This window comes from Acidovorax sp. 59, from assembly GCF_002754175.1.
GTDB classification, from domain to species: domain Bacteria; phylum Pseudomonadota; class Gammaproteobacteria; order Burkholderiales; family Burkholderiaceae_C; genus Acidovorax; species Acidovorax delafieldii.
In genome coordinates, this window is the sequence record NZ_PEET01000001.1 from 1312501 (window position 1) to 1368919 (window position 56419).

49 protein-coding genes, 2 tRNA genes, 2 rRNA genes and 1 riboswitch (1 of these 54 cut by a window edge) are annotated in these 56419 nt (G+C 63.7%); of the genes, 32 read left to right on the plus strand and 21 right to left on the minus strand.

Annotated features, from left to right (window positions below; translation table 11 throughout):
• The first annotated feature begins 64 nt into the window (after positions 1-64).
• The 13 genes from CLU87_RS05935 to CLU87_RS05995 all read left to right on the plus strand — a co-directional run bounded on the left by CLU87_RS05935 (position 65) and on the right by CLU87_RS05995 (position 15366).
• Positions 65-2943 (plus strand): 23S ribosomal RNA (locus CLU87_RS05935).
• Positions 2944-3084: 141 nt separating this feature from the next.
• Positions 3085-3197: ribosomal RNA gene (rrf, locus tag CLU87_RS05940) — 5S ribosomal RNA — on the plus strand.
• A gap of 100 nt (positions 3198-3297) precedes the next feature.
• Entirely contained in the window at positions 3298-4050 is a 753-nt protein-coding gene (locus CLU87_RS05945; RefSeq protein ID WP_099729847.1) for a 16S rRNA pseudouridine(516) synthase, read from the plus strand.
• A gap of 274 nt (positions 4051-4324) precedes the next feature.
• Positions 4325-5311, plus strand: a complete 987-nt coding sequence (locus CLU87_RS05950; RefSeq protein ID WP_099729848.1) for a YncE family protein — start codon at positions 4325-4327, stop codon at positions 5309-5311.
• Positions 5312-5334: 23 nt separating this feature from the next.
• A complete protein-coding gene (locus CLU87_RS05955; RefSeq protein ID WP_099729849.1) occupies positions 5335-6156 on the plus strand; it encodes a polysaccharide deacetylase family protein in 822 nt (273 codons plus the stop codon).
• 97 nt (positions 6157-6253) lie between these two features.
• Complete coding sequence (locus tag CLU87_RS05960) at positions 6254-7267, plus strand: sterol desaturase family protein (RefSeq protein ID WP_099729850.1); 1014 nt, start codon at positions 6254-6256, stop codon at positions 7265-7267.
• Positions 7268-7302: 35 nt separating this feature from the next.
• On the plus strand, positions 7303-8244 hold the full coding sequence (locus CLU87_RS05965) for an EI24 domain-containing protein (protein WP_099732060.1): 942 nt from the start codon (positions 7303-7305) through the stop codon (positions 8242-8244).
• Positions 8241-9062, plus strand: a complete 822-nt coding sequence (locus CLU87_RS05970) for a molybdopterin-binding protein (protein ID WP_099729851.1) — start codon at positions 8241-8243, stop codon at positions 9060-9062. The genes CLU87_RS05965 and CLU87_RS05970 overlap by 4 nt, the downstream gene beginning before the upstream one ends.
• A gap of 172 nt (positions 9063-9234) precedes the next feature.
• Positions 9235-10650, plus strand: coding sequence for a type I glutamate--ammonia ligase (gene glnA / locus CLU87_RS05975; RefSeq protein ID WP_056067757.1), 1416 nt, complete (start codon positions 9235-9237; stop codon positions 10648-10650).
• A 222-nt stretch (positions 10651-10872) separates the two neighbouring features.
• Positions 10873-11394, plus strand: a complete 522-nt coding sequence (locus tag CLU87_RS05980) for a hypothetical protein (RefSeq protein ID WP_056067114.1) — start codon at positions 10873-10875, stop codon at positions 11392-11394.
• A gap of 81 nt (positions 11395-11475) precedes the next feature.
• Positions 11476-12501, plus strand: a complete 1026-nt coding sequence (gene glnL / locus CLU87_RS05985) for a nitrogen regulation protein NR(II) (RefSeq protein ID WP_043566259.1) — start codon at positions 11476-11478, stop codon at positions 12499-12501.
• Between the two features lie 51 nt (positions 12502-12552).
• Entirely contained in the window at positions 12553-14190 is a 1638-nt protein-coding gene (gene ntrC, locus CLU87_RS05990) for a nitrogen regulation protein NR(I) (protein ID WP_099729852.1), read from the plus strand.
• A gap of 228 nt (positions 14191-14418) precedes the next feature.
• Positions 14419-15366, plus strand: a complete 948-nt coding sequence (locus CLU87_RS05995; RefSeq protein ID WP_099729853.1) for a PA2169 family four-helix-bundle protein — start codon at positions 14419-14421, stop codon at positions 15364-15366.
• 147 nt (positions 15367-15513) lie between these two features.
• On the opposite strand, the gene xth is transcribed toward CLU87_RS05995, so the two are convergent.
• The 4 genes from xth to CLU87_RS06015 form a co-directional block, all read right to left on the minus strand.
• Positions 15514-16293: an exodeoxyribonuclease III gene (xth, locus tag CLU87_RS06000; protein WP_099729854.1), complete on the minus strand. Its 780-nt coding sequence runs from the start codon at positions 16291-16293 to the stop codon at positions 15514-15516.
• 79 nt (positions 16294-16372) lie between these two features.
• Entirely contained in the window at positions 16373-16861 is a 489-nt protein-coding gene (locus CLU87_RS06005) for a dihydrofolate reductase (protein WP_099729855.1), read from the minus strand.
• Between the two features lie 32 nt (positions 16862-16893).
• The gene (locus tag CLU87_RS06010) at positions 16894-17502 is read right to left on the minus strand and encodes a DUF4337 domain-containing protein (protein ID WP_056743682.1); all 609 of its coding nucleotides are present in this window, start codon (positions 17500-17502) and stop codon (positions 16894-16896) included.
• 69 nt (positions 17503-17571) lie between these two features.
• Positions 17572-18441 carry a thymidylate synthase gene (locus tag CLU87_RS06015; protein WP_099729856.1) on the minus strand — a complete coding sequence of 290 codons (870 nt, stop codon included), beginning with the start codon at positions 18439-18441 and terminating at the stop codon, positions 17572-17574.
• Between the two features lie 112 nt (positions 18442-18553).
• Between CLU87_RS06015 and CLU87_RS06020 the strand changes: the two genes are divergently transcribed.
• A complete protein-coding gene (locus tag CLU87_RS06020; protein WP_099729857.1) occupies positions 18554-19066 on the plus strand; it encodes a GNAT family N-acetyltransferase in 513 nt (170 codons plus the stop codon).
• Between the two features lie 106 nt (positions 19067-19172).
• Here the strand turns inward: CLU87_RS06020 and CLU87_RS06025 are convergent, their stop codons facing one another.
• Both CLU87_RS06025 and CLU87_RS06030 read right to left on the minus strand, forming a co-directional pair.
• On the minus strand, positions 19173-19466 hold the full coding sequence (locus CLU87_RS06025; protein ID WP_056067132.1) for a hypothetical protein: 294 nt from the start codon (positions 19464-19466) through the stop codon (positions 19173-19175).
• A gap of 56 nt (positions 19467-19522) precedes the next feature.
• Positions 19523-19816 (minus strand): DUF4148 domain-containing protein, encoded by a 294-nt coding sequence (locus CLU87_RS06030; RefSeq protein WP_099729858.1) that lies wholly within the window; start codon positions 19814-19816, stop codon positions 19523-19525.
• A gap of 439 nt (positions 19817-20255) precedes the next feature.
• Here CLU87_RS06030 and CLU87_RS06035 point away from each other — a divergent pair, with 439 nt between their 5' ends.
• The 12 genes from CLU87_RS06035 to CLU87_RS06090 all read left to right on the plus strand — a co-directional run bounded on the left by CLU87_RS06035 (position 20256) and on the right by CLU87_RS06090 (position 32342).
• Complete coding sequence (locus tag CLU87_RS06035; protein WP_099729859.1) at positions 20256-21587, plus strand: sugar ABC transporter substrate-binding protein; 1332 nt, start codon at positions 20256-20258, stop codon at positions 21585-21587.
• 157 nt (positions 21588-21744) lie between these two features.
• Positions 21745-22608 carry a carbohydrate ABC transporter permease gene (locus CLU87_RS06040; protein WP_099729860.1) on the plus strand — a complete coding sequence of 288 codons (864 nt, stop codon included), beginning with the start codon at positions 21745-21747 and terminating at the stop codon, positions 22606-22608.
• Between the two features lie 15 nt (positions 22609-22623).
• The gene (locus tag CLU87_RS06045; protein ID WP_056067136.1) at positions 22624-23469 is read left to right on the plus strand and encodes a carbohydrate ABC transporter permease; all 846 of its coding nucleotides are present in this window, start codon (positions 22624-22626) and stop codon (positions 23467-23469) included.
• 46 nt (positions 23470-23515) lie between these two features.
• The gene (locus CLU87_RS06050) at positions 23516-24559 is read left to right on the plus strand and encodes an ABC transporter ATP-binding protein (RefSeq protein ID WP_099729861.1); all 1044 of its coding nucleotides are present in this window, start codon (positions 23516-23518) and stop codon (positions 24557-24559) included.
• Between the two features lie 5 nt (positions 24560-24564).
• Entirely contained in the window at positions 24565-25311 is a 747-nt protein-coding gene (locus tag CLU87_RS06055) for an SDR family oxidoreductase (RefSeq protein WP_199170802.1), read from the plus strand.
• Between the two features lie 19 nt (positions 25312-25330).
• Positions 25331-26734: a D-arabinitol 4-dehydrogenase gene (gene dalD, locus CLU87_RS06060; RefSeq protein ID WP_099729862.1), complete on the plus strand. Its 1404-nt coding sequence runs from the start codon at positions 25331-25333 to the stop codon at positions 26732-26734.
• 29 nt (positions 26735-26763) lie between these two features.
• Positions 26764-27699, plus strand: coding sequence for an AraC family transcriptional regulator (locus tag CLU87_RS06065; RefSeq protein ID WP_056743668.1), 936 nt, complete (start codon positions 26764-26766; stop codon positions 27697-27699).
• Positions 27700-27826: 127 nt separating this feature from the next.
• Positions 27827-29311, plus strand: coding sequence for a xylulokinase (gene xylB / locus CLU87_RS06070; RefSeq protein WP_099729863.1), 1485 nt, complete (start codon positions 27827-27829; stop codon positions 29309-29311).
• A 28-nt stretch (positions 29312-29339) separates the two neighbouring features.
• A complete protein-coding gene (locus CLU87_RS06075; protein ID WP_099729864.1) occupies positions 29340-30374 on the plus strand; it encodes a PfkB family carbohydrate kinase in 1035 nt (344 codons plus the stop codon).
• A gap of 72 nt (positions 30375-30446) precedes the next feature.
• Positions 30447-30722 carry a hypothetical protein gene (locus CLU87_RS06080; protein WP_099729865.1) on the plus strand — a complete coding sequence of 92 codons (276 nt, stop codon included), beginning with the start codon at positions 30447-30449 and terminating at the stop codon, positions 30720-30722.
• Positions 30719-31207 (plus strand): GNAT family N-acetyltransferase, encoded by a 489-nt coding sequence (locus CLU87_RS06085; protein WP_099729866.1) that lies wholly within the window; start codon positions 30719-30721, stop codon positions 31205-31207. The genes CLU87_RS06080 and CLU87_RS06085 overlap by 4 nt, the downstream gene beginning before the upstream one ends.
• Positions 31208-31373: 166 nt before the next feature.
• Positions 31374-32342 (plus strand): IS1595 family transposase, encoded by a 969-nt coding sequence (locus tag CLU87_RS06090; protein WP_099729449.1) that lies wholly within the window; start codon positions 31374-31376, stop codon positions 32340-32342.
• A gap of 90 nt (positions 32343-32432) precedes the next feature.
• Here the strand turns inward: CLU87_RS06090 and CLU87_RS06095 are convergent, their stop codons facing one another.
• Genes CLU87_RS06095 through CLU87_RS06110 form a run of 4 tightly spaced genes read right to left on the minus strand, consistent with a single transcriptional unit; the run spans position 32433 to position 35465 of the window.
• Positions 32433-33053, minus strand: coding sequence for an SMI1/KNR4 family protein (locus CLU87_RS06095; protein ID WP_099729867.1), 621 nt, complete (start codon positions 33051-33053; stop codon positions 32433-32435).
• A gap of 20 nt (positions 33054-33073) precedes the next feature.
• Positions 33074-33541 carry a GNAT family N-acetyltransferase gene (locus CLU87_RS06100; RefSeq protein WP_099729868.1) on the minus strand — a complete coding sequence of 156 codons (468 nt, stop codon included), beginning with the start codon at positions 33539-33541 and terminating at the stop codon, positions 33074-33076.
• A 19-nt stretch (positions 33542-33560) separates the two neighbouring features.
• A complete protein-coding gene (locus CLU87_RS06105; RefSeq protein ID WP_099729869.1) occupies positions 33561-34976 on the minus strand; it encodes an FAD-binding oxidoreductase in 1416 nt (471 codons plus the stop codon).
• 57 nt (positions 34977-35033) lie between these two features.
• The gene (locus CLU87_RS06110; protein ID WP_056067156.1) at positions 35034-35465 is read right to left on the minus strand and encodes a DUF2069 domain-containing protein; all 432 of its coding nucleotides are present in this window, start codon (positions 35463-35465) and stop codon (positions 35034-35036) included.
• Between the two features lie 21 nt (positions 35466-35486).
• On the opposite strand from CLU87_RS06110, the gene CLU87_RS06115 reads away from it, so the two are divergent.
• Positions 35487-36737 (plus strand): YihY family inner membrane protein, encoded by a 1251-nt coding sequence (locus CLU87_RS06115; RefSeq protein WP_056067158.1) that lies wholly within the window; start codon positions 35487-35489, stop codon positions 36735-36737.
• 104 nt (positions 36738-36841) lie between these two features.
• Here CLU87_RS06115 and CLU87_RS06120 read toward each other — a convergent pair whose 3' ends face one another.
• The 3 genes from CLU87_RS06120 to CLU87_RS06130 form a co-directional block, all read right to left on the minus strand.
• Positions 36842-37189 (minus strand): Mpo1-like protein, encoded by a 348-nt coding sequence (locus tag CLU87_RS06120; RefSeq protein ID WP_099729870.1) that lies wholly within the window; start codon positions 37187-37189, stop codon positions 36842-36844.
• Between the two features lie 161 nt (positions 37190-37350).
• Complete coding sequence (locus CLU87_RS06125; protein WP_099729871.1) at positions 37351-38169, minus strand: alpha/beta fold hydrolase; 819 nt, start codon at positions 38167-38169, stop codon at positions 37351-37353.
• Between the two features lie 2 nt (positions 38170-38171).
• Positions 38172-39482 carry an O-acetylhomoserine aminocarboxypropyltransferase gene (locus CLU87_RS06130; RefSeq protein WP_099732062.1) on the minus strand — a complete coding sequence of 437 codons (1311 nt, stop codon included), beginning with the start codon at positions 39480-39482 and terminating at the stop codon, positions 38172-38174.
• Positions 39483-39640: 158 nt separating this feature from the next.
• On the opposite strand from CLU87_RS06130, the gene CLU87_RS06135 reads away from it, so the two are divergent.
• Positions 39641-40090, plus strand: a complete 450-nt coding sequence (locus CLU87_RS06135; RefSeq protein ID WP_015013536.1) for a CBS domain-containing protein — start codon at positions 39641-39643, stop codon at positions 40088-40090.
• A 63-nt stretch (positions 40091-40153) separates the two neighbouring features.
• Here the strand turns inward: CLU87_RS06135 and CLU87_RS06140 are convergent, their stop codons facing one another.
• Entirely contained in the window at positions 40154-42391 is a 2238-nt protein-coding gene (locus CLU87_RS06140; protein WP_099729872.1) for an EAL domain-containing protein, read from the minus strand.
• A 204-nt stretch (positions 42392-42595) separates the two neighbouring features.
• Here CLU87_RS06140 and aroC point away from each other — a divergent pair, with 204 nt between their 5' ends.
• Together aroC and CLU87_RS06150 are read left to right on the plus strand one after the other, a co-directional pair.
• A complete protein-coding gene (aroC, locus tag CLU87_RS06145) occupies positions 42596-43693 on the plus strand; it encodes a chorismate synthase (protein ID WP_099729873.1) in 1098 nt (365 codons plus the stop codon).
• 36 nt (positions 43694-43729) lie between these two features.
• The gene (locus CLU87_RS06150; protein WP_099729874.1) at positions 43730-45547 is read left to right on the plus strand and encodes a bifunctional UDP-sugar hydrolase/5'-nucleotidase; all 1818 of its coding nucleotides are present in this window, start codon (positions 43730-43732) and stop codon (positions 45545-45547) included.
• Positions 45548-45592: 45 nt separating this feature from the next.
• Here CLU87_RS06150 and CLU87_RS06155 read toward each other — a convergent pair whose 3' ends face one another.
• The 4 genes from CLU87_RS06155 to CLU87_RS06170 all read right to left on the minus strand — a co-directional run bounded on the left by CLU87_RS06155 (position 45593) and on the right by CLU87_RS06170 (position 49603).
• Positions 45593-46495, minus strand: a complete 903-nt coding sequence (locus CLU87_RS06155) for a DMT family transporter (protein WP_099729875.1) — start codon at positions 46493-46495, stop codon at positions 45593-45595.
• A gap of 270 nt (positions 46496-46765) precedes the next feature.
• Entirely contained in the window at positions 46766-47215 is a 450-nt protein-coding gene (gene nrdR, locus CLU87_RS06160; protein ID WP_015013541.1) for a transcriptional regulator NrdR, read from the minus strand.
• A gap of 24 nt (positions 47216-47239) precedes the next feature.
• The gene (gene glyA, locus CLU87_RS06165; RefSeq protein ID WP_056067170.1) at positions 47240-48484 is read right to left on the minus strand and encodes a serine hydroxymethyltransferase; all 1245 of its coding nucleotides are present in this window, start codon (positions 48482-48484) and stop codon (positions 47240-47242) included.
• Between the two features lie 35 nt (positions 48485-48519).
• A riboswitch (ZMP/ZTP riboswitch) is annotated at positions 48520-48673 on the minus strand.
• A gap of 84 nt (positions 48674-48757) precedes the next feature.
• Positions 48758-49603, minus strand: coding sequence for a lytic transglycosylase domain-containing protein (locus tag CLU87_RS06170; protein WP_099729876.1), 846 nt, complete (start codon positions 49601-49603; stop codon positions 48758-48760).
• Positions 49604-50555: 952 nt separating this feature from the next.
• Here CLU87_RS06170 and CLU87_RS06175 point away from each other — a divergent pair.
• The gene (locus CLU87_RS06175; protein ID WP_099729877.1) at positions 50556-53336 is read left to right on the plus strand and encodes a DUF349 domain-containing protein; all 2781 of its coding nucleotides are present in this window, start codon (positions 50556-50558) and stop codon (positions 53334-53336) included.
• A gap of 150 nt (positions 53337-53486) precedes the next feature.
• Here CLU87_RS06175 and CLU87_RS06180 read toward each other — a convergent pair.
• Together CLU87_RS06180 and CLU87_RS06185 are read right to left on the minus strand one after the other, a co-directional pair.
• Positions 53487-53571: transfer RNA gene (locus CLU87_RS06180), tRNA-Leu, on the minus strand.
• A gap of 186 nt (positions 53572-53757) precedes the next feature.
• A tRNA-Leu gene (locus tag CLU87_RS06185) sits at positions 53758-53842 on the minus strand.
• A gap of 19 nt (positions 53843-53861) precedes the next feature.
• Here CLU87_RS06185 and rnr point away from each other — a divergent pair.
• Positions 53862-56195, plus strand: coding sequence for a ribonuclease R (gene rnr / locus CLU87_RS06190; RefSeq protein ID WP_099729878.1), 2334 nt, complete (start codon positions 53862-53864; stop codon positions 56193-56195).
• A 93-nt stretch (positions 56196-56288) separates the two neighbouring features.
• Here the strand turns inward: rnr and CLU87_RS06195 are convergent, their stop codons facing one another.
• Positions 56289-56419, minus strand: partial view of an alpha/beta fold hydrolase gene (locus tag CLU87_RS06195; protein WP_099729879.1) — the 3' end only. 880 nt of this gene lie beyond the right edge of the window; the window shows 131 of its 1011 coding nt (coding positions 881-1011); its start codon lies off the right edge, out of view; its stop codon occupies positions 56289-56291.

The following is a 56419-nucleotide window of genomic DNA, read 5'->3' on the forward strand; positions in this document are numbered from 1 at the left end:
GGTGAAAGACCTGGCAAGTCCTTGAGATGACGGCGATATCTTGAAAGAGATGTCAAAGTTATAGGGTCAAGTGACTAAGAGCATGTGGTGGATGCCTTGGCGATTACAGGCGACGAAAGACGTGATAGCCTGCGATAAGCTTCGGGGAGCTGGCAAATAAGCTTTGATCCGGAGATTTCTGAATGGGGAAACCCACCTCGCAAGAGGTATCGCATACTGAATACATAGGTATGCGAGGCGAACCGGGTGAACTGAAACATCTCAGTAGCTCGAGGAAAAGACATCAACCGAGATTCCGAAAGTAGTGGCGAGCGAAATCGGAAGAGCCTTCTAGTGATAGCACGACTGTTAGCAAAACGGGATGGAAAGCCCGGCCATAGCAGGTGATAGCCCTGTATGCGAAAACAGACGTGTGGTACTAAGTTAGAGAAAAGTAGGGCGGGACACGAGAAATCCTGTCTGAATATGGGGGGACCATCCTCCAAGGCTAAATACTCGTAATCGACCGATAGTGAACCAGTACCGTGAGGGAAAGGCGAAAAGAACCCCGGGAGGGGAGTGAAATAGATCCTGAAACCGCATGCTTACAAAAAGTAGGAGCCCGCAAGGGTGACTGCGTACCTTTTGTATAATGGGTCAGCGACTTACATTCAGTGGCAAGGTTAACCGAATAGGGAAGCCGTAGAGAAATCGAGTCCGAATAGGGCGAATCAGTCGCTGGGTGTAGACCCGAAACCAAGTGATCTATCCATGGCCAGGATGAAGGTGCCGTAACAGGTACTGGAGGTCCGAACCCACTAGTGTTGCAAAACTAGGGGATGAGCTGTGGATAGGGGTGAAAGGCTAAACAAACTTGGAAATAGCTGGTTCTCTCCGAAAACTATTTAGGTAGTGCCTCAAGTATTACCTGCGGGGGTAGAGCACTGTTTAGGCTAGGGGGTCATGGCGACTTACCAAACCTATGCAAACTCCGAATACCGCAGAGTACAGCTTGGGAGACAGAGCACCGGGTGCTAACGTCCGGACTCAAGAGGGAAACAACCCAGACCGCCAGCTAAGGTCCCTAAAATTGGCTAAGTGGGAAACGAAGTGGGAAGGCTAAAACAGTCAGGATGTTGGCTTAGAAGCAGCCATCATTTAAAGAAAGCGTAATAGCTCACTGATCGAGTCGTCCTGCGCGGAAGATGTAACGGGGCTAAGCCAGTTACCGAAGCTGCGGATTTGCAATTTATTGCAAGTGGTAGGAGAGCGTTCTGTAGGCCTGTGAAGGTGTCTGGTAACGGATGCTGGAGGTATCAGAAGTGCGAATGCTGACATGAGTAGCGTTAAAGGGGGTGAAAAGCCCCCTCGCCGTAAGCGCAAGGTTTTCTACGCAACGTTCATCGGCGTAGAGTGAGTCGGCCCCTAAGGCGAGGCAGAGATGCGTAGCTGATGGGAAACAGGTCAATATTCCTGTACCGATCAATAGTGCGATGTGGGGACGGAGAAGGTTAGCTCAGCCAACTGTTGGATATGTTGGTTCAAGCCTGTAGTCGTGCTCGGTAGGCAAATCCGCCGGGTTTAGATGAGGGGTGATAACGAGTCTGCTTGCAGACGAAGTGAGTGATACCCTGCTTCCAGGAAAAGCCACTAAGCTTCAGCTATTGACGACCGTACCGCAAACCGACACTGGTGCGCGAGATGAGTATTCTAAGGCGCTTGAGAGAACTCAGGAGAAGGAACTCGGCAAATTGATACCGTAACTTCGGGAGAAGGTATGCCCCAAGTAGGTGAACTCGTACAGAGGGAGCCCAACGGGGTTGCAAAAAATCGGTGGCTGCGACTGTTTAATAAAAACACAGCACTCTGCAAACACGAAAGTGGACGTATAGGGTGTGACGCCTGCCCGGTGCTGGAAGATTAAATGATGGGGTGCAAGCTCTTGATTGAAGTCCCAGTAAACGGCGGCCGTAACTATAACGGTCCTAAGGTAGCGAAATTCCTTGTCGGGTAAGTTCCGACCTGCACGAATGGCGTAACGATGGCCACACTGTCTCCTCCTGAGACTCAGCGAAGTTGAAATGTTTGTGATGATGCAATCTCCCCGCGGAAAGACGGAAAGACCCCATGAACCTTTACTGTAGCTTTGTATTGGACTTTGAACAGATCTGTGTAGGATAGGTGGGAGGCTTTGAAGTGAGGACGCTAGTTCTCATGGAGCCAACGTTGAAATACCACCCTGGTGTGTTTGAGGTTCTAACCTAGGTCCATTATCTGGATCGGGGACAGTGCATGGTAGGCAGTTTGACTGGGGCGGTCTCCTCCCAAAGCGTAACGGAGGAGTTCGAAGGTACGCTAGTTACGGTCGGACATCGTGACGATAGTGCAATGGCATAAGCGTGCTTAACTGCGAGACTGACAAGTCGAGCAGATGCGAAAGCAGGACATAGTGATCCGGTGGTTCTGTATGGAAGGGCCATCGCTCAACGGATAAAAGGTACTCTGGGGATAACAGGCTGATACCGCCCAAGAGTTCATATCGACGGCGGTGTTTGGCACCTCGATGTCGGCTCATCTCATCCTGGGGCTGTAGCCGGTCCCAAGGGTATGGCTGTTCGCCATTTAAAGAGGTACGTGAGCTGGGTTTAAAACGTCGTGAGACAGTTTGGTCCCTATCTTCCGTGGGCGCTGCAGATTTGAGGAAGCCTGCTCCTAGTACGAGAGGACCGGAGTGGACACACCTCTGGTGTATCGGTTGTCACGCCAGTGGCATTGCCGAGTAGCTAAGTGTGGAAGAGATAACCGCTGAAAGCATCTAAGCGGGAAACTCGTTTCAAGATGAGATCTGCCGGGGCCTTGAGCCCCCTAAAGAGTCGTTCAAGACCAGGACGTTGATAGGTCAGGTGTGGAAGCGCAGTAATGCGTTAAGCTAACTGATACTAATTGCTCGTGCGGCTTGACCCTATAACTTTGATAGCCAACACGCTCACAGCGTGAAGCTCAAAGTCTGTTATGCCAAGTTAGACGCAGTCAAAACAAAAATCTGATTCCAGACTCTATGAATTTGCCAGGCAGTTCACAAAAACTGCCCAGCACCAAGTTATGCCTGATGACCATAGCAAGTTGGTCCCACTCCTTCCCATCCCGAACAGGACAGTGAAACGACTTTGCGCCGATGATAGTGCGGGTTCCCGTGTGAAAGTAGGTCATCGTCAGGCTCTTACAGCCCAGAAAACCCCAGTCAGATATGACTGGGGTTTTTTGCTTTCCAGGCGCACAAAAATCATCCCTTCTCGCTGACCCTCCAGGGTATTGACCATGCAACTACAAGACATCCTGTATTCCCAAGGTTTTGGTACGCGTCGTGTTTGCGCGGGCCTGATTCAGCAGGGATGGGTCTCGGTGCGTGAGGCATGTTCGCCCAATGCCGAGTACGTGCTCTGCACGGAGGCTACCGCAGGCTATGAACCCGAAGGACTGCTGTTACGTGTACAGGGTGTGGATTGGCCGTTCCACGCCAAAGCCTACGTGCTGCTTCACAAACCCGCCGGCACGGAGTGTTCTCAGAAGCCTTCTACGTACCCCAGCATCTATACGCTTCTGCCTCCGCCGTTGCGTCAGCGGCCCACGAAGAGTGCGGTTCAAGGAGTGCAGGCGGTGGGGCGCCTTGATCAGGACACAACGGGTATGTTGCTATTGAGCGATGACGGGCAATTCATTCATCGCTTGAGTTCGCCCAAGAAGCATGTTCCGAAGGTTTACCAAGTGACGACCAAACACCCGGTGGACGAGACACAGGTGTCGAAATTGTTGGCGGGGGTTGTGCTGGACGATGATCCCAAGCCGGTGCGTGCTGCAAACTGCTCCATTGTGGATTCCCATCGCTTGGATATGACGCTGACTGAGGGCAAGTACCACCAGGTCAAGCGGATGATTGCAGCAGTTGGCAATAGGGTGGAGGGGCTACATCGCTCTCGCATTGGACGCATGGATTTGCCTGCGGATTTGGCCCCCGGCCAATGGCGATGGCTCAATGCTTCCGATCTGTCACTGTTGAACAGCAATGCTTGAGCATGTTATCTGGAGGAGCGGCCTCTTTTGACTAGCTCAGAGCGCGCGGCCAGGGCACTGTGCCTCATGTCGTTGATCCCTTGACTGCCGAGGCCGGGAGAGCTCTGCTGGCAAGTTATGGTCTCGCCCTGCGATATGGCTTGGCACTCCAGGCTGCGTCAATACCGGGATGACCTGAGTCAAAGAGAGCACGATCACCCTGATGTTACGTGTTGTCGCTCGGGTCCGCGCTGGGCGCGGCGCTACACTTCAAGGCTGTGTTGAAAGTGGTTTTGTGAAGATTCTCTCGATTGCACGCATCTGCGTCGTGGCCCTTGGTGGGTGGTGTTACTCCTTGGCCAGTGTGGCGGCGGGCGCTCCGCCGCTTTTTGTACTCAATTCGCTGGAGGCCAACGTTAGCGTCATCGACCCGGTGACCTGGACGGAGACGGCCCGCATACCTACAGGTAAAGAGCCGCACCATCTGTATCTGACCCCCGATGAAAAGTCGATCATCGTGGCCAACGCGCTTGGTGACACGCTGACGTTCGTAGACCCCCGTACCGCCGAGGTGCAGCGTACCGTACGTGGCATTGTGGACCCCTACCATCTGCGATTCAGTCCCGACATGAAATGGTTCATCACGGCCGCCAACCGTCTGAATCACGTGGACTTTTACCGCTGGGACGGCAGGGACCTGACCCTGGTGCAGCGCGTGGCAACATCGCGCACCCCCAGCCATCTGTGGATCGATAGCCGCAGCACCACCGTCTATTCGACCATGCAGGACAGTGACGAACTGGTGGCGATTGATATTGCCACCCAGACCATCAAATGGCGTGTCAAAACAGGCCCCATGCCTGCGGATGTCTACGGCAGTCCCGATGGCAAGCACCTGTTTGTAGGACTGACGGGCGGTGACAGTGTGGAGGTGTTCGATATCTCCGGGCGTGAAGCGGTCAGCGTCAAGCGGATCAAGACAGGCAACGGTGCACACGCCTTTCGCGCTGCTGGCGACGGGCACCACCTGTATGTGAGCAATCGCGTGGCCAACTCGATCAGCAAGATCGACATGAACACCCAGCAGGTCGTCGAGTCGTACCCCGTGCCGGGCGGGCCGGATTGCATGGATGTTTCGGCGGATGGCCGTTATATCTACGTCAGTTCGCGTTGGGCCCGGAAGCTGTCTGTGGTGGACACCCAGGCAAAGAAGGTGGTGCGCCAAGTCAACGTAGGTAAATCGCCCCACGGCGTATGGACCCTGCAACACGCGCCACGTTGAACGCGGTACAGCCGGTCAGCGGTATGTTCCTCAGCGCTTTTTGTGGATCACGCAGCAGGCGTCGCGATGCTATTGTGTTGATAGCTATTTGGGCATGTTTCACGAGCGCTACCGCGCAGAATGAATGCAAAAAGCCCCTGTACCTGACCTTTGACACTGGCCACATGGAAGTGGCGCCTTTGGTGTCTGAGGTGCTCAGGCGCCAGCAGGTGCACGTGACCTTCTTTGCTGCAAATGAGCGCACGAAGGAAGGCGATGGAAGTCTGGGAGACCATTGGGCCCCATGGTGGCGTGCACGCGCCGCGGAGGGCCATGAGTTTGCTTCCCACACCTGGAATCACACCTACTGGCGTGCCGATGCTGGCGGCGCGTCGCATCCGGCATTTCGGGTCCGTCCCTCTGCGGGACAGCGTGAGGGGCAAAGCTTTGTGATGTCCGCAGCTGAATACTGCGAAGAAATTGCCCGTGCTGCGGATCGTTTGAAGGCCATTACCGGCAAGACGCCTTTGCCCCTGTTCCGCGCGCCTGGCGGCAAGACCTCTGCACAATTGATTGCCAGCGCGAAGGCCTGCGGTTACGCGCATGTGGGGTGGTCGCCTGCCGGCTTCTTGGGGGATGAGCTGCCCAGTGAGACGGCCAGCAACACCGCGCTGCTGAACAAGGCGCTGCGCGATGTGCGCAGTGGCGACATCCTGCTGGCGCACCTGGGGATCTGGTCGCGCAAGGACGCCTGGGCGCCCGCTGTGCTGGAGCCTTTGATTGAAGGGCTCAAGCAGCGAGGGTTTTGCTTTCGCACCTTGCGGGATCATCCTGACTATGCGGCCGCAGCGGCTCAGGTTCGCTAGATGGGCTGTGGGATCAAGTTGGATCGCGTGCGCCGTGGCTGAGGGCGCACTCGTCGCATGTTTGCATGATTAACCAGGTGCCAGGGAGCGCGACACGATGGGATGGCTAGGCGGTGTATTTGATAGCGTGCAGCAATGGCTTTTTGAGAGCGTGCTGCAGCCGCTGATGTTCACCACAGGGCTGGCCAGCCTGCTGGAGAACGGTTATGAGGCATCCGGCTGGCTGCTGGTGGGATTGCTGCAGCTGGTCGTCATCGTGGCTGTGATTGGCCCCATGCAGCGCTGGTGGCCGGTGGAGCAGATCAATGACCGCGCCACCATCCGCACTGACATCCTCTACACCCTGATTCACCGGCTGGGACTGTTCCGGCTGGCGCTGTTTTTCACGGTGGATCCGCTGGCGGATTCACTGTTTGGTGCCTTGCGTGTGGCGGGTGTCAGTACGTTCCAGCTCGATGGCCTCTGGCCGGGTGTGACGGACATCTCCTGGGTCAGCTTGCTGCTGTATCTGGTGGTGTTCGATTTTGTGGACTACTGGATCCACCGGGGGCAGCATCACTTTGAGTGGTGGTGGCGCCTGCATTCGCTGCACCATGCACAGCAGCAGATGACGATGTGGAGCGACAACCGCAACCACCTGCTCGATGACCTGCTGCGCGACGTGATTCTGGTGACGGTGGCGCAGCTGATTGGCGTTGCGCCGGGGCAGTTCATTGCCATCGTGGCCATCACCCAGCTCAGCGAGAGCTTTCAGCACGCCAACGTGCGGCTGTGGTTTGGTCAGGTGGGTGAGCGGCTCTGGATCAGCCCCCGGTTTCACCGCCGGCACCACAGCATTGGCATTGGCCACGAGACGGTCAAGCCTTCGGCCGAGACAACATCGGGCCAAGCAGCAACGCCGCCGCGTGTGGTACTCGGCGGGCATAACTTCGGGGTGCTTCTGCCCTGGTGGGACATGCTGATGGGCACGGCCAACTTTGAAAAGCGCTTTGACCCCACGGGCGTGCGCGACCAGGTCGAGCCCGGCCCCGATGGCCGTGTGCGCGACTACGGCGCGGGGTTCTGGTCCCAGCAATGGCGGGGCGTACTGAGGTTGCTGGGCAAGGCCTGAGCGGCTTGGCGGGCGCTGCCTGTATGCTTGCCGCCATGGGATTACTGCTTGATTCTTTCTGGCGTGCCGCTGCCTATTGCCTGCGTCCACGGGTGATTGCGCTGTCGCTCTTGCCTCTGTTCTTGATGGCCGTTTTGACACTCGGCCTGGGTTACTTCTACTGGGACGCGGCGGTACAGGGGATGCGCGCATTGCTCGATGCGTCCTCGTTGCTGGCCAGCGTTTGGGGTTGGCTTCAGGGCTGGGGCCTGGGGGATGTGACTGCTGTCATGGCGCCGTTGATGGTGGTGCTGGCGGTGGCGCCTGTGCTGGTGGTGGTATCGCTGCTGGCCGTAGCGGTACTCATGACCCCCGCCCTGGTGGCATTGGTGGCTGCGCGGCGGTTTCCGGATCTGGAGCGCAAGAAGGGCGGGTCCTTCATCGCGAGTGTGGCCTGGTCGGTAGGGTCCACGGTGTTGGCGCTGGTGGCGCTGGTGGTGTCCGTTCCGCTGTGGCTGGTGCCGCCGCTGGTGCTCATCCTGCCGCCGCTGATCTGGGGTTGGCTGACCTACCGTGTGATGGTGTTCGACGCCTTGGCAGACCACGCCAGCAAGGAAGAGCGCCTGGAGATATTCCGCCGCCATCGCAGTAGCCTGCTGGGCATTGGTATCGTCACAGGCTATCTCGGGGCGGCGCCCAGCATTGTGTGGGCATCGGGCGTGGTGTTTGCCGCCGCGTTTTTTGTGCTGGTGCCGCTGGCGATCTGGATCTACACCCTGGTGTTCGCGTTTTCCTCGCTGTGGTTCACGCACTACGGTCTGGCCGCCCTGCAGCGCTTGCGTGCCGAGCGGTCCACCATGGCGCCGACGACCGGGCACGCCCCATTGGCCGAAGCGGCCGCGCATCCCAAAGACGCGCCAGCTCTGAACATGGCGGCACCCTCAGCCCCCGTGCTGCCGCCCCCTGCAAATCCGAACCCTGGAGACAATCCACCATGACCCCCACCTTTGGTCTCATCATCGTCGGTGACGAGATACTGTCGGGCAAACGGGCCGACAAGCACATGCCCAAGGTGATCGAGCTGCTATCGGCGCGGGGCCTGTCGCTGGCCTACGCCGACTATGTGGGCGACAGCCCGGACCGCATCACGGCCACTTTGCAGCGGGCGTTCGCGTCGGCCGATGTGGTGTTCTCGTGTGGCGGCATTGGCGCAACCCCTGACGACCACACGCGGCAATGTGCTGGACGTGCCCTGGGCCGGGATCTGGCCCTGCACCCAGAAGCCGAGGCGCTGATCCGCGAACGCATGCAGGATGTGGCGCGCGAGCAGGGCGTGCCCTATGAGCCCGACCGGGCCGACAACGTGCACCGCCTCAACATGGGCATGTTCCCGGTGGGCGCGCGCATCATTCCCAATCCCTACAACAAGATTCCCGGCTTCAGTTGCGACGGGGCTGGGGGCGGTGCAGTGCACTTCGTTCCGGGCTTCCCTGTCATGGCCTGGCCCATGATCGAGTGGGTGCTGGAGCAGCACTACGCAGCCCATTTCAACCGTGCGCCGCAGACCGAGCAGTCGGTGGTGGTCTTTGGCGCGATGGAGGCCTCGTTGACACCTCTCATGGAGCAGATTGAGAAATCGCACCCGGATGTGCGGGTGTTCAGTTTGCCCAGCGTAGATCATCCACAATATGGGCGGCATATCGAACTGGGTGTCAAAGGGCCCGCGTCCTCGGTGCCTGCTGCATGGCAGGCTTTGAAAACAGGATTGCACGAATTTGGTGCGAATTGCGGCCCTGAATTGGTGCGCAACCTGTGAGACTCAGATTTGGTAGACGGATTGCACCGTATTGGTGCTTTTTCGCGCATGCCACGCCGACCTGTCGCGGGTAGCGCTCCTTCATAGTGCGGTGCTGCACTCGGCTGGCACGCAAACTGCTTTTATTTCGGCAAACTCTTTTTTCAACAAGCGCTTTATCCAGGAGAACCTGATGGCCAAGACCGTTGCAGACGTGATGAAGATGGTGAAGGAGAACGAAGTCAAGTTCGTTGACTTCCGTTTCACTGATACCCGTGGCAAACAACAGCACACCACGGTGCCCGTCTCTCACTTCGACGAAGACAAGTTCACTTCGGGCCATGCCTTTGACGGCTCGTCGATCGCCGGTTGGAAGGGCATTGAAGCCTCCGACATGCAGCTGATCCCCGACCCGAGCACGGCCAACATCGATCCGTTCTTTGAAGAAACGACGCTGATCCTGACCTGCGACGTGATCGAGCCCACCGACGGCAAGGCCTACGACCGCGATCCCCGCTCCATTGCCAAGCGCGCTGAAGCCTACCTGAAGGCCTCCGGCCTGGGCGACACGGCCTACTTCGGTCCAGAGCCAGAATTCTTCATCTTCGACGGCGTGCGCTGGAGCACTGAACCCAACAACACGTTCTACGAAATCGAAGAGTACGAAGCCCCCTGGAACACAGGCGCCAAGCTCGAAGGCGGCAACCGTGGCCACCGCCCCACCGTCAAGGGCGGCTATTTCCCCGTGCCTCCCGTCGACAGCACGCAAGACATGCGCGCCGAGATGTCCCTGATCCTCGAATCCCTGGGCATTCCGGTCGAAGTGTTCCACCACGAAGTGGCGGGCGCCGGCCAGAACGAAATCGGTACCCGTTTCAGCACCCTGGTTGAGCGCGCCGACTGGACCATCCTGCAAAAGTACGTGATCCACAACGTGGCCAACGCCTACGGCAAGACCGCCACTTTCATGCCCAAGCCTTACCACGGCGACAACGGCTCCGGCATGCACGTGCACCAGTCCGTCTGGAAGGACGGCAAGAATCTGTTCGCTGGCGACGGCTATGCTGGTCTGTCGGACTTCGCGCTGTACTACATCGGCGGCATCATCAAGCACGCACGTGCCCTGAACGCCATCACCAACCCCGGTACCAACAGCTACAAGCGCCTGGTGCCTCACTTCGAAGCACCGGTGAAGCTGGCCTACTCGGCCAAGAACCGTTCCGCTTCGATCCGTATCCCTTACGTGGCCAACCCCAAGGGCCGTCGCGTGGAAGCCCGCTTCCCCGATCCACTGATGAACCCTTACCTGGGCTTCGCAGCCCTGCTGATGGCCGGTCTGGACGGAGTGGAAAACAAGATCCATCCTGGCGAAGCCGCTACGAAGGACCTGTATCACCTGCCTCCAGAAGAAGACAAGCTGGTGCCCACCGTGTGCCACAGCCTGGACCAAGCCCTGGAACATCTGGACAAGGACCGTGCGTTCCTGACCAAGGGTGGCGTGTTCACCGACAGCATGATCGACGCCTACATCGATCTGAAGATGAACGAAGTGACCCGCTTCCGCATGGCAGTGCACCCTGTCGAGTACGACATGTACTACTCCCTGTAATCGTCTGCCTGCAGACCATTGCTCAAGAAAAGGCGGCGCAAGCCGCCTTTTTTCATGGACGGGCGGAGGCGTTACCTGCGCTGAACGCGTGCGGTGGAACCAAGACGCCAGGTGTTGCATCCGTATACACAGCCCTTCAAGGGTCTGCCCTTGTTGGATTGGAGATGTAGGGTGATTGGGAGATACTCCCCTGTCCCCTGCATGTCAGTGCGAGGAAACCGAATGAATAAAACGCTCATCACCCTGCTCCTCATCGCCGCCACCGTCCCCGCAGTCCAGGCGCAAGACCGCATTTACCGTTGCGGCAACGAATACACCAACAACGCCCAGCAAGCCAAGGAGCGCGGCTGCAAACTGGTGGAGGGCGGCAACGTTACCGTGGTGCAGGGCACCCGCCCAGCGTCTGCCGCAGCTCCTGCAGCGGGTGGTGCGGCAGCCCCGTCGTCTGCGACCTCGCCTGCCAACGCTCCACGCGTCAGCAACAACGAACAAAAATCCCGCGACTCGGATGCCCGCGCGATTCTGGAGTCCGAGCTGCGCAAGGCGGAAACGCGCCATGCCGAGCTGCTCAAGGAATACAACAACGGCGCCCCCGAGCGCAACGCACTCGATCTGCGCAACCCCCAGCGCTACACCGAACGCACGGCCGAACTCAAGGCCAGCGTGGCCCGCAGCGAGAGTGACATTGCGGGTATCAAGCGCGAGATTGCCCGCTTGCCTGCCCCTGCTGCACCCACCAACTGACCGCGGTGATTGCGTGTGAGTGCCCCTTCTTCCTCCGACCTTCCCGGCACTGACACCGGGCGTTTTCATTCCCTGGACCTGATGTCCACCCTGGTGGCGGTGCTGCGCGCTGACGATGGCGCGGTGCAGTTTGCCAATGCCGCGCTGGAAAACACACTGGGCCTCTCGCGCCGTACCCTGGAAGGGGCGGACTTCTCCACCTTCTTCACCGACCCGGCACTGCTGCAGACCGCACTGGCGGGCGCCCGGGGCAAGGACTTTGCCGCGCTGCGCTACGAGGCCAGCCTGAAGCGCTTGCACCAGGACCCGGTGCCCGTGCATGTCAACGTGGCCGATGCCGAACAGGTGGGCGAAATCCTGGTGGAGCTGTGGCCCTTGGAGCAGCAAGCCCGCCAGGACCGCGAAGAGCGCCTGCGCGACCAGGCCCAGGCCAACAAGGAGCTGATCCGCAACCTGGCCCATGAGATCAAGAACCCGCTGGGCGGCATTCGGGGCGCGGCGCAACTGCTGGAGATGGAGCTCGATAACCGCGAGCTCACCGAATACACCCAGGTCATCATCCACGAGGCCGACCGCCTGCAAAGCCTGGTGGACCGGTTGCTAGCCCCCCACCGCCACCCGCATCTGGTGGGCGACGTGAACATCCACGAGGTGTGCGAGCGGGTGCGCTCGCTCGTGCTGGTCGAATACCCGCAGGGCCTCAAGGTACAGCGCGACTACGACACCTCCATTCCTGAGTTTCGCGGGGACCGTGCGCAACTCATTCAGGCGGTGCTGAACATCGTGCAGAACGCGGCCCAGGCGTTGTCAGAGCGTATCGCCAAGGGCGATGCCGTGATCACGCTGCGCACACGTGTGGCCCGCCAGGTCACGTTCGGTCGGCAACGCTATCGGCTGGCACTGGAATTGCATGTCATCGACAACGGACCGGGCGTACCCGATGCCATCAAGGAGAGGATTTTTTACCCCTTGGTGTCGGGTCGGGACGGCGGATCAGGGCTGGGGCTGACGTTGGCGCAAACCTTCGTGCAGCGACACCACGGGTTGATCGAATGCGACAGCGTACCGGGTCGCACCGACTTCCGAATCCTGATCCCCTTGCCTTGACAGCGCACGACGGTCCCTGACACGCAACCACAGGGAAGGTAAGAAAAACATATGAAGCCGATCTGGATAGTAGATGACGACCCCTCGATCCGCTTCGTCCTGGAAAAGGCGCTGGCCCGCGAGAACCTGCCCACGCGCAGCTTCACGCACCCGCGCGAAGTGCTGGACGCACTGGCCGATGTCACTGCGGGCGACCCCGCCCGCCAGGGCCCCCAGGTCTTGGTGAGCGACATCCGCATGCCCGGAGGCTCGGGCCTGCAACTGCTGGAGAAGGTGCGCGAGCTGCAGCCCGGCCTGCCCGTCATCATCATGACGGCGTACTCCGACCTCGACAGCGCGGTGTCGGCTTTTCAGCGCGGCGCGTTCGAGTATCTGCCCAAGCCGTTTGACCTGCCCAAGGCGGTGGAGCTGATCCGCCGAGCGGTGGAAGAAAGCCAGCGCGAAGAAGTCACCGAAGAGCGCCAGACCGCGACCCCCGAAATGCTGGGCCAGGCGCCCGCCATGCAGGATGTGTTCCGCGCCATCGGGCGGCTGTCGCAAAGCCAGGTCACGGTGCTCATCACCGGCGAATCGGGCTCGGGCAAGGAGCTGGTGGCACGTGCGCTGCACAAGCATTCGCCCGTGGCAGACGGCCCCTTTGTGGCCATCAACACCGCAGCCATTCCCAAGGACTTGCTGGAGAGCGAACTCTTCGGCCATGAGCGCGGCGCCTTCACCGGCGCCCAGACCCAGCGGCGCGGCCGCTTCGAGCAGGCCGAGGGCGGCACGCTGTTCCTCGACGAAATCGGCGACATGCCGTTTGATTTGCAGACGCGCCTGCTGCGCGTGTTGTCGGACGGCCAGTTCTACCGCGTGGGCGGCCACGCAGCCGTCAAGGCCCATGTGCGCGTGATTGCCGCCACCCACCAGAACCTGGAGCAGCGCGTCAAGGAAGGCGGCTTCCGCGAGGACTTGTTCCACCGCCTCAACGTGATCCGCCTGCGCCTGCCCGCGCTGCGCGAGCGGCATGAAGACGTGCCCATGCTCACGCGCCACTTTCTGCAGCAAAGCGCGCGGCAGCTGGGCGTGGAGCCCAAGCGCATTGCCGATTCGGCGCTGGCGCGGCTGGAGCAGTTTGCCTTCCCGGGCAACGTGCGCCAGCTGGAGAACATCTGCCACTGGCTCACGGTGATGGCGCCTGCCCAGGTGATCTCGCTGCAGGACCTGCCGCCCGAGGTGCTGGAAGCCCCGGTGTACCAGCCGCCAGTGCGCGCAACGGCGGGCGCCGAGCCTGCGGCGGCCACGGTGACATCGATGCCGGTGGCCCCGCTGGCGCCAGTTGCGCCAGTGGCGCAGCCCGCACCCGAATTGGTGGGTGGCCTGCACCCCGCAGCGCAGGTGTCTGCTCCAGTGTCGGCGTCTGCACCTGCGGCCGTTGCGTCCTGGTCGGCCGACGCCGCCGCAGCCCCCGTGGCTGCCGCCCACAGCTGGGAGCAGGCACTGGAAACCGAAGCGCAAAAACTGCTGGCAGGCGGCCAGCCCGAGGTGTGGGACGCGCTCACGCGGCGCTTTGAGTCGCGCCTGATCCGCACGGCCCTGGTGGCCACCCACGGCCGCCGCATGGAAGCCGCGCAGCGCCTGGGCATTGGGCGCAACACCATCACCCGCAAGATCCAGGAGTTGGGGCTGGACGCGCCGGATGAAGTATGAAAATGGCCGCAGGTGTATGTTTATCATGCCTCTGCAGCTATTGAAATAGTAGCAATGCAAGGTGCCATTACATCGCTGGTGGCATCGCTGTAACCCGGCCCGGATGCGCGCTGCGCATCGCACTGCATGGCGGGCCATGTCCTACATGCAGGCCCTCCCTGGGCCGACCCGGCACTCCGGAGGTGGCTTCAACAATGAAGTCACTGTCAACCAACCGGAGATGTTCCTATGTCGGATTTCAACGATGCCAACCGTGACCCCTTGACCAATGAGCCAGGTGCTCACCCCGTCGGAACGGGCGTGGGCGCCGCCCTCGGGGGCGCCGCTGCCGGGGCTGCTGCCGGTGCTTTTGGCGGCCCGGTCGGCGCTGCCATTGGTGGCGTAGCGGGTGCTGTGGCGGGCGGCCTGGCGGGCAAGGCGGCTGCCGAGGCCGTCAACCCCACCGAAGAAGACGCCTACTGGCGCGAAACCTACCACCGCGAGCCCTACTACGTGGGCGGCCGCACATACGACCAATACCGTCCCGCCTACGAGCTGGGCTGGTCGTCGGTAGGCCGCTACGAGGGCGACTTTGACGCCATCGAGCCGCGCCTGGCGGACGACTGGCGTGCACGCCACGGCAGCGACGGCCTGGCCTGGACCGACGTGCGCCCCGCCACCCGCGCCGCGTGGGAGCGCGCCGCCAACCGCACTGCGCTGGCCAGCGACCGCCCGATGGACGTGATCGACGCCGAAGACGTGGTCGATGTGCTCAACGACCTGCTGGAGTCTGCACGCGATGGCGAATACGGCTTCCATGCCTGTGCCGAGCACGCAGAGTCGGGCCAGCTCAAGGGCATCTTCCAGCGCCACTCGCGCGAGTGTGCGGCTGCCGCCGTGGAGCTGGAACACGAGATCCGCCGCCTCAATGGCGACCCTGCGCAGGGGGGGACCGTGGCGGGCGCGTTGCACCGGGGCTGGGTGTCGGTGAAGACCGCTTTGTCCACCCAGGACGACAAGGCCGTGCTCGAAGAGTGTGAACGTGGCGAGGACGCTGCGGTGGCCCGCTACCGCAAGGCGCTGAAGGCTGCGCTGCCTGCCGATGTGCGTGCTCTGGTGGAGCGCCAGGCCCAAGGCGCCCAGCGCAACCACGACGAGGTGCGTGCGCTGCGGGACGGGTTCTCGCCCCGGCCCTGATCCCAGGTGCCGAGGGCGGCCCTTGGGTAAACCGCGCCTGACCGGGCGCCGGTTGCTGCGCTGAGGGCTGACCCCAAGAAAAAGGCTGCCAGAGCATTCCTCTGGCAGCCTTTTTTTACGTCGCGTGCGGAGCAGCTCAAGGGTGCATCAGGCGCTCATCGTGACAACCACCGGCGCATGGTCGCTGGGCTGAGGGTTCTTGCGCGGGGCGCGGTCCACCACGCAGGCCGTCACCGTGGGCTTGAGGGCCTCGCTCACCAGAATGTGGTCGATGCGCAGGCCCCGGTTTTTCTGGAAACCCAGCATGCGGTAGTCCCACCACGAATAGCTCTTCTCGGGCTGCTCGAACATGCGGAAGGCATCGGTCAGCCCCAGGGCCAGCAGGGCCTGGAAGTGGTTGCGCTCTTCGGTGGTGTGGTGGATGGTCTCGCGCAGGCCCTCGGGGTCGTACGAGTCGCGGTCTTCGGGCGCCACGTTGAAGTCGCCCACCAGCACCAGGCGCGGGTGGGCGGCCATCTCGGCGCGCACCATGTCCTGCAGCGCCTGCAGCCAGCGCATCTTGTAGGCGAACTTTTCCGAGCCCGGCTCCTGGCCGTTGACGAAGTAGCCGTTGAGCAGGCGCAGCCGGCCTGCCGGCGTGTCCAGCGTGGCGGCGATGACGCGGGCCTGCTCGTCGCCAAAGGCGGGGATGTTGCGCACCACATCGCGCAGCGGGTGGCGGCTCAGGATGGCCACGCCGTTGTAGGTCTTTTGGCCGAAGGCCACAGCTTCGTAGCCGGCCTCTTTCAACGCGTCGTGGGGAAACTTGTCGTCGGTGAGCTTGAGCTCCTGCAGGCACAGGGCATCGACCGGGTTGGCGGCCAGCCAGGCCAGCACCTGGGGCAGGCGCACCGACAGGGAGTTCACGTTCCAGGTGGCAATTTGCATGGTTTTTGGCCGGTAGCGCTAGTGGATCATGCGCTGGCAGCTATCAAAATGTGAGTGAATGAGGGGAGGGGCAGAAGCGTCAGGCGCGGCGCACACGGGTCACAAAGCTGAACGGCAGCCCGTTGGTGCTCACGTGGTGCTCGCGGGCGGTTTCTACCCATTCTGCGCCCAGCACGGGGGCATAGGCATCGCCGTCAAAGTCCTGCGCGATCTCCGTCACCTCCACGCAGTCCGCCAGGGGCAAGGATTCGGCATAGATCTGCGCGCCGCCAATGATCCACACGGTTTTGCCTGCGTCGCACAGCGCCAGGGCTTCGGCCAGGCTGCCTGCGCGGTGGGCACCCTCGGCCTGCCAGTCGGCCTGCCGCGTCACCACGATGTTGGTGCGGCCGGGCAGGGGGCGAAAGCGTGCGGGCAGCGAGTCCCAGGTCTTGCGGCCCATCACCACCGGGCAGCCCTGGGTGAGCTGCTTGAAGTGCGCCATGTCCTCGGGGATGTGCCAGGGCAGGCGGTTGTCCTTGCCGATGACGCCGTTGGCCGCGCGGGCGTAGATGAGGTGCAGTGGCATGGGGCTCGCTCGGTGTGTGAGTGGGGGGAGGATCAGATGTGCAGGAACGCCAGCGCGCCCACACCCAGGCCCACGGCGGCCACGCCGTACATGCCGTATTCCAGCCACTTCTTTTTGGTCAGCAGCGCAATCGCGGCCAGGGCAATCGCCACCTGCAGCGCGGTGGTGGCCTGGGCCCAGCGGTGGTGCTGGTGCATCTGGGCCTCGCTTTGCTGATCGAAGGCGTGGGCGTCGGCCTCCAGCTTTTCGGCCGCGGTCTTGATCTCGTTCTTCTCTTTTTCGTAGCGGTCGATCTTGGCCTGGTATTTGACCTTCTCGGCTTCGGCCGGGGTCAGGTCACGGGCCAGCTCGGCCAGGCTTTGTTTGGTGCTTTTGGACTGGAAGTAATTCCACTGGTTGGAGGCCTCGGTCTTCTTGATGGCCGCATCGTTCTTCATCAGGCCCGCATTGGCCTGGGTGGCGCCGCCCATGTAGGCAAAGATGGCACCCACCGTGGCCACGATGGCCGTGAACATGGCGATCTTGTTAGTGGACGAGCCGCCGCCATGGTCCGCGCCGTGGTGCGCAGCATCGTGGCCGTGGGTGGCATGTTCGACCGCGTGGTCGTGGGGGCCGTGTACGTGGAATCCGCCGGAAGACATAGATAGAAGCTCGTTGTATTGGTTATGGGTGAAAGCGGGGCCTGTGCCGCAGGCTGGCTGGTGCAGTGGTCAGACTGCCACGGGCGCCTTGATGGTGGGGTGGCACTGGTAGTCCACCACTTCAAAGTCTTCGTACTCGTAGTCGAAGATGCTGTCCGGCTTGCGTTTGATGTTCAGCACGGGGTAGGGGTAGGGCGTGCGCGCCAGCTGGGTCTGCACTTGCTCGTGGTGGTTGCTGTAGATGTGGCAGTCGCCACCCGTCCAGACGAAGTCGCCCACCTCAAGATCGCACTGTTGGGCCACCATGTGGGTCAGCAGCGCATAGCTGGCGATGTTGAACGGCACACCCAGAAAGATGTCTGCACTGCGCTGGTACAGCTGGCAGGACAGCGTGCCACGCCCGCCGGGCTCTTGCGCCGGGGCTACGTAAAACTGAAAGAAAGCGTGGCACGGCATGAGCGCCATCTTGTGCAGCTCGGCCACGTTCCAGGCGCTCACGATGATGCGGCGCGAGTCAGGGTTGGTCTTGAGCGTTTGGATGACGTCGCTGATCTGGTCGATGTGCCCGCCGTCCGGCGTCGGCCAGCTGCGCCACTGCACGCCGTACACCGGGCCCAGATCGCCGTCCTCGCGCGCCCATTCGTCCCAGATGGTCACGCCGCGCTCTTTCAGCCAGTTGTTGTTGCTCGATCCGGTCAGGAACCACAGCAACTCCTGGATGATGGACTTGAGGTGCACCTTCTTGGTCGTGACCAGCGGAAAACCTTCCTTCAGGTCAAACCGCATCTGGTGGCCGAACACGCTCTTGGTGCCGGTGCCGGTGCGGTCCGACTTGTCCACGCCGTGGGTGAACACATGGCGCATGAAATCTTCGTACTGGGAGCGCACGGGGCGGGCGGGCAAGGCAGAAGCTGCCGGGGCAGCAGAAGGCTGGGTCATGGGATGGATCACTCAGGGTAGGGCGCCGCCATCAAGGAGTGGCCGTTGCCGACGGCGGATTTTATGCGGAGCGGGAGAATGCCAGACTCGCCATCCATCCACTGCACTTCCCATGACGACTTCCGATACCCCCGTCACCATCCGCCCCCTCCAGGCTGCCGACTGGCCCGCCGTGTGGCCCATCCTGCGCACCACCTTCCAGGCGGGAGACACGTATGCGTTTGCCCCCGACAGCACCGATGCCGAGATCCACAAAGCCTGGGTAGAGCTGCCTGCTGCGACCTTTGTCGCCCTGGGCGTGGGCGGGGAGATTCTGGGCACCTATTTCATCAAGCCGAATCAGCCTGGGCAGGGCGCCCATGTGTGCAACTGTGGCTACGTGGTGGCGCCGGCCGCGCAGGGGCAGGGCGTGGCCTCGTTGATGTGTGAGCACTCCCAGCAGCAGGCTGTGGTCATGGGCTTTCGGGCCATGCAGTTCAACTTGGTGGTAGCCAGCAACGTGCGCGCCGTGCGACTGTGGCAGCACTTGGGCTTTGCGATCGTGGGCACGCTGCCCGGGGCCTTCCGGCACCACGCGCTGGGCTATGTCGATGCCCACGTGATGTTCAAGACGCTGGTGGCCTGAGCTTTTTGCCAATGCAAAAAGGGCTCCCACATGGGAGCCCTTTCTGAGAGTCCGGGGGCACATGTCCACAACAGTGAGAGGCCGCCACCCGGGAAGATCCGCGTTCTTACATCGCGCTGATTTCGCCCGATGGGATCTTGCCGGTGCGCACGGCTTCGGCCGCTGCGGCGCGCACTGCAGCACGGTCAGCAGTCGACTTGTAGGTCACGACACGCGAACCAGCGGGTTCGATGCTGCGTGTTTGGGCCACGGTAGAGGCTTCAGCAGCTACTTCAGCACGGGTGCGGTTGGTGTCGAACTTGAGGGCGAATTGCGAGCTGTCGGCTTCGTCAGCGTGGGCGCCGAAAGCGGAGAAAGCAGCCACAGCAGCGATGGACAGGAAACGTGTTGTCTTGTTCATGGTGATCCCGATTCTTGATGGGGTGGGGGGGCGAAGTCCGTTGATTCCGGGACGGCTTACAGAGCGCCGAGTTCGCCGGAAGGGATCTGGCCGGTACGCACAGCTTCAGCAGCCTGGGCACGCACGGCAGCGCGGTCAGCCGTGGACTTGTAGGTCACCACACGCGAACCAGCGGGTTCGATCGAGCGGGTCTGGGCCACGGTAGCAGCTTCGGCGGCCACTTCAGCGCGGGTGCGGTTGGTTTCAAACTTGGTGGCGAACTGCGAAGCATCGGCTTCGTCAGCCTGGGCGCCAAAAGAAGCGAAAGCGGCGACAGCGGCGATAGACAGGAAACGTGCGGTGTTGTTCATGATGGATAAGTCCTTGAAGTTGAAAAGCGTCTCAAAAAAGCCGGGTCAAAAACCATTCCTGAACCGGGTTCGGTGAGTCGCCTTGCGGGTTCGGCTCATCGATGGGTTGAACTGTACGCCGATGGTGTTCATGGAAAAACCACTGAGTCGCAAACTGACTGTTCCAGTTTTGGAAACAGTAGGCCCACTCAGGACGCGCCCTTGGGTCAAATGAGCGCAGCGCCCCGCAGCGCCAGGGCGGGCACCCCAGGCCAACAATGCACATACCCAATTGATGCGACTAGGTATAAATCCTGAGATTCTGGCGAAATTTAGTATGTGTAGTGCTTTTCAAAGTATCAACTGAGCATCAGAGCATCGGTATCGTTCAGCCCATCAATGCCGAGATTCGACTGGCGTTGAATGGCAGATCCATACCAACTACGCAGGAGACGTTCCGATGCACCGTTCCACTCGTCCACACACTCGCCTGGCTCTGGCCGTTGCCGCCCTGGCGGCATCGCTGTGCGGAGCCGCTGCGCATGCGCAGACAGAACTCGTGATTGCCACTGTGAACAACGGCCACATGATCGAGATGCAAAAGCTCAGCAAGAATTTCGAGCAGGCGAACCCCGACATCAAGCTCAAGTGGGTCACGCTCGAAGAAGGTGTGCTGCGCCAGCGCGTGACGACCGACATCGCCACCAAGGGCGGCCAGTTCGACGTGATGACGATTGGCATGTACGAAGCGCCCATCTGGGGCAAGAAGGGCTGGCTGCAGGAGCTGAAGACCGATGCTGCCTACGACGTGGATGACCTGCTGCCCGCCGTACGCAATGGCCTGACGGTGGACGGCAAGCTGTTTGCTGCGCCGTTCTATGGCGAAAGCTCCATGCTGATGTACCGCAAGGACCTGGCCGACAAGGCCGGCGTGCAGGTGCCTGAGCGTCCCACCTGGCCGCAGATCAAGGACCTGGCCGCCAAGATGCACGACCCCAAGAACGGCGTGTACGGCATCTGCCTGCGCGGAAAGCCAGGCTGGGGTGACAACATGGCGTTCTTGACCACGCTGGTCAACACCTTCGGCGGCCAGTGGTTTGACATGCAGTGGAAGCCGCAGCTCGAATCCAAGCCCTGGAAGGACGCGATCACCTTCTACGTCGACCTGCTCAAGAACTATGGCCCGCCCGGCTCGTCGGCCAACAGCTTCAATGAGATCCTGGCGCTGACCAACTCCGGCAAGTGCGGCATGTGGGTGGACGCGACCATCGCCGCATCGTTCGTGGCCGACCCCAAGCAGTCCAAGGTGGCCGACCAGATGGCCTTTGCCCAGGCGCCCACCATGAACACGCCCAAGGGCGCGAACTGGCTGTGGTCGTGGAATCTGGCCATCCCGGCTGGTTCCAAAAAGGTCGACGCCGCGCAGAAGTTCATCACCTGGTCCACCAGCAAGGACTACATCCAGCTGGTGGCCAAGACCAACGGCTGGGCCAACGTGCCCACCGGCACGCGCAAGAGCACCTACGCCTCGCCGGAATTCCAGAAGGCCGCGCGTTTTGCCGCCGCAGAGAAGACCGCCATCGACTCGGCCAACCCCACGGATTCGACCTTGCCCAAGAGCCCGTATGTGGGCGTGCAGTTCGCGGCCATTCCGGAGTTCCAGGCCATCGGTATCGCCGTGGGCCAGCAGATGAGTTCTGCGCTGGCAGGCAAGACGACGGTGGACGCGGCACTCAAGGCCGGCCAGGTGGCGGCTGACCGCGAAATGAAGAAGGCCGGCTACTACAAATAGGCAAGCACCCATTGGGCTACTGCGCGGCCCGATCTGGGGGCGGTGTTCCTCGCCGTACGGGAGTACGACTGCGGTACAGCACCCCCACCTCGGGCCGCTCGCTACGCCCACTGGGCGCTTGCCTCACTGCGCTGTGTAAGTCTGTATCGGAATTCCCATGAACCGCCGCCTGCTCTCCCGCCTGCTGCTCACGCCTGCCATGGCCACGCTCTTCCTGTGGATGATCGTGCCGCTGGTGATGACGATCTACTTCTCGCTCATCCGCTACAACCTCATGCGGCCGGACCAGACGGGCTTTGCCGGGCTGGAGAATTTTGAGTATTTCGTCACCGACCCGTCGTTTGGCACGGCGGTGGTCAATACGCTGCTGCTGCTGGGCAGCGTCATTCTCATCACGGTGGTGTTCGGCGTTGCGATTGCGCTGCTCATCAACGAGCCGTTTGCGGGCCGGGGCATCGTGCGGGTGCTGTTGATTTCGCCGTTTTTCGTCATGCCCACGGTGAACGCGCTGATGTGGAAGAACATGATGATGAACCCCATCTACGGCGTGCTCGCCCAGGTGTGGATGTTCTTTGGCGCACAGCCGGTGGATTGGCTCACGGACCACCCGTTGTTCTCGGTGATCGTCATGGTGTCGTGGCAATGGCTGCCGTTTGCCACGCTGATCTTCATGACCGCATTGCAGAGCATGAACCACGAGCAGCTCGAAGCCTCGCGCATGGACGGCGCCAACTACCTGCAGCAGCTGCGCTACCTGTATGTGCCGCACCTGGCGCGCTCGGTGGCGGTGGTGGTGATGATCGAACTCATCTTTTTGCTCAGCATCTTTGCCGAGATCTACACCACCACGGGTGGCGGGCCGGGCGATGCGAGCACCAACGTCACCTTCTTGATCTTCAAGCAGGCACTGCTCAACTTCGACGCGGGCGTGGCCTCGGCAGGTGCGCTGTTCGCAGTGTTGCTGGCCAATATCGCGGCGGTGTTTCTGATCCGCATGGTCGGCAAGAACCTTGACAAGTAAGACGGGGCAACGCTCATGACAACGACAAAACGACGCCGCTCCAACTTCCCGCTGGGCCTGCTGGCCCTGCGCACCGCCGCTGCCTGGGGCGTGGCCCTGCTGCTGTTTTTCCCGCTGGGTTGGCTGTTCCTCACGGCGTTCAAGACCGAGTTGCAGGCCATCGCAGTGCCGCCGCAGCTGTTCTTTGTCCCTACGCTCGAAAACTTTCACGAGGTGCAGGAGCGCAGCGACTACTTGCTGTACGCCAAGAATTCGGTCATCACCAGCGTGGTCTCTACCCTGGTGGGGTTGATGCTGGCTGCGCCTGCGGCCTACGCCATGGCCTTCTTCAAGGGCAAGTACACCAAGGACATCCTCATGTGGATGCTCTCGACCAAGATGATGCCCGCCGTGGGCGCGCTGGTACCCATTTATGTGCTGGCGCAAAAGAGCCACCTGCTCGATACGCAGCTTGCGCTCATCATCGTGTTCGCGCTGTCCAACCTGCCCATCATGGTCTGGATGCTGTATTCGCACTTCAAGGACATCCCGCGCGAGATCCTGGAAGCCGCGCGCATGGACGGCGCCACGCTGTGGCAGGAGGTGCGCCTGGTGCTGCTGCCGCTGGGCATGGGCGGCCTCGCGTCCACCGGCCTCTTGTGCCTGGTGCTGTCATGGAACGAGGCCTTCTGGAGCCTGAACCTCAGCGCCGCCAAGGCCGGCACGCTGGCCACGCTGATAGCGTCGTACTCCAGCCCCGAGGGCCTGTTCTGGGCCAAGTTGTCTGCGGCTTCGCTGATGGCCATTGCGCCCATCGTGGTGTTCGGCTGGTTCAGCCAGAAGCAGCTGGTGCAGGGCCTGACGTTTGGTGCGGTCAAGTAAGCCGCAGTTTTCCTCCCAGTTTTTAAGATTTCAGGAACCCGATTCCATGGCCTACCTTCAACTGCGCGGCATCGAGAAATTCTTTGGTGAGCACCGCGCCATCAAGGGCATCGACCTCACCATCCAGCAAGGCGAGTTCATCGTCTTCGTCGGCCCCTCGGGCTGCGGCAAGTCCACGCTGCTGCGGCTGATCGCGGGGCTCGAAAACATCGACGGCGGCACCCTGATGCTGGACGGCCGCGACATTACCGACCAGCCATCGAGCAAGCGCGACCTGGCGATGGTGTTCCAAAGCTATGCGCTGTACCCGCACATGAGCGTGTACGAGAACATGAGCTTCGCGCTCAAGCTCGCCAAGGTGGACAAGCAGGTGATCGACGAGAAGGTGCAGAACGCCGCGCGCATCCTCAACCTCACGCAGTACCTGCAGCGCACGCCCAAGGAGCTGTCGGGCGGGCAGCGCCAGCGCGTAGCCATCGGCCGCGCCATCGTGCGCGCGCCCAAGGTGTTTTTGTTTGACGAGCCACTGTCCAACCTCGACGCGGCGCTGCGCGGCCAGACGCGGGTGGAGATCGCCAAGCTGCACCGCGACCTCGGGGCCACCACCATCTACGTCACGCACGACCAGGTGGAGGCCATGACACTGGCCGACCGCGTGGTGGTGCTGCGCGACGGCGTCATCGAGCAGGTGGGCACGCCGCTGGAGCTGTACGACAAGCCCGCCAACCAGTTCGTGGCCCAGTTCATCGGCACGCCGCAGATGAATGTGGTGCCCTTGCCGCAGCTGCCATCGCCCGTGCAGCAGCAGGCACCCGCCGGGGCCGAGGGCGGCGCCATCGGCCTGCGCCCCGAGAACATCACGGTGCGCAACACCGGCGCGACGCCGGTGCCGGGCCAGGTGGACCTGGTGGAAGCATTGGGCGCAGAGACGCTGATCTACGTGAGCACGCCCAGCGGCGCGCAGTTTGTGGCGCGCCAGAACGACCGCACAAGCCTGCGTGCGGGCGATGCGGTTTGCCTGGACATCGATGCCTCGCAAGCCCATTGGTTCGACCCGAACGGCCGCGTGGTGGCCCGCCAGACCGCATGACCGCCATGACTGCTTCCATGCCACGCGGACAAGAACTTCAAGGCAAGGTGGCGGCCGTTACCGGCGCCGCATCGGGCATCGGCTTTGCCAGTGCCCAAGCCATGGCCCACGCTGGCGCGAGTGTGGTGCTCATCGATCGCGACGAGGCCGCGCTGGCCAAGGCGTGTGCAGCCATCGGCCCCGGCGCCTTGCCGCTGGTGCTGGACCTGCTCGATGCCAGGCAATGCGCCAGCCTGCTGCAGCGCACGCTGGCGCTCGCGGGGCAGCTCGACATCTTCCACGCCAACGCCGGGCTGTATGTGGGCGGCGACCTGGTGGATGCCGACCCCGACGCCATCGACCGCATGCTGAACCTGAACGTCAACGTGGTGATGAAGAACGTGCACAACGTGCTGCCCCACATGATCGAGCGCGGCACGGGCGACATCATCGTCACCAGCTCGCTGGCCGCGCATTTCCCCACGCCGTGGGAGCCCGTCTACGCATCGTCCAAGTGGGCGGTCAACTGCTTCGTGCAGACCGTGCGCCGCCAGGTGTTCAAGCACGGCATTCGTGTGGGTTCCATCTCGCCCGGGCCCGTCATCACCTCGCTGCTGGCCGACTGGCCTGAGGAAAAGCTGGCCGAGGCCAAGGCCAGCGGCAGCCTCATCGAGGCCTCCGAAGTGGCCGACGTGGTGCTTTTCATGCTCACCCGCCCACGCGGCATGACCATCCGCGATGTCGTGATGATGCCCACGAACTTTGATCTCTAGAAACCCGCAGTCACGCACCATGAATTTCATCCTGCACCTGGGCCTGGGCTCGTTCCACCGCGCCCACCAGGCCGTTTACGTTCACGCATTGCGCCAGCAGGGCGACACGGGTTGGGCCATCGCAGGCGGCAACCTGCGCCCCGACATGGCCGACACCATCGCGGCGCTGCAAGCGCAGGATGGGCGCTACACGCTCGAAACCGTCACCCCCCAAGGCGAGCGCAACTACACCGTCATCGAGTCGATCCAGCGTGTGATCCCCTACCAGGACGACCTGGCCCCGCTGATTGCCATGGGTGCCGACCCCGCCACCCGCATCATCAGCTTCACGGTGACCGAAGCGGGCTACTACCTGGATGCCCAGAACCAGCTCGACTGGCCCACTTTTGCCGACCTGCGCGCCGACCTGGCGGCCGTGAAGGCGGGCCAGGCAGGTCACACCATCTATGGCGGCCTGGTCAGCATCCTGCGCGCGCGCAGGGCAGCCGGTGCAGGCGCTGTGACGCTGATGAACTGCGACAACCTGCGCCACAACGGCGACCGCTCGCGCGGCGGGCTGCTGCAGTTCATCGAGGCGCTGGGCGATGCGCCACTGAAAGAGTGGGTAGAGCAGAACACCACCAGCCCCAACGCCATGGTGGACCGCATCACGCCGCGCCCCACGCCCGATGTGGCCGAGCGCGTGAGGGCTGCAACGGGTTGGGGCGACAAGGCCGCACTCATGGGTGAAAGCTTTATCCAGTGGGTCATCGAAGACGACTTCATCGCAGGCCGCCCCTCGTGGGAAACGGTCGGTGTCGAGATGGTGCAGTCGGTGCAGGCGCACGAAGAGGCCAAGATCCGCCTGCTCAACGCCACCCACAGCTGCATTGCCTGGGCGGGCACGTTGGCAGGTTACCAGTACATCCACGAAGGCACACACGACGCGGCCATTCGCCAGATGGCCTACGACTACGTCACCGACGACGCGATCCCGGTGCTCCACACCCCAGAGCAGCCATGCCCCATCAACCTGGAGCAGTACCGCGACGTGGTGCTGGACCGCTTCGGCAACCCTGCCATCGCCGACACCAACCAGCGCGTGGCCATGGATGCGTTCTCCAAGATCCCCGGCATGATTGCGCCCACCATCCGTGACCGACTGGCGCGCAACGCGTCGTTCGACAGCGTGGCCATGCTGCCCGCGCTGTTCCTGGCCTACCTGCAGCGCTGGCACGCGGGGCAGATCCCCTACAGCTACCAGGACCAGGCCATGGATCCCGCCGTGGCCCATGCCATCTGCGATGCCGCTAACCCCGTGGCGGCCTTTGCAGCCGACACGACCTTGTGGGGCGAGATGGCCGGCCACCCCCGACTCGTAGACGCGTTGCGCAAAGCCTATGCCCGCGTGTTGGCTTTTGTGGCAGAGCGGACAGGCGCCTGATGCTGGTGTAATTTGAGCCCACTACCGCCATGACCGTGAAGATGCCCATCGCCCCGCGCCAGACCAAGCCCGAGCTGGAGCACGACTATGTGCGCTCGCCCGCGTTGGGCTACGAGTCGCCCGAGACGGCGGGCTTCATCCGTTGTTTGTCGCACGGGTTTCCCACGCCGCTGGCGCGCTGGCATTACCACGACGAGTACGAGCTGCACCTGATCACCGCGACCTCTGGCAAGGTCTTTGTGGGGGACTGGATCGGTCAGTTCCAGCCCGGCCACCTGGTGCTGACCGGGCCGCGCCTGCCGCACAACTGGATCAGTATGGATCTGCCCGAAGGCGGCGTGCCGCTGCGCGACCTGGTGATCCAGTTCTCGCACGCGCCGCTGGTGGCCAGCAGCGAGACCATCCCCGAGCTGCGCGAGGTGCTGCCTCTGCTGGAGCGCGCGCGCCACGGTGTGGAGTTCTTTGGCATGGAAGCGCAGGCGCAAGAGCATTGGCACCGCATCAAGGCGCGCCAGGGGCTCGCCCGGTTCGGCGCTTTCTGTGAGTTCATGAGCGACCTGGCGCGCTGCACCGACTTTCGCCTGCTGTCGAGCACGCAACTGCAGAGCGAGGACAACGATACCCAGCTCGACCAGATCAACGCCATCGTGAGCCGCATCACCGACCACCTGGCCGACCCGCTGTCGGCGGCCGACCTGGCGCAAGAGCTGGGCATGACGGAGAGCCGCTTTTCGCGCTTCTTCCGCCGCGCCACGGGCAATACCTTCACCGACTTCGTGAACCTGGTGCGCGTGAACCGCGCGTGCCAGCTGCTGATGGAGACTGAGCGCTACATCACCCACATTGCGTATGACGTGGGCTTCAACAACATGGCCAACTTCAACCGCCGCTTTCTGGACATCAAGGGCATGACGCCCAGCGAGTACCGCAAGCAGGGCGCGGGAAGGTTTGGAAAGACTTCTTGATCCCCGGCCGGATCTGCACCCTGAGAGGGGGGAAGGCCCTTGTTGCGTGACCCCTGCACGCAGCCCGCCAAAGGCGAAGGCCGGGCCATGGCTTTCACTGTGAATCACTGACATCTGTCCATCACCCATGTACCTCGGAATCGATTTAGGCACCTCGGGTGTCAAGCTCCTGCTGCTGGACGATGCGCACACTGTGGTCGCTACGGCAGATGCCGCCGTGCCCCAGCTGCGCCCCCAGCCCACCTGGAGCGAACAGCACCCCGCCGACTGGTGGGCCGCTGTGGAGACCTCCGTGGCGCAGTTGCGCGCGCAGGCTCCCGCAGCGTGGGCGCAGGTGCGGGGCATCGGCCTCTCGGGCCACATGCATGGCGCGGTGGTACTGGACGCGCAGGGCCAGGTGCTGCGCCCGGCCATCTTGTGGAACGACGGCCGCGCCAGCGCCGAATGTGCGCAGCTGGAATCGGCTGTGCCCACTTCGCGCCAGATCACCGGCAATCTCGCCATGCCCGGCTTCACCGCGCCCAAGCTGCTGTGGCTGCGCACGCACGAGCCCGCCGTGTTCGACCAGATCCGCACCGTGCTGCTGCCCAAGGACTGGCTGCGCCTGCAACTCACCGGCGATGCAGTGAGCGACATGTCCGACGCATCAGGCACGCTGTGGCTGGACGTGCAGGCGCGCGCCTGGAGCCCGGCCATGTTGCAAGCCTGTGGGCTCGATGTTTCGCACATGCCGACGCTGGCCGAGGGCAGTGCGCCCACAGGCACACTGCGCAGGGATGTGGCACGCCGCTGGGGGTTCGGTGACAGCATCGTCGTCGCTGCTGGCGCAGGCGACAACGCCGCCAGTGCCGTGGGCGTGGGCGCCCGCACTGCGGGGCAGGGCTTTGTGTCGCTGGGCACCTCGGGTGTGGTCTTTCGCGTGACGGACGCTTTTGCGCCTGCCACCGAGCGCGCCGTGCATGCCTTTGCCCATGCGCTGCCGCAGCGCTGGCACCACATGTCCGTCATGCTCAGTGCAGCGAGTGCGTTTGGCTGGGTCACCCGGCTCATGGGGCGTGGCGACGAGGCGCAACTGTCTGACGCTGTGGGCACCCTCAGCACCACCCGCCAGGCGCAGGCGCCGCTGTTTTTGCCGTACCTGAGTGGCGAGCGCACACCGCACAACAACGCGGCTGCCACCGGCGTGTTCATGGGCCTGCGGGCCGAGCACGAAGCGGCGGACCTGGCCTATGCGGTGATAGAAGGCGTGGGCTTTGGCCTGCTCGATGGCCTCAATGCCATGCGTGCTGCCGGGGCCAGGCAGGGTGGTGCTGCCCGCCGGGATGACGCAGCCCTGGCCTTGGTCGGTGGCGGTGCCCGCAGCAACCCCTGGGCGCAGCTCTTGGCCAGCGCGCTGGGCACACCGCTGCAGCGCCCGCAGGGCGCACACGCCGCAGCCGCCCTGGGGGCTGCGCGCCTGGCGGCCATGGCCTGCGGTGGTGACGAAGCCCACTGGTGCCAGCCCCTGCCCGCTGACGCCACCTTCATGCCACAGCCCGCACAACAAGCCCAGCTGGCCGAACGCTATGCCCGCTTTGTCGCGCTATACCCCGCGCTGCAATCGCAGTTCTGACGCACTGTCTGCTTCCTCCCAAACGTCCATGACTTCCGCATCCACGATTTCCCACGGCACAGCGCCCATCCACGCCGCCATTGCTGGCGAGGCCCTCATCGACCTGATCCGCCGCCCCGATGGCAGCTACCTGCCGTGCCTGGGCGGCGCGCTCTACAACCTGTGCCGTGCGCTGGCCCGCCAAGGCGTGGGCACCCAGTACCTCAACCCCCTGTCGCGCGACCGTTTTGGGCGTGAACTGGCTGCGCAACTGGTGGCTGACGGCGTGGTGCTGGCCCAGCCCGAGCCCGTGCAGCAGGTCACGTCACTGGCCGTGGTCAACCTCGACGCACATGGCCACCCTGACTACGCCTTCTACCGCGAAGGCGTGGCCGACCGCGCCGTGTCCGCCGCAGGTCTGGGCGATAGCTGCGCCGCCTTGCCCGCGCTGCAGTTGGTGTGCACCGGCGCGCTGGCGCTCGACGCGCGTGACACTGCCATCTACCTGCCGTGGCTGGCCGCCCAGCGCGCCGCAGGCCGCTGTGTGGTGGTCGATGCCAATCTGCGCCCCTCCGTCATGCCCGACCTGCCGGCCTACCGCACCACGGTGCACGCCGCGCTGGCCCACGCCCACATCATCAAGGCCAGCGACGAAGACCTGGAGCATCTGGCTGTGCCTGGTGTGGATGCCCTGGCCCGCGCGCAGCACCTGCTGGCCGCGAACCCACAGGCCTATCTGCTGGCGCTCACGCTGGGCGCGGAAGGCGCCTGGCTGCTGCACCGCAACGGCGTGCAGCGTTTTGCCAAAGAGGCCCAGTCGCTGCCAGTGGTGGACACCGTGGGCGCGGGCGACAGCTTTCTAGCCGGGCTGCTGACGCATTTGCTGCGGCAATCGCAGGCTGCCGGTGGTGCGAGCTTTGTGCGGTTTGTCGAAGCGCTGGCGGCCGATGCGTGCCAGCAGGCGCTGCGCCATGCGCTGGCCAGCGCCAGTTTGTGCGTGATGGCGCAAGGCTGCGTGCCGCCGGGCTGGGAGGCTGCCCGCGCATGGAGCCAGCAGCATCCCGCAGCCCAAGACCCGCGCTGACATGGGGTTGCGCCCGCACCCTTGGAGGCGGGCCGTCTATGATCAAACGTCGCCGATTCGCTGGGGATGCCAATGACTGATCTTGTGGTTGCGGTGCTGTGGTCAGCCGTCGATGTGCTGCTGATATTCACTGGCGCATTGGTGGTGCGTGTGCTCAGCCTGGGTCGCTGGCGCACAGAGCATGTGCGCCACAAGGAAGCCCGCATGTTTGCTCCCGCCGGAGCGTTGTCGTTTCGGCGCGAGGGTCAACGCGTGGTGACTGCGAGCGGCCTGTACATCGCCGGATCTTTGTTCTACGTATTGCTGGCTGTGTTGCTGGTGGGCTTGTCGCGGGCCGCATCGGCATGAGGCCCGACAACGCAGCCTCCGAAGCCCTCCGCATCATCCCTGTGGGCCCCGATGCCGCAGAAGCCGCCTGCACGGTCATCCGTCAATCCATCACCCACTGCTGTGCACTTGACCACGGCCATGACCCCACCATCCTGATGGCTTGGCTGGCCAACAAGACGCCCGAGAACCTGACTGCGTGGATCTCCGCGCCGGGCGCTGCAGCATGGGGGGCGTACCGAGGCGACACGGTGGTGGGCTTTGCGCTGCTGGCGCGGGCCACGCTGGCACTTTGCTATGTGGTGCCAAAGGCCTTGCACCAAGGGGTGGGGCGGGGCCTGCTGCAGCACGTGGAGGCCCATGCACGCGAGGTGGGGCTCGCAGCTTTGGGGTTGGAGAGTACGCGCACTGCGGAGGCCTTTTATCGTCGCCATGGCTATGCGCCGCATGGAGCGGTGCAAACCTGGGCGGGGCTACAGGCACAGCCAATGCGCAAGGTGTTGTGACGTCACCTTTTCGGCGGCGGCGTCACCCCTCAGGTCAGGGACGGGAGAGCGAATGTTCTAGTAAAAATGGGCTCTTCTAGCGAATGCTAGTGATGAGTCTTTAACCGTAGCGCTACGCCCCCATCTCCCCAGCATGACGCGCTTGCGTCTGCCCCAGGAGAAGGCCATGCGACAGCAACAGATGACGCGCTTGATCCACAGCCTGCCCCAGCTGACGCACCACCAGCGCCAGCAACTGGCAAGCTGCCTGCAGGCGCTGCTCGATCACAGTCAAGCCATCGCCGTTGTAGAAGCACATGGCAGCGCCCACCGAACCTGTCCGCACTGCGGCAGCCCGCAGCTTGTCAAGAATGGCTCGGCCAACGGGCTGCAACGCTTCAAGTGCCGCCAGTGCGCGCGCACCTTCAACGCCTTGACTGGAACACCGCTGGCACGCCTGCATCTGCGGGATAAGTGGATGGGCCAGGCGCAGGTCTTGAGCGAAGGACTCTCACTCAACCAGGTGGCCCTGCGCCTGGGTGTGGCGCAAAGCACCGCCTTTCGCTGGCGCCACCGCTTCCTGGCCTGCCCCAAGAGCGTGCAGGCACGCCAGCTTGTGGGCATCGCCGAGGCCGATGAGTCTTACTTCCTGGCCTCCTGCAAGGGACACAGAGGCTTGCTGCGTCGTCCTCGCCGACGCGGCGGTAAGGCGCTGGCTGGCTGCAAGGGCTTGGAATACACCCCGGTGCTGATGGCGCGAGACCGGGCCGGAGCAACGGCCAACCTCATCCTGCAGACGAACCAAGCGGTGAGTGTGCAAACTGCACTCAAACCCTTGCTGCCACCAGACACCATCCTATGCACCGACGGCAGCGTCACACTGGCCAGCGCTGCGCGGGCCCTGGGCGTGCAGCACCAGGCGGTGAACGTGAGCCGGGGTAGGCGTGTGAGAGGCCCCTGGCATGTTCAAAACGTCAATGCCTATGTCAGCAGGCTGCGCGGGTGGATGCAGCGCTTCAAGGGCGTTGCAACGAAATACCTTGATTCGTACCTGGGCTGGTTCAGGATGTTGGACCGATCAGGCCCCATGGGGCCGCAGCCCGCACTGGTGCTGGAGGCGGCTATGGGGAGTCAAGGCGTCACTAGCATTCGCTAGAAGAGCCTAAAAATGGCCTCTGGCGCGCAATTTATATGCGCTGAAAGCTCTCATTTTTATAGCGATAGGTGCTTCCTGCCCTGCCGCAGCTCACACGTCGGTACGCACCCGGTGGCCCTGGTTGTCGCTCATTTCCAGAATCCACCACTGTGCCCCCGTGTTCTTGTCGATGAAGCGCATGTGCGAAGCGATGTTGGCCAGCGTGGGGCTGTCGAGGTGGAGCAGGCGCTGCACATAGTCCACCAGGTCGTCAGCCACGTGGGTGAATTCAAAACCATCGTGGTCGAACTCGAACACCTGGCCGGCGCACTCGCCATCGGTCGCCATCAGGATGTAGTTGCCCGAATGGGGTGTCTCGCCAATCACTTGGCAGTGTTCGATCCAGTCGGGCAGGATCTCTTCGCGTTCTTCGTCGCTCAGGTGTTCCGTACAGCCCTCAAACGCCTCTTGCAGCGTGGGCCATTCAGCGGGTGGGGCAATGTAGCGGGCGGCGTCGCCCGAGTCGGCATCGTGGTACAGCAGCACGCCGCCGAACGTGGCGTAGAAAGCGGCGAGCTGGCCCACACCGGGCAGGGGGGCATCCAGCGCAGTGGGGGGCTGGATGTGGTGCTGAAAATTCACCGTTTTGGTCTCTTGCGGCTTGTTGATGCGCTCACAGGAGAACGTGCCTTTGTGTTCGGCGATGGCGCGGTGCAGATCAGGCAGTGTCATGGGCGGACCTTGGGTGGCTGTCAAAGTTCTTGTGCGTACACGATGAAACCATGGTGCTTGGCCAGCTTGTCGTACAGCTGGCGCCCGGCGGCATTGGTCTCGTGGGTTTGCCAGTACACGCGGGAAGATCGGGCGGTGCGCGCTGCGCCGTACACCGCTTCGATCAGCGCCCGTCCCACGCCCCGGCCGCGCGCGGCTTCGCGGGTGAACAGGTCGCTGAGGTAGCACACGGGCTCGATGCGCGTCATGCTGCGGTGAAACACATAGTGCGTGAGGCCCAGCAGCTCACCGCTGGCATCGTCTTGCGCCACCAGGCAGAACATGGGCTCTGCCGCGTCATGAAACCGCTGCCAGGTGGCTTGCGTGATGTGCTCCGGCAGCGCGGTGGCGCCAAAGCGGCCGTAGAACGCGTTGTAGCCGTCCCAGAGCGGTCGCCAGGCGGCGTAGTCTTCGGGTTGAACCGGGCGCACAGTCACGGCAGCGGTCATGGGTCAGCTTTCTGTGGGTTTACTGCAGCACGCGCTTCGGGTTCATGATGCCCTGCGGGTCCAGCGCCTGCTTGATGGCGCGCATCATGCCAAGCGCCACGGGCGACTGGTACTTGGCGAGCTTGTCGGCCTTGAGTTCGCCGATGCCATGCTCGGCCGAGAACGAGCCGCCAAACTCGGCCACGGCCTCGTACACCAGGTGGTTCACGTGCGCCTCGTGCTCGCGCAGGAAGGCCTTGGGGTCGCCTTCTGCCGGTGCCTGCACGTTGTAGTGCAGGTTGCCGTCGCCCAGGTGGCCGAAGTTGACCAGGCGAACGCCGGGGATCTCGCGCTGCAGCACCGCGTCGGTGTGGGCCACAAAGGCAGGGATGCGCGAGATCTGCACCGAGATGTCGTGCTTGATGTTCAGGCCCTCTTCGGCCTGGGCGAGCGGAATGCTCTCGCGGATGTGCCACAGCTGGTGCGCCTGCGTGAGGTTCTCGGCCACTACGGCGTCGGTCACGCAGCCCATTTCAAACGCGGTCTCCAGCAGCGATTCAAACCGTGCACGCGCATGTTCTTCGGATTCGCTGTCGGAGTTTTCGAGCAGCACGCACCAGGGCGCGTTGTCGTCGCCCAGAAACGGCACGCGCAGCTGCGGCATGTGTTTGCCCACCAGGCTCAGCGCAAACTGGCCCATCACCTCAAAGCCCGTGAGGCCCGCGCCCAGCTGCTTGTGCGCCTGGCCCAGCAGCGCCACGGCGTGTTCCATGGATGGCACGGCGGCCCAGGCGGTGAGGCGTGCGGCGGGCTCGGGGTAGAGCTTCATCGTCGCGGCGGTGATGATGCCCAGCGTGCCTTCGCTGCCGATGAACAGGTCGCGCAGGTCGTAGCCAGTGTTGTCCTTGCGCAGGCCCTTGAGGCCATCCCACACCTCGCCCTGGGCGGTGACGACTTCCAGGCCCAGGCAAAGGTCGCGCGCATTGCCGTACCGCACCACCTGCGTGCCGCCTGCGTTGGTGCCCAGGTTGCCGCCAATGGTGCAGCTGCCCTCGGCAGCGAGGCTCAGAGGGAAGAGCACGCCGGCCTTCTCGGCCACGTCCTGCAGGTTCTGCAGGATGCAGCCCGCTTCTACCGTCATGGTCAGGTTGTCGGTGTCCACGCTGCGCACCGCGTTCATGCGCGTGAGGCTCAGCACGATCTGTGTGCCGCTGTCATCGGGCGTCGAGCCCACGGCCAGACCAGTGTTGCCGCCTTGCGGAACGATCGCGGTGCCCGCTGCCGCACAGGCCTTGACCACAGCGGCCACCTCATGCGTATTGGCAGGGCGCACCACGGCCAGGGCCTTGCCGCGCACGCGGCGGCGCCAGTCCTGTTCCCAGGCAGTGAGGTCGCCTTCGTTGAGCACATGGGCGGGGCCGACGATGGTGCGCAGGGTGTCGAGCAAGGTGGTCATGGGTGAAGCGACGGGTTCAGTGGGTTGATCGGGTAGCGGAGGGCTGCGACATGGGCATCAGGGGGCGGGTGGCGCTGCGCTGGCTTCCGCCGCAGCGGCGGCTGCCTTGGCGTTGCGCTGGCGCACGCGCACATGCAGCGTGCAGGCGGTGAACAGCACGAGGCACAAGGCCACTTCGCCCCAGGCCAGCCATTGCGATGGGGGCTTGTCGCCCCAGCCGCGCACCACGCCTTCGGTGAAGTACAGCCAGATCACCAGGCTGACCCAGCGGTAGGTGTACATGCGGTTTTTCAGGATGCCTGCCAGCGGGATGCATAGTGGCAGGGCCTTGATGGCCAGCCACGAGCCGCCAGGCCTGACGGGAGCCAGCACCAGCTCCCAGGCCAGGCACAGAACAATCAGGGCGAGCAGGCTGCCAGTGGCAAGCCAGCGGGTGGCAGCAACACCGCTGTCGGACGGTGGGAGAGGGATGGCGGGGGAGGCAGTCATTGGGGTGGCATCATATCGGCCATGCCTTTTTCCATACAGACAGTAGCGTCGCGCACCGAGGCGTTGATCAATGAGCTGTCGCACTTCCCATGGAAGACCACGGCCCAGACACTGCGTGAGCGCTTTCGTGAGGACCACCTGGGCCTCACGGCCAGCAGCCTCACCTTCACCACCATCCTGGCGCTGGTGCCCTTCTTCACCGTGGCGCTGGCGGTGTTCACCGCATTTCCCATCTTCGGCAAGCTGCAGGACGCGCTCCAGGGCTGGCTGGTCAGCAGCCTGGTGCCCGACAGCATCTCGCGGCAGGTGCTGGGCTACCTCACGCAGTTTGCGGCCAAGGCCAGCAGCCTGGGGGTGGCGGGGTTCAGCATCCTGCTGGCCACGGCGCTGGCACTAATCCTGACCATCGACCGCACGCTCAACGACATCTGGCGCGTGCAGCGCCTGCGGCCGCTGGGCCAGCGGGTGCTGATCTACTGGGCGGCCATCACGCTCGGCCCGTTGCTGATGGGCGCGAGCCTGGCCCTCACTTCGTATGTGATGTCGGCCTCGGGCGGGCTGGTCAAGCGCCTGCCGGACGGCGTGCAGTTGCTGTTCGATTCGATCCAGTTTGTGGTGCTGGCGGGCGGCATGGCGTCGCTGTACCACTATGTGCCCAACACGCCGGTGAAATGGCGGCACGCCTGGACGGGCGGCTTTTTTGTGGCGGTGTGCATCGAGCTGGCCAAGAAGGTGCTGGCGGTGTACCTGGGCAAGGTGCCCACCTACTCGGTGGTGTACGGCGCGTTTGCCACGCTGCCCATCTTGCTGGTCTGGATCTATGTGGCCTGGGTCATCGTGCTGCTGGGTGCTGTGGTGACCGCGTACCTGCCCAGCCTGCTGGCGGGGGTGGCGCGGCGCGGCACGGTGGCGGGCTGGACGTTCCAGCTGGCGGTGGAGGTGCTGCAGGCGCTGCACCGTGCGCGCCAGCAGCCCATCAAGGGCCTGCGCCCCAGCCAGCTGGCCCAGTTGCTGCGGGTCGATGGATTGCAGCTGGAGCCGGTGCTGGAAGCCCTGACCGCGCTGGACTGGGTTGGACAGGTGGCCGATGCTGCGGTGAGTGCGGCCGACGTGCCCGAGTCCCGCTATGTGCTGCTGGCCGACCCGGAAAGCACCTTGCTTGCGCCCCTGGTGCAGCGCTTGCTGCTGCAGCGCGTGGACAGCCTGGGGCCGCTGTGGGTCAACGCCAGGCTCGAAAGCTTGCACATGGCGGATGTGCTGCAGGCGCGTTGACCGGTGTGAATGACTGCCTTCAAATAGCGGCTCATTGCTATACAAATAAGAGCTAATGAGGCATGTTGCACTAGCGCTTCCAGCCTCTGGGGCTCCAAGTCATCTCACAGGGGCACTTTACCCGTCCAGATGTCCTTGTACATGACCCAGTCGCCCATGAAGCTGTACAGCGGGCGCTTGAAGCTGGCGGGCTTGTTCTTTTCAAAGCCGAAGTGCCCTAGCCAGGCAAAGCCGTAGCCGCAGAGCAGGCCGTACAGGAGGTACTGGGGCTTGCCCGTGGCCACCAGCATGGCCAGGCAGACCAGCGTGAGCGTGGAGCCCACAAAATGCAGGCGGCGGCACGTGCGGTTGCTGTGTTCGCTCAGGTAGAACGGGTAGAAGTCCGCGAAGCGCTTGAAGGCCCGAGGGTCCGTGCTGGGCGCTGGTTGCGGGGTGGCAGTCTGGGTGGTCATGGGGTTGTCTCCGGGCGGCGTTGGGGCTCTGCCCGCGTTATACGCCGTGGCCCCGGTGCGCACCAGCGGGGCAGTGCGGGTGTGCTGTCGCCAACGGGTCTGCCGCTTTGAACGGGTTCTGAAAGCCCCGGCGGGCCTGCCAGCGCGCCGGGGTTTGGGAGTCACCGGGCCAGGAAGTCCCGGATGGCGGCCAGTGTCTCTTCAGGCGCCTCGGTCATCTGGTTGTGGCCCACGGGCAGGTGGGCGATCTGCACCTGCTTGCCCGCCGCCTGGGCAGCCTTGACGAGACCCTGTGCCGCCTTGGGCGCAGTCATCTGGTCCTGGCTGCCCAGCGCAAACAGCACGGGGCAGGTCAGTTGCGCCATGGCCGCTTCTCCACCGGCATAGCTATCACAGGCCACAAATCCCCGGTGGAACACGTTGACTGCCGTGTTGCTGCGCAGCACCTTGCGCCCCAGCGCCATGCCTGCACCAAACACCCAGGTGCCCGGGCCCAGGGCCGACGGGGGCGCAGACAGGGTGCTGCGGGAAAACACATTGACCATGCGCATCGCCTTCTCCGGGTCGGTCTGCGAGGCCTCGATGAGTGCGGGCGATACCTTCATCGGGAAGGCGGTGCCCACCAGCACCAGGTGGCTGATGCGGTCCTTCAGGCGCGCAGCGGCTTCCATGACGATGAGGGAACCCCAGCTGTGGCCTACCAGCGCCGCGCGCTGCACGCCCGCGGCATCGAGCAGCGCGCCGATGAAGTCCGCGCCTTGCTCCACCGTGGCGGGGGCATCGCCGCCACTGCGGCAGTGGCCGGGCAGGTCGATGGCCAGAACGTTCCAGCCGTGGTTGGCCATGTAACGGCTTTGCAGGGCCCACACGCTGTGGTCGTTGAGCACACCATGGATGAACACCACGGTCGGTTTGGCGGCATCAAATGCCTTGCCGCCGGTGTAGCAGTAGATGGCGGCACCGTTGACTTGGATGTGCATGGTCAGGCCCCCGCCTTTTCTGCGGCTTTGAGCGCGCGTTTCAGGTCGTCAATGAGGTCGTCGGCATCTTCGAGACCGATGGACAGGCGGATCGTGCCCTGGCTGATGCCTGCGCCCGCCAGCGCTTCGTCGCTCATGCGGAAATGCGTGGTGCTGGCCGGGTGGATCACCAGGCTGCGGCAGTCGCCCACGTTGGCCAAGTGGCTGAAGACCTTGAGGGTTTCGATGAATTTCTTGCCCTGCTCGCGGTTGCCCTTGAGGTCAAAGCTGAATACCGAGCCCGCACCGCGGGGCAGCAGCTTTTGCGCCAAGGCATGGCTGGGGTGAGACTCCAGCAGCGGGTGGCCCACGCGCGACACAAACGGCTGCACGGCCAAAAATTCGACCACCTTCTCCGTGTTGCGCATGTGCTGCGCCATGCGCAGCGGCAGGGTCTCGATGCCTTGCAGGATGAGCCAGGCGGTGTGCGGGCTCATGCAGGCGCCAAAGTCGCGCAGGCCCTCGCGCCGCGCGCGCAGCAGAAAGGCGCCCACGGTGCTCTCTTCGGTGAACACCATATTGTGAAAGCCGTCGTACGGCTGCGTGAGTTCGGAAAATTTGCCGACCGACTTTGGACCGTCCCAGTCAAAGCTCCCTCCGTCCACCACAATGCCCCCCACCACGGTGCCATGGCCTGAGAGGAACTTGGTGGCCGAGTGGTAGACCAGATCCGCTCCATGTTCAAAAGGCTTGATGAGCCAGGGCGAGGTGAGGGTGGAGTCCACCAGCAGCGGCACGCCCGCTTCATGGGCGATAGAGGATACGGTAGGGATGTCCAGCACATCGAGGCCAGGGTTGCCCACGGTCTCGCCAAAGAGCAGCTTGGTGTTGGGGCGCACCGCAGCGCGCCAGCCGTCGATATCGCCGGGCTTCACAAACGTGGTCTCGATGCCGAAGCGCGACAGCGTGTAGTGCAGCAGGTTCTGCGATCCGCCATACAGCGCCGTGCTGGCCACGATATGGCTGCCCGCGCCCATCAATGTGGCAATCGCCAGGTGCAATGCAGCCTGGCCGCTGGCGGTGGCGATCGCGCCCACGCCGCCTTCCAAGGCGGCCACGCGCTGCTCCAGTACCGCATTGGTGGGGTTGCTGATGCGGCTGTACACATGGCCGCCGCGCTCCAGATTGAATAGGGACGCGGCATGGTCGCTCGACTCGAAGACGAACGAGGTGGTCAGGTGGATAGGCACGGCGCGCGCGCCGGTGGCGGGGTCGGGGCTGGCGCCTGCGTGCAGCGCCAGCGTGTCAAAGCCGGGGTCGGAGTAACCGGGCATCTGTGTGTCTCCCATGTTGTCAATGCAGGCGGGCATTGTGGGCTATATTTGCTGACAAACAGCCTGCAGCACCTGGGCAACCCCAGCGGATGTGCTGGTGTGTGCGGGCCCACACATACTCTTTCCGATTCTTCCCGATCCCCCGGAGACTCCGCACCATGAAAGTCAGCGACATCCTTCGCGTCAAAGGCAACACCCTCTACACCGCATCGCCGGACGAGCCGCTGGCGGGTGCCGTGAGCCTGATGGCAGAGCGCGACATTGGCTCGCTGGTGGTGATGGAGCATGGCGACCTGGTGGGCATGCTCACCTTCCGCGAAGTGATCCAGGCGCTGGTCAAGAACGGCGGCAGCGTGGGCACGATGCTGGTGCGCACGGCCATGGACGATGCGCCCCTGACCTGCACGCTTGAAACCGACATGGACGAAGTGCGCCGCATGATGCTGGACCGCCACGCACGCTACATGCCCGTGATGGACCGCCGCATGCTGATGGGCGTGATCAGCTTCTATGACGTGGCCAAGGCCGTGGTGGACAGCCAGAACTTCGAGAACAAGATGCTCAAGGCCTACATCCGGGACTGGCCGGAAGAAGAACCCCGTACCTGAGGTTGTGGGCAGGGCGCGAGGCCCGCGCCCCGGCATGACGGCACAGATGTGCCTCTAGCCAGGTCAGTGATAGGGGCGAGGCGCCTGGGCGCACAGCCAGGCCTCGATCTCATCGGGTGGTAGCGGCTTGCCGAACAGGTAGCCCTGCATGACCGGGCAGCCGTGGGCCTGCAGCCACTGCTGCTGGCCGGTGGTCTCCACCCCCTCGGCCACCACCACCATGCCCAGGCTGTGCGCAATGCTCAGCACCGACACCGTTAGGGCGCGCGCCGTGGCGCTGGTGGTGAGGTCCTGCACAAAAGCCATGTCGAGCTTGAGCTCGCTGATGGGCAGGCGGTGCAGGTAGCTCAGGCTGGAATAGCCGGTGCCGAAGTCATCCAGCGACAGCTTGAAGCCCTGGTGGTGCAGGGCCTCGATGTTCTGCAGCGTGACGGGCCGCGCATCCATCATCACGCTCTCCGTGATCTCCAGCAGCACATCGCTGGCGCGCAGGCCATGGCGCTGCAGCGCATCGCTGATCTCCTGCGCAAACTCCGGCCGGTGGAAGCTGCGGCCCGACAGGTTGATGGCCACGCAGGGCACGTCGTGGCCTGCAGCGCGCCAGGCCGCCAGCTGGCGACAGGCTTCGTCCAGCAGCCACAGGGTCAGCTCATGGATCAGCCCGGCGTCCTCGGCCACGGGGATGAACTGCGACGGCGGCACCATGCCCCACTGCGGGTGGTTCCAGCGCGCCAGAGCCTCCACACCGTGCAAGGTGCCGGGGGAACTGCTGAGAACCTGCGGCTGGTAGTGCAGCGTGAGGCTGCGGTCGGACAGCGCCTGCTGCAGCGCGCGCTCCAGCGAGGCGCGCTCCTGGGCACGGCGGTTCATCTCGGCGCTGAAAAGCTGCAGGCTGTGGCGATGGTCGCTTTTGGCCTGGTGCATGGCCTGGTCGGCATGGCGCAGCAGGGTGTCGATGGTGTCTCCATCGTTCGGAAACATCGCAATGCCGATGCTGGCGTGGGGCACATGGGTCTGCCCGAAGATGTCCAGCGGCTGGGCAATGTCGTGCAGCACGCGCTGGGCGCTTTGCACGGCCTGTTCGGTGGTGCATTCGGAGAGCAGCAGCACGAATTCGTCGCCCGACAGGCGCGCGATCAGGTCACGCGCACGCAGGCCTTGGGTCAGGCGCTGGGCCACCTCGCTCAGCAGCGCATCGCCTGCGGCGTGCCCCTGGGTGTCGTTGATCTGTTTGAATCGGTCCAGATCGAGGAACAGCAGCGCGCCGGTATGGCGCCCCCGCTGCAGGTCGGCCAGCGCCCGCTCTCCGCTGCTGCGAAACAGGGCCCGGTTGGGCAGCCCCGTCAGCACATCAAAAAACGCGAGCTGGTGGATGCGCTCGTGTGTGCTGTTGCGTTCGATGGCCAGCGCACACAGGTGCAGGCATACATCGACAAGGCGCTGATGCAGCGCGTCGGGTGCGCGCGGTTCGCGGAAGTAAAACGCAAAGGTGCCGATCGGCTGGCCCCGGTGGTCGCGAATGGGACTGGACCAGCAGGCGCGCAAACCGCTGTCGGCAAACAGGTCGCGGTAGTCGTCCCAGAGTGGGTCTGTGGCCATGTCGGTGACCACCACGGGCGCATTGCGGAAGGCCGCGGTGCCACACGACCCGGCCGTGGGGCCAATCGCCAGTTCGTCCAGCGCATGACTGATGGTGGGTGGCAGGCTAGGCGCCGCCAGCGGGTGCAGCCGGCCTTGTGCGTCTACCGCCAGGATGGTGGCGGTGACCTCGGGCGCGATGCGTTCGACCTCGCGGCAGACCAGGGCCATCAGCTCCGGCAGGGGCAACTCGTTGACCATGCCCTCCAGCACATGCGTCTGCAGGACCTCGTGCATCTTGGTGAGCGTGATGTCGGTCAGGATCGAAATGCTGCCCCCCGGTCCGCCGGAGCTTTCGTCGGACGCATTGATCACCAAGGACACCCAGCGGGGTTGCCCCGCCTTGCTGTAAAGCAGGGTATCCGTGCGAAAACTGCCTTTGGTCAGCACATTGCCCCGGATGCTTTCGAGCAGGTCCGGGTCGGAGTGGGGGCCCAGCAAGACCTCGCTCAGGTGCCGGCCCAGCACCTCGGCGGGCTGGTATCCAAACAACCGCGTAAATCCTTCATTGATATACACCACACGCTTGGAGCTGTTGGTCATCACCACCGCGTTGTCGCTGGCGTCCAGTGCGCGGCGAAGGGGGGCATCTGCCAGGGCGGCAGTCAGAAGGGTGCGGGAAGGTGATATCGGACCCGGAGAGGGTGGCGCGAGGGCGGGCATGGAGATCCCAAAAATCGATGTTTACATGCTAACAAGCGTCCAGAACCCTGCCAAGCAGGATATGTCATGCCTGTGCAAAGGCGCCACGTATCGGGCGCTTGGTGCCTCGTGGGTGCGGTGACGTAGGAGCTGCGGGGGAGTGCACCTCAGCAAACCGGTGTGGCCGTGCGTCGGGCACCCGGGGCTCTGGGATAATCCCGCCCCATGAGCGGCAACACCATCGGTACCCTATTCGCAGTCACCAACTTTGGTGAATCCCACGGCCCGGCCATTGGCTGCGTGATTGACGGCTGCCCGCCCGGCATGCCGCTCACCGAGGCTGACATCCAGGCCGACCTGGACCGGCGCCGACCTGGCACCAGCCGCCACGTCACGCAGCGCAACGAGCCCGACGCGGTGGAGATCCTCTCTGGCGTGTACGAGGGCAAGACCACCGGCACCCCCATTGCCCTGCTGATCCGCAACACCGACCAGCGCAGCAAGGACTACAGCAACATCGCCGAGAGCTTCCGCCCGGGCCATGCCGACTACGCCTACTGGCACAAGTACGGCATCCGCGACCCGCGCGGCGGCGGCCGGTCTTCCGCCCGCCTGACGGCGCCCACGGTGGCTGCAGGCGCCGTGGCCAAGAAGTGGCTGGCGCAGCAATATGGCGCTGAGTTCCGTGCCTGCATGACGCAGCTGGGCGAGCTGCCCATCCCGTTCGAGAGCTGGGACCATGTGCGCAGCAACCCCTTCTTCGCCCCCGTGGCCGACGTGCAGCAGTACGAGGATTACATGGACGCCCTGCGCAAGGCCGGTGACTCGTGCGGCGCCCGCATCCGGGTGCAGGCCACGGGCGTGCCGGTGGGCCTGGGCGAGCCGCTGTACGACAAGCTCGACGCCGACATTGCCCACGCCATGATGGGTTTGAATGCCGTGAAGGGCGTGGAGATTGGTGCAGGCTTTGCCAGCGTGGCCCACCGGGGCACCATGCACGGCGACTCCATGACGCCGCAGGGCTTTCGCACCAACAACGCCGGTGGCGTGCTGGGCGGCATCAGCACGGGGCAAGACCTGGAGGTGAGCATCGCCATCAAGCCCACCAGCTCCATCATCAGCCCGCGCGAGTCCATCGATATCCACGGCAAGAGCACCGAGGTGATCACCAAGGGCCGCCACGACCCCTGCGTGGGCATTCGCGCCGCGCCGATTGCCGAGGCGCTGCTGGCGCTGGTGGTGATGGAGCACGCGCTGCGCCACCGTGCCCAGTGCGGCGATGTGGTGCCGCCTGTGCCGCCGATCCAGGCCTCGTTTCTGTAACACCAACTCCCACCGTCCCTGAGGCGGTGCCTCTGTATGAGCAACCGCTTGTCCCGGGCCTTCCGTCGCCGGGCTCTGGCCGCCTTGGCCATACCGCTGTGGCTGGCTGGCTGTGGCGGCATGACATCCATCTCGCCCACCGCCCCCCCTGCGGCGGGTAGCGCGCCGGCCCACATCGACATCACCCTCATCGGCTTCAACGACCTGCACGGCAACCTGGAGCCGCCCCACATGGCGCATCGGGTGCAGGGGCCCACGGGACCGGTGCTGGCGCCTGCCGGGGGCATGGCGTATTTCGCCAGTGCCATGGCCGCCCTCAAGGCCCAGTCGCCGCACCATGCGGTGGTGTCGGCGGGTGACATGGTGGGGGCCTCGCCGCTGGTGTCGTCGCTGTTCCTGGACGAGCCCACCATTGAGGCCGTCAACCGCATGCAGATCGACTTCAACGCGGTCGGCAACCACGAGTTTGACCGGGGCTGGCGAGAGCTACTGCGGCTGCAGAACGGTGGCTGCGAGAAGTTCACCTCGCGCGAGCCCTGCCGCATCAGCAAACCGTTCGAGGGCGCTAAGTTTGGCCTGCTGGCCGCCAACACACTGCGCGAGGACGGGCGCACCCTGCTGCCCGCCACGGGGCTCAAGCGGTTCACCGAAGGCGGCGTCACCGTCACCATGGGGTTCATTGGCCTCACGCTGCAGGCCACACCGACCATGGTCAGCCCGTCCGGGGTCGCTGGGCTGCGTTTTGAGGACGAGGCGGCCACGGCCAACGCGCTGATCCCTCAGCTCAAGGCCCAAGGTGCCGATGTGATTGTGGTGGCCATCCATGAAGGCGGGGGCACCACGGCGGGCGTGCAGGAGACCAGCTGCGCAGGTCTGTCTGGCGACATCGTGCCCATCCTGGAGCGCCTGGACCCGGCCGTGGATGTGGTGGTCTCGGGCCACACGCACCAGGCCTATGTGTGCGACTACAGCCGCGTGAACCCGGCCAAGCCGTTTTTGCTGACCAGCGCAGGCCAGTACGGCACGCTGCTCACCGACATCCAGCTGCGCGTGGATACGCAGACCCGCCGTGTGGTGAGCAAGACGGCGCGCAATGTGGTGGTGCAGGGCGAGGCCTTCACGGGCGCCCAGGGGCCGGTGCCGCTGACCACGGCCGTGCCGACGTTCCCTGCGGATCCCGGCGTGCAAAAGATCATCGACACCTACCGCGCTGCCGCCATTCCGCTGGCCCAGCGTCCAGTGGGGCAGGCCCAAGGGGCCATGCGCCGCCAGCCCAACGCGGCGCTGGAGAGCGTGCTGGGCAATCTGGTGGCGGACGCCCAGCTGCTGGCCACACGAGCGCCTGCGGATGGTGGTGCGCAGCTGTCCTTCATGAACCCGGGCGGCCTGCGCGCTGACCTGGTGCCGGATGAGCAAGGGCTGGTGCGTTACGGCCAGCTGTATGCGGTGCAGCCTTTTGGCAACCAGCTGGTGATCAAGACCTTCACGGGTGCGCAGATCCGCGCGGTGCTGGAGCAGCAGTTCGCCAGCGGGGGCAACACCGTGCAGCGGCCCCGGGTGTTGTCGGTGTCCAGCGGGTTCAGTTACCGCTACGACCTGAGCCAGCCCGCCGGGGCGCGCATCAGCCACATGGTGCTGAATGGTGCGCCGGTGACAGACCTGCAGTCCGTGCGTGTGGTGATGAGCAGCTTTCTGGACAGCGGTGGTGACAACTTCACGGTGCTGACGCAAGGCCAGGACCGGCGCGTGGGTGAGCTGGACCTGGATGCGCTGGAGGCGTACTTCCGGCTGCAGAGCCCGGTGGCACCGCCCGCTACCCACCGCATCACCCGCGTTGCGCCTGCCGCGCGCTGAGGAGCACCAAAGGCATTGGGTGCTCGCTGGGTGGGGGGCTGCCGCTTAGCCGTCTGTGCGGCGCAGCGCGCCCAGCCATTGCAGCGGGTTGAAGCCGGTGACCAGTCCGGTCGCCACCAGCACCAGCGCGCCGCCCCAGAGTATGCCCGGCCCCAGTGCCTCGCCCAGAAAGATATGGCCCCAGGCCACGCCGAACAGCGGGATCATGAAGGCGGAACTCATGGCGGCCACGGGCGAGACATGTTTGAGGACCCGCAGGTTGAGCCAGTAGGCGAGCCCCGAGGTCACGATGCCCATCACGGCTACGGCGGCCAGCGCCTCGGGAGTGAAACGTGCGGTGGGCAATGTCCAGGCCGCCCCGGGCAGCAGCAGCACCAGGGCAGCGGCGTGGATGCCGGCCGCGATCGACAGCGGTGACATGCGGGTGGTCGCCCGCTTCATCCAGGTGAGAGACAGGCCGTAGCACGCCGCAGCGGTCACGCACGCGCCTGCCGCAAGCAGTACCGCCGAGGTGGGCGCCACAGGCCCCAGCTGCACGATCAGCGCGACCCCTGCAAAGCCGCAGAGGCAGCCCGCCCATTTGCGCGTGCTCAGCGTGTCTTCCTTCATCCAGGCGGCGGCGATCACGCCAAACGGCACAGCCATGGTGTTCAGCAGAGAGCTGTAGCCCGCAGGCAGGTGCAGGGCTGCCCAGGCGTACAGCAGAAAAGGCGCTGCCACCGTCAGCGCACCCAGCCCCAGCAGTTCCCGCCAGTGGCGCCAGGGCCAAGGCTCACCCACCCAGCGCATGATGCCGATCAGCGTGAGAGTGGCCAGCCCAATGCGCAGCGCGGCCATCACATTCGGACCCAGTACCGGGCTGGCGATGCGGATGAACAAAAAGGAAGCGCCCCACAGGGCAGACAGCAGCACCAGCTGCAGGAAATGGCGGGTTTTCACCGCGCGCATTGTCAGGCACCTGCGCAGTGCTTGCCGGAGTGTTGGATGGCAGTTTTGATGCGAAAACCGCTTGAAGCGCTAGTCCATCATGCCGCGATAGCTATCAAATTGGTAGCTGTTGCAGAGTAGCTTGCGCGACATGCGCAGGGGCCATGGCAGAACCTGGGAGTGCGCAATGTATGCCAACGGTGCCGCGCTCTGCATTGGCCAGACGAGGTAGCAGGGGCGGGGGCTGCAAAGGGGCGGTCATCCGCGTGACGGCCACCCTGGGGGGCGTGGCTACTTGCGCACCTCATCCACCATGGCGCGAAAGTCGTCGATGTCTTCAAAGCTGCGGTACACGCTGGCAAAGCGGATGTAAGCCACCTTGTCGAGCTTCTTGAGCTCACGCATCACCAGCTCGCCAATGCGGCTGGAGATCACTTCGCGCTGGCCCAGGTTGAGCAGCTTTTCTTCGATGCGCTCGATGGCGCTGTCGATCTGGTCGGTGCTGACCGGGCGCTTGCGCAACGCCAGGTTGAAAGAGCCCAGCAGCTTGCTGCGGTCATATTCAATGCGCCGACCGTCTTTTTTGACGATGGCCGGGAAGTTCACTTCCGGCCGCTCATAGGTGGTAAAGCGCTTGTCGCACGCGCCGCACTGGCGGCGGCGGCGGATGAAGACCCCATCCTCAGACACCCGCGTTTCAACAACTTGCGTTTCGAGGTGGCTGCAGAAGGGGCACTTCATGGGCGCTGAGGACCGGCTTGTTGCTTAACGGTAGACCGGGAAACGAGCGGTCAGGGCGTTGACCTTGGCACGCACGGCGGCGATGTTGGCTTCGTCGCGGGGGTTGTCCAGCACGTCGGCAATCAGGTTGGCCGTGATGCGGGCTTCTTCTTCCTTGAAGCCACGCGTGGTCATGGCGGGGGTACCAATGCGCACGCCGCTGGTCACCATCGGCTTTTCTGGGTCGTTGGGGATCGCGTTCTTGTTGATGGTCATGTGGGCGGCGCCCAGCACGGCCTCGGCTTCCTTGCCGGTAATTCCCTTGGCGCGCAGGTCCACCAGCATCACGTGGCTTTGCGTGCCGCCGGACACGATGCGCAGGCCGCGTGCGGTCAGCGTCTCAGCCACGACCTTGGCGTTCTTGGCCACTTGCTCCTGGTAGGCCTTGAACTCGGGCTGCAGCGCTTCCTTGAAGGCTACGGCCTTGGCAGCGATCACGTGCATCAGCGGGCCGCCTTGCAGACCGGGGAAGATGGCGCTGTTGATGGCCTTCTCGTGCTGTGCCTTCATCAGGATGATGCCGCCACGGGGGCCGCGCAGGCTCTTGTGCGTGGTGGATGTGACCACGTCGGCGTGGGGCACGGGGTTGGGGTACACGCCCGCGGCAATCAGGCCGGCGTAGTGGGCCATGTCGACCATGAAGATCGCGCCCACATCCTTGGCCACCTTGGCAAAACGTGCGAAGTCAATGTGCAGGCTGTAGGCCGAGGCACCGGCGATGATCAGCTTGGGCTTGGTCTCGTGCGCCTTTTTCTCCATCGCTTCGTAGTCGATGGCTTCGTTGGCATCCAGGCCATAGGACACCACGTTGAACCACTTGCCAGACATGTTCAGCGGCATGCCGTGCGTCAGGTGGCCGCCTTCGGCCAGGCTCATGCCCATGATGGTGTCGCCGGGCTTCAAGAAGGCCAGGAACACGGCCTCGTTGGCCGATGCGCCGCAGTGAGGCTGCACGTTGGCGGCTTCTGCGCCGAACAGCTGCTTGACCCGGTCGATGGCCAGTTGCTCGGCCACGTCCACATGCTCGCAGCCACCGTAGTAGCGCTTGCCTGGGTAGCCTTCTGCGTATTTGTTGGTCAGCTGGGTGCCCTGTGCCCACATCACGGCGGGGGAGGCGTAGTTCTCGCTGGCGATCAGCTCGATGTGGTGCTCTTGGCGCGCGTTCTCCGCCTGGATGGCAGCAAACAGCTCGGGGTCGGTTTGTTCGACAAGAATTTTGCGGTCGTACATGATTGGCAGTCCTATGAACTTGTGTCCCTTGAAACAAGGGCTGCCCAGGCGAACGGCTGAACGCATGGGGCAGGGCCCCTGCGGCACGCTTCCCAGTGGTTCACAAGAAGTAGGTTCTTGCTGGTTTCCACGTCAGCGGCAACATCCAGTGGCAGGATGCTGCGCCTATCGCCAGTCGCGTACCCCGTTAGTGTAGCCGACACGGCGCCAGTGCCGCACCGTCCGAACCGCTGGGCGCCAGGGTTGTTGGCTGGGTGCCGGGAGCCCGCAGGGTTACAGGCCAGGTGTCAGCAAAGCCACTTTGTCGCTGGCTGCTGCAGGGGCTGTGCTGCGGGGCACCGCTGCGGGGATGCTCTGCACGGGAGCTTGGGTAGACAAGGAGGGTGGAGGGTTGAAAGGCACTGCGCGACCGCCGGCCACCTGGCGCAGGCGTAAATGTTCCGCCATCACCTTGGCGGCATAGCCTCCGTCGTCGGCCATGTTGCCTGCACCCACATAAAAGCGCAGGCCGCCTTCGAGCGAGCCAGCGCGAGCGATGCATTCTTGCAGCACCTTCACACCGACCCGCAGGTTGCTCACCGGGTCAAAAGCTGCAAAGTGACCGCCAAAGTTCTGGTACTTGTCTGTGTGCACGCGGGTCATCACCTGCATGAGCCCTTGTGCGCCCACGGCGCTTTCGGCAAACGGGTTGAAGCTCGACTCGATGGCCATGATGGCCAGGATCAGGGTGGGGTCGATCTTGGCGCGGGTGCCAATCTCGTAGGCCTCGGCCACCAGAGCGCTCAGGGGCTCAGGCGCCACGCGGTACTTTTTGCTGAGCCAGAAGGCCACGGCTGCCTGCTCTTTGGGCAGGTCCTTGGGGTTTACCGCCGTAGCACGCTCGCTGGCTTCTGGCTCGATGGGCATGCCCAGCATTTCAACCTGGCGGGCTTGCAGCCAGTTCATCAGTTGCTCTTCACCAGCCTGGCGCAGATCGGGCCGTGCAGTGAGGGCAATGACGACAAAGGCAACGGCCAAGCCGATGAGGGCGAAGCTGTTGTGGGTGATTTCAAGAAAACCTTCTGTCACGTCGGCCGCGAAGGTTCGCACGCCGGAGACTATTTTTCCTGACGCTGTCATAGCTCTTCCTTTCTGAGGCGGGCCAGTGGAGCGGAGCAGTCGCAGTGGACTGTACTTTGCTGGCAGATCGCCTGGATTGGTACGCCATCAAGTCCGGGCTGCACGTCTGTGGAGTGCTTGGCGCCCTGGATTGACTTAGCCGGGTTCGGCAGCGATTGGGGTTTGTACTAGCCCTGTTTTTGGGGCTGGCGGATTCTAGAAGCTCACTAAATGCATAGTCAATACTAACAAAACTATTTTTAAGACATAAAAATTATGAAAAACATGTGAAAAATCACAGTTTTTGTGGGGGTGAGGGGCTGTTCAGCGCTGTGGGTGGGCCGGTGGTGGCTGACATCACCATGTCAAATTCAATCGGGCTTTTCTCCGCCATTGAGAATCCGATTTGAGTTGGCCGAGTGAGTTTGATAAGGTGGAGGCGCCTGTAGATTTCAGGCATCGCCAGACGAAGCGAAGTCTCCCTCCGAGGGCATTCAGTGCCAAGGTGCAGCAGATGCCGCTTCCATGGCAACCCCTGGAGGCAATACCTTGCCTCCTCGCCATGCGGACCTTTCTCTCCGCATCGCGACCGATGGCAAAGACCGTTGTGTCAGCCGTCAAGCCCGGCGGGCAGGCCCTTCAGGCACTGCTCGTCGGGCTTTCTTACTGGTGCTTCGCCTTGTGGGTGGGCGGCGCTGTCTTATATATAGATAATGGGGGCTGTTCCCTAGAGCGGCGACCCTTCGCCCGGAGTGTCGCGCGGCGTTCTCGCAGAGGTCCTTCAGCGGGGCGGCCTGTCTCGCAGAGCCTTGTGCCAGATCACCTGGCTGGTGTGGATGATGCTCCCCGCCACGGCTTGTTGGCCCAATCCGGTGAAAATAGCCCTTTTGTTGTCCTGGCGTGCGCATGGTGCGGTCGCTCGGGCACGGCCCCAGGCTCTGCGCCAGGGATGCCTTCGTAATCCATTGGATCCATGTTTCCATTTTTTTCCCGCAGCAAAATGTCCGACGCACCTGAAGTGAATCCGGCCCCGGCCAAAACCCACGAGCCGCACCCGCTCGATGCGCTGACCGGCGGCGCTTTTTCTGCCGCTACGTCGGGTGAGCGCGCTTCCCGCATCCGTGACTGGCTGGCCACGCAGCCAGCGCCTGAGCAGCTGCAGGAGGTGTTCAAGGAGTTGAGCGGACGTGACAAGGGCGCAGCCCGCGCCGTGCGCGAACGTTTGGACGAAATCCGCCGTGCCAAGGGGCAAGAGGCTATTGCGGCCGAATGGGCGGACAAGGCCCAGGCACTGCTGGCGGCCCCCAAGCTCAATATTGCAGATGCCCTGGCCTGGCAGCGGGATGCCGCCAAGGCGGGTGCGCCTCTGTCGCGCGAGCCGCTGTCGCTGCTCAAGGTGCAGCTGGCGGACCGTGTGAAGGTCATTGAAGATCTGCAGCACCGCGTGCAGGTGCAGCGCGAGGCCGCTGTGCTGCTGGCGCAGCGCATTGAAGTGCTCTCCACCAAACCCTGGCGTGATGCCCATGCTGCGCTGGAGCTGCTGCGCGCCGATGTCGCGCGCTGGCAGGAGCAGGCCCAGGAGCTCACGGGCGATGCGAGCTGGGCGAGCGTCGAAGCGCGGTTCCCCCCTTTGCTGGATGCCTCTCGCACCCAGTTGCTGGTGGTGTGGGAGGCTTTTCAGCCCGCAGTCGCCCAGGCGGCTGCCGCGGCAGAAGATGTCTCCGCGCCCCTGCCTCCCGTGCCGGTGTGGGCGGACGAATTGCGCGCTGCCCGTGGCCTGCCCACGGAAGCCGCCGCCGCTGCGGCTGCTTCAGCAGCGGCCAGCAAGCCAGCCCGCGTCGCCAAACCCAAGGTGGCGCCAGAGGTGATCGAAAAGGCGCACCAACTGGTGCGCGATGCGCTGGCGACGCTCGAAAAAGAAACCGCCGAAGGCCACGGCAAGGCCAGCGCTGGCGCAGCGGCTGCGCTGCGCGCCGTGCTCAAGGTGCATGGCAAACACATTGACAACGCCCTGGAGCAGCAGGTGCACACGGCGCTGGTGGCTGCCGGTGAGCTGGAAGGCTGGCAACGCTGGAGTGCCGACCAGGTGCGTGAAGACCTGGTGGCCAAGGCCGAAGCGCTGCTCAACCGCCCCGAGGGCCAGGCCCTGGGTGGCCGCAAGATGCAGGAGACCCTGCGCAATCTGCGAGACCAGTGGAAGCAGGCAGACCAGGGTGGTGCGCCTAACCACGCCCTGTGGAAGAAATTTGATGAAGCCTGCAACGCGGCGCACAAGGTGGTCGAGGCCTGGCTGGACAAGATCCGCACTGAAGCGGCCGAGCACAAGGCTCAGCGCCTGGCGCTGATCGAAGAGGTCAAGGCCTGGGCGCAAGAACACGCTGCATCGGGCGACTGGAAGGCCATCAACCGCTCGCTGTATCAGTTCGGCGACCGCTGGCGCGAAGGCGGGCATGTGGGCGAGAAGATTTTTGCAGAGCTGCAGCCCCTGTGGAAACAGGCCATTGCCCTGGCCGCAGCACCCCTGGAGGCTGCACAGAAGGAAAGTCTGGCGCGTCGTCACGCGATGATCGACGAGGCCACAGCCTTGGGCGCGGCACCCGCTTTGCGCATCGATGCCGTCAAGGCGTTGCAACAGCGCTGGCAGGCTGAGGCACAGACCGTGCCGCTGGACCGCAAGCACGAGCAAAAGCTGTGGGACGCTTTCCGCAAGCCTATTGATGAAGCGTTCAACCGCAAGTCGGCGGATCGTGACCGTGCTGTCACCGAACTGAGTGCGCGGGACCGCGTCGTTCTGGACGCCTCCAAGGCCCTGGAAGCTGCCAACGCCACGGGTGATGCGCAGCAGATCCGTGCCGCGATGCAGGCGCTGGAGGCTGCATTGCGCGGCCAGGCCCAGGCGGCTGAAGCGGTCGCCACGGCCAACAAGGATGCCCAGTCGCATGCTGAAGCGCAGGCGAATGCTGCTCCGGCTGCTCCAGCTGCTACTGAAATTGCAGCAGAGGCCTCTGCCGAGGCTGCGGAAGGTGGTGACACCGCTGCAGCCGCGCCCGCGCCGACACCTGCAGCCCCCAAGCCTGTCGCAAGACCTGTCGTGGCGGTGCGTGGGGATGATCGCCCTGGCATGAAGAAAGACGCTCCGGTGGCCCTCGGCCGTGGTGCGCGACCCGGAGACCGCCGCGATGGTCGTCCTGGCGACCGTGACGGTGCCCGCGGCCCACGCAGTGATGGCCGCATGGGCGATCGCGCTGACCGTGGAGGCCGTTTTGGTGATCGTCCAGCCTTCGAGGACCGTGGCCCTCGCTTGGGGGACACGGCATTCCGTGCTCAGCGCGAGGCGATGGAGCACGCGCAGCTGGCTCTGAAGAAGTTGGCTGCACAGGCCCACGGCGAAGCCTTGACCCAGCTGTTGACCGCATGGGAAAAGCGCGATGCTGCGCTGGTACCCGGCACGCAAGATTTGGGTTCGGGTGTGACGGCGTCGGTGCGCAGTGCCTGGACACAGGCATTGTCGGCTGCGCCCAAGGGCGATGCGGCAGAAGCGCTGCTGCGCCTTGAAATGGCGGCCGAGGCCCCAACCCCTGCCGAGCACATTGCTGCGCGGCGGATGTTGCAACTGCAGTTGCTGACGCGCCGCAACGACCCTGCGCCCACCCAGACCTGGGGCCAGGATGTGGCGCGCGTGCTGGCGAGCAATAGCGATGCGGCGAACGCACGCCGTTTGCAGAACGTGCTCAAGACGCTGCTGCGCAAGTAGTTGAAGGGCTGGGGCGCGCGCCGCGGCGCGTGTACCCTCAGGGCAGCAGACAGAACGAAAAACGAGACCGCTGGCGGTCTCGTTTTTTTCTTTGCTTTGATGGTTTGAAAACAAAAAAGCCGTTGCGGATGCAACGGCTTTTTATATGTTTGGTGCCCAGGAGAGGACTCGAACCTCCACGATGTTACTCGCTAGTACCTGAAACTAGTGCGTCTACCAATTCCGCCACCTGGGCTTTCAGATCAGCCTCGAATTATAGGACAAGAAATTCGGGCTTCTGGAGAGTTTTCAAAAAAATGTGCCATCGGCTCAAAAATCTTTGGCCGCAGCAGAGCGCGCAAAACATATCAGCAAATAAAAAAGCCGCTGGGTGTACAGCGGCTTCGATATTTTGAAAACCATCGCTGGTTCTCGTTAAACTTGGTGCCCAGGAGAGGACTCGAACCTCCACGATGTTACTCGCTAGTACCTGAAACTAGTGCGTCTACCAATTCCGCCACCTGGGCATTTCAGGAAAGACTAAGATTGTATAACAAAAAATCCACCCCCGGCACGCAGCCAGCCACACATTTGTCGCAAGAGATCGAAGGCAGCGTGCAAGGGCACCGTGATGGACACGGTTTCGTCATCCGCGACGATGGCGAAGGCGACATCTATATTCCCCCGAACGAAATGCGCGCAGTCCTGCACAAGGACCGTGTGCGCGTGCGCATCGTGCGCCAGGACCGCCGTGGCCGTCCCGAAGGCCGCGTTGTGGAAATCATCGAGCGTCCACCCCAGCCCATCATCGGCCGACTGCTGCAGGAAAGCGGTGTGTGGCTCGTGGCTCCCGAAGACAAGCGCTATGGCCAGGATGTACTGATCCCCAAGGGCGCCACGGGCGCCGCGAAGCCCGGGCAGGTCGTGGTGGTTGAGCTGACAGAACCTCCGGCCCTGTTCGGCCAGCCTGTGGGGCGTATCACCGAAGTGCTCGGTGAAGTGGACGACCCTGGCATGGAGATTGAGATCGCGGTGCGCAAGTACGGCGTGCCACACGAGTTCTCTGCCGAGTGTCTCGCCCAGGCCAAGGATCTGCCCGACAAGGTGCGCGCGCAGGACAAGAAACGCCGCGTGGACTTGACCGATGTGCCATTGGTCACCATCGACGGCGAAGACGCGCGCGACTTCGACGATGCCGTGTACTGCGAGCCCGCCAAGGTCGGCCGCAGCAAGGGCTGGCGTCTGCTGGTGGCGATTGCCGACGTGAGCCACTATGTGGAAACGGGCAGCGCCATCGACATCGATGCCTACGACCGTGCCACCAGCGTGTACTTTCCGCGCCGCGTGATCCCCATGCTGCCCGAGAAGCTCAGCAACGGGCTCTGCTCGCTCAATCCCGAGGTGGAGCGCCTGTGCATGGTCTGCGACATGCTGGTCACCGCCAAGGGTGAGGTGCACGCGTACCAGTTCTACCCGGCCGTGATGTTCAGCCACGCGCGCTTCACGTACACCGAGGTCGCAGCCATCCTGGCCAATACGCGCGGGCCGGAAGCCAGCAAGCGCAAGGACCGCGTCAAGGACCTGCTCAACCTGCATGACGTGTACCGTGCGCTGCTCATCGCGCGCCAGGCGCGCGGCGCCGTGGACTTCGAGACCACCGAGACGCAAATTGTGTGTGACGAAAACGGCCGCATCGAAAAGATCGTGCCGCGCACCCGCAACGACGCGCACAAGCTCATCGAGGAAGCCATGCTGGCCGCCAACGTGTGCAGCGCCGACTTCATTGCACAGGGTGGCCAGCCGGGCCTGTTCCGCGTGCACGAAGGCCCCACGCCCGAGAAGCAGGAGATCCTGCGCAACTACCTCAAGGCCATGGCTGTGGGCATGACGATTGGCGACGACCCCAAGCCGGGCGACTTCCAGGCGATTGCTACGGCGACCAAGGATCGGCCCGACGCACAGCAGATCCACACCATGCTGCTGCGCTCCATGCAGCAGGCCATCTACACGCCCATCAACAGCGGCCACTTCGGCCTGGCGTTCGATGCCTACACCCATTTCACCAGCCCCATTCGTCGGTATCCCGACTTGCTGGTGCACCGGGTCATCAAGGCCATCCTGAGCAAGACGAAGTACGCGCTGCCGTCCTTGCCCACACCCGGCGAAGCCCATGCCAAGCTGGCCAAACGTCTGGCTGCGCGTGTGGCCGCACCTGGCACCAAGCCACGCAAGGATGTGAAACCGCCCAGCCGCGACACCCAGGCCTGGGAGGCCGCCGGCCTGCACTGCAGTGCCAACGAGCGCCGCGCCGACGAGGCCAGCCGCGATGTGGAAGCCTGGCTCAAGTGCAAGTACATGCGCGAGCACCTGGGCGAGGAATACAGTGGCGTGGTCAGTGCTGCGACGAGCTTCGGCATCTTCGTGACGCTGGACGCGATGTACGTCGAGGGGCTGGTGCACATCACCGAATTGGGCGGCGAATACTTCAAGTTCGACGAGGCGCGCCAGGAGCTGCGCGGCGAGCGCACCGGCATCCGCTACGCCATCGGCGCGCGGGTGCGGGTGCAGGTGAGCCGTGTGGATCTGGACGGGCGCAAGATCGACTTCCGCCTGGTGCGCGAAGGCGAGGAGCTGCTGGGCCGCGCGCTCAAGGACAAGGGTGTGGGCACCGAGGGGGCTGGTGGTGGCGCCCGCAAGGCGGGTGGTCGGTCCGGCGGACGCAAAGCCGACAAGGCCGCAGGTCCATCTGCCACCGAGCAGGCAGGCCTGACCCGCGAGCGGGCCGCGCGTTCGCCGATCCAGTCGCTCAAAGCCTCGGTCAAGAAGGCGGTGGCGGGTAAGTCCAGCAAAGGCAAAGCGCGCAAGCCACGCCGCGGCTGAGGTCGTCGAGCTGGTGGACCAATGCCCTCCAGCTCGTCTCATCATTGCTATTTAATTGATAGCTGCAAGCGCATGTAGAACATGCGCTTGCGGCTATTTTTTATTTAAGTGTGCATGTTTGGCGGCTTGAGGGGCGCTCGATTGCTCCAGAAAGCGCGCATACCGTTGTGCCGTGTCGGCGGGGGCTTCCATCATGGGCAGGTGCCCGATGCCAGGCAGTGCGG

What these genes read in the sequence shown, in the direction of transcription:
- CLU87_RS05945 (WP_099729847.1), top strand. Translation starts at nt 3,298, where the DNA reads ATGCAACTACAAGACATCCTGTATTCCCAAGGTTTTGGTACGCGTCGT.
- CLU87_RS05955 (WP_099729849.1), top strand. Translation starts at nt 5,335, where the DNA reads ATGTTCCTCAGCGCTTTTTGTGGATCACGCAGCAGGCGTCGCGATGCT.
- CLU87_RS05960 (WP_099729850.1), top strand. Translation starts at nt 6,254, where the DNA reads ATGGGATGGCTAGGCGGTGTATTTGATAGCGTGCAGCAATGGCTTTTT.
- CLU87_RS05965 (WP_099732060.1), top strand. Translation starts at nt 7,303, where the DNA reads ATGGGATTACTGCTTGATTCTTTCTGGCGTGCCGCTGCCTATTGCCTG.
- CLU87_RS05970 (WP_099729851.1), top strand. Translation starts at nt 8,241, where the DNA reads ATGACCCCCACCTTTGGTCTCATCATCGTCGGTGACGAGATACTGTCG.
- glnA (WP_056067757.1), top strand. Translation starts at nt 9,235, where the DNA reads ATGGCCAAGACCGTTGCAGACGTGATGAAGATGGTGAAGGAGAACGAA.
- CLU87_RS05980 (WP_056067114.1), top strand. Translation starts at nt 10,873, where the DNA reads ATGAATAAAACGCTCATCACCCTGCTCCTCATCGCCGCCACCGTCCCC.
- glnL (WP_043566259.1), top strand. Translation starts at nt 11,476, where the DNA reads ATGTCCACCCTGGTGGCGGTGCTGCGCGCTGACGATGGCGCGGTGCAG.
- ntrC (WP_099729852.1), top strand. Translation starts at nt 12,553, where the DNA reads ATGAAGCCGATCTGGATAGTAGATGACGACCCCTCGATCCGCTTCGTC.
- CLU87_RS05995 (WP_099729853.1), top strand. Translation starts at nt 14,419, where the DNA reads ATGTCGGATTTCAACGATGCCAACCGTGACCCCTTGACCAATGAGCCA.
- xth (WP_099729854.1), bottom strand. Translation starts at nt 16,293, where the DNA reads ATGCAAATTGCCACCTGGAACGTGAACTCCCTGTCGGTGCGCCTGCCC.
- CLU87_RS06005 (WP_099729855.1), bottom strand. Translation starts at nt 16,861, where the DNA reads ATGCCACTGCACCTCATCTACGCCCGCGCGGCCAACGGCGTCATCGGC.
- CLU87_RS06010 (WP_056743682.1), bottom strand. Translation starts at nt 17,502, where the DNA reads ATGTCTTCCGGCGGATTCCACGTACACGGCCCCCACGACCACGCGGTC.
- CLU87_RS06015 (WP_099729856.1), bottom strand. Translation starts at nt 18,441, where the DNA reads ATGACCCAGCCTTCTGCTGCCCCGGCAGCTTCTGCCTTGCCCGCCCGC.
- CLU87_RS06020 (WP_099729857.1), top strand. Translation starts at nt 18,554, where the DNA reads ATGACGACTTCCGATACCCCCGTCACCATCCGCCCCCTCCAGGCTGCC.
- CLU87_RS06025 (WP_056067132.1), bottom strand. Translation starts at nt 19,466, where the DNA reads ATGAACAAGACAACACGTTTCCTGTCCATCGCTGCTGTGGCTGCTTTC.
- CLU87_RS06030 (WP_099729858.1), bottom strand. Translation starts at nt 19,816, where the DNA reads ATGAACAACACCGCACGTTTCCTGTCTATCGCCGCTGTCGCCGCTTTC.
- CLU87_RS06035 (WP_099729859.1), top strand. Translation starts at nt 20,256, where the DNA reads ATGCACCGTTCCACTCGTCCACACACTCGCCTGGCTCTGGCCGTTGCC.
- CLU87_RS06040 (WP_099729860.1), top strand. Translation starts at nt 21,745, where the DNA reads ATGAACCGCCGCCTGCTCTCCCGCCTGCTGCTCACGCCTGCCATGGCC.
- CLU87_RS06045 (WP_056067136.1), top strand. Translation starts at nt 22,624, where the DNA reads ATGACAACGACAAAACGACGCCGCTCCAACTTCCCGCTGGGCCTGCTG.
- CLU87_RS06050 (WP_099729861.1), top strand. Translation starts at nt 23,516, where the DNA reads ATGGCCTACCTTCAACTGCGCGGCATCGAGAAATTCTTTGGTGAGCAC.
- CLU87_RS06055 (WP_199170802.1), top strand. Translation starts at nt 24,565, where the DNA reads ATGACTGCTTCCATGCCACGCGGACAAGAACTTCAAGGCAAGGTGGCG.
- dalD (WP_099729862.1), top strand. Translation starts at nt 25,331, where the DNA reads ATGAATTTCATCCTGCACCTGGGCCTGGGCTCGTTCCACCGCGCCCAC.
- CLU87_RS06065 (WP_056743668.1), top strand. Translation starts at nt 26,764, where the DNA reads ATGACCGTGAAGATGCCCATCGCCCCGCGCCAGACCAAGCCCGAGCTG.
- xylB (WP_099729863.1), top strand. Translation starts at nt 27,827, where the DNA reads ATGTACCTCGGAATCGATTTAGGCACCTCGGGTGTCAAGCTCCTGCTG.
- CLU87_RS06075 (WP_099729864.1), top strand. Translation starts at nt 29,340, where the DNA reads ATGACTTCCGCATCCACGATTTCCCACGGCACAGCGCCCATCCACGCC.
- CLU87_RS06080 (WP_099729865.1), top strand. Translation starts at nt 30,447, where the DNA reads ATGACTGATCTTGTGGTTGCGGTGCTGTGGTCAGCCGTCGATGTGCTG.
- CLU87_RS06085 (WP_099729866.1), top strand. Translation starts at nt 30,719, where the DNA reads ATGAGGCCCGACAACGCAGCCTCCGAAGCCCTCCGCATCATCCCTGTG.
- CLU87_RS06090 (WP_099729449.1), top strand. Translation starts at nt 31,374, where the DNA reads ATGCGACAGCAACAGATGACGCGCTTGATCCACAGCCTGCCCCAGCTG.
- CLU87_RS06095 (WP_099729867.1), bottom strand. Translation starts at nt 33,053, where the DNA reads ATGACACTGCCTGATCTGCACCGCGCCATCGCCGAACACAAAGGCACG.
- CLU87_RS06100 (WP_099729868.1), bottom strand. Translation starts at nt 33,541, where the DNA reads ATGACCGCTGCCGTGACTGTGCGCCCGGTTCAACCCGAAGACTACGCC.
- CLU87_RS06105 (WP_099729869.1), bottom strand. Translation starts at nt 34,976, where the DNA reads ATGACCACCTTGCTCGACACCCTGCGCACCATCGTCGGCCCCGCCCAT.
- CLU87_RS06110 (WP_056067156.1), bottom strand. Translation starts at nt 35,465, where the DNA reads ATGACTGCCTCCCCCGCCATCCCTCTCCCACCGTCCGACAGCGGTGTT.
- CLU87_RS06115 (WP_056067158.1), top strand. Translation starts at nt 35,487, where the DNA reads ATGCCTTTTTCCATACAGACAGTAGCGTCGCGCACCGAGGCGTTGATC.
- CLU87_RS06120 (WP_099729870.1), bottom strand. Translation starts at nt 37,189, where the DNA reads ATGACCACCCAGACTGCCACCCCGCAACCAGCGCCCAGCACGGACCCT.
- CLU87_RS06125 (WP_099729871.1), bottom strand. Translation starts at nt 38,169, where the DNA reads ATGCACATCCAAGTCAACGGTGCCGCCATCTACTGCTACACCGGCGGC.
- CLU87_RS06130 (WP_099732062.1), bottom strand. Translation starts at nt 39,482, where the DNA reads ATGCCCGGTTACTCCGACCCCGGCTTTGACACGCTGGCGCTGCACGCA.
- CLU87_RS06135 (WP_015013536.1), top strand. Translation starts at nt 39,641, where the DNA reads ATGAAAGTCAGCGACATCCTTCGCGTCAAAGGCAACACCCTCTACACC.
- CLU87_RS06140 (WP_099729872.1), bottom strand. Translation starts at nt 42,391, where the DNA reads ATGCCCGCCCTCGCGCCACCCTCTCCGGGTCCGATATCACCTTCCCGC.
- aroC (WP_099729873.1), top strand. Translation starts at nt 42,596, where the DNA reads ATGAGCGGCAACACCATCGGTACCCTATTCGCAGTCACCAACTTTGGT.
- CLU87_RS06150 (WP_099729874.1), top strand. Translation starts at nt 43,730, where the DNA reads ATGAGCAACCGCTTGTCCCGGGCCTTCCGTCGCCGGGCTCTGGCCGCC.
- CLU87_RS06155 (WP_099729875.1), bottom strand. Translation starts at nt 46,495, where the DNA reads ATGCGCGCGGTGAAAACCCGCCATTTCCTGCAGCTGGTGCTGCTGTCT.
- nrdR (WP_015013541.1), bottom strand. Translation starts at nt 47,215, where the DNA reads ATGAAGTGCCCCTTCTGCAGCCACCTCGAAACGCAAGTTGTTGAAACG.
- glyA (WP_056067170.1), bottom strand. Translation starts at nt 48,484, where the DNA reads ATGTACGACCGCAAAATTCTTGTCGAACAAACCGACCCCGAGCTGTTT.
- CLU87_RS06170 (WP_099729876.1), bottom strand. Translation starts at nt 49,603, where the DNA reads ATGACAGCGTCAGGAAAAATAGTCTCCGGCGTGCGAACCTTCGCGGCC.
- CLU87_RS06175 (WP_099729877.1), top strand. Translation starts at nt 50,556, where the DNA reads ATGTTTCCATTTTTTTCCCGCAGCAAAATGTCCGACGCACCTGAAGTG.